Consider the following 56,564-nt stretch of genomic DNA (forward strand, 5'->3'; position numbering starts at 1 on the left):
GGATTCGAACCCGCGGTGGGCTATTAACCCACACACGCTTTCCAGGCGTGCGACTTAAACCACTCATCCACCGCTCCACAGCGATCCCAAAATACTTCATTTCTGAAGTAAAAAACCAAGTGTGGTTGACTTGATTTTTAAATCTGGCGGAGCAGGCGGGATTCGAACCCGCGGTGGGCTATTAACCCACACACGCTTTCCAGGCGTGCGACTTAAACCACTCATCCACCGCTCCGTGTGATGAAGCCGCTATTCTAACCAGAAATTTCGACCTCAAAATGAAAGTGCAGAAAGTTCTTTTCTGCACGGTGCCAGAAGCGAGCAGGCTCAGGCGCTCTTGCCCACCTGGACCATCTTCATGGCGGAAGCAATCAGGCCGGAGACCTCGGTCATGTTCGCAGGAATGACCAAAGTGGTGTTGGAGTCCGCAGCCACCTTGCTGTAGGCCTCCACGGCACTTTCAGCCACCTTGAGCTGAACGGCCTGCTCGCCACCGGGCTGGCGGATGGCCGTGGCCACTCGCTCCAGCGCCTGTCCGGTCGCTTCGGCCACGGTGGTGATGGCGGAAGCCTCACCCTGGGCCTTGTTGATGGCGGCTTGCTTCTCGCCCTCGGAGCGGGCGATGAAAGCTTCGCGCTCGCCGGTGGCGATGTTGATCTGTTCCTGGCGTCGACCTTCGGAAGCGGCGATCAAGGCGCGCTTTTCGCGTTCGGCCGTGATCTGGGCCTGCATGGCGCGCAGAATTTCAGCGGGCGGTGTCAGGTCCTTGATTTCATAGCGCAGCACCTTCACGCCCCAGTTCAGCGCAGCCTCGTCGATGGCATTGACGACCTGGGCATTGATCATGTCGCGTTCCTCGAAGGTCTTGTCCAGCTCCAGCTTGCCGATCACGCTGCGCAGCGAGGTCTGGGCGAGCTGGGTCACGGCCATGATGTAGTTGGACGAACCATAGCTGGCGCGCATGGGGTCGGTGACCTGGAAGTAGAGAATGCCGTCCACGGTCAGCTGCGTGTTGTCACGCGTGATGCAGACCTGGCTGGGCACGTCCAGGGGAATTTCCTTGAGGCTGTGCTTGTAGGCGATGCGGTCCACGAACGGGATCAGAAAATTCAGGCCGGGTGTGAGCGTGCCTGCATATTTGCCCAGACGCTCCTTGACCCATGCATGCTGCTGGGGGACCACCTTGATCGAGCGGACGATGAAGATGACGGCAATGATGGCGATGGCGAGAGGGACTGCGTAATCCATATTGTCTCCAGCCCTTGTGGGGCGTTGGTGTAAAGAAAGAGAGCGAGGCGTTCCAGCGCCCAGCATAACCATGCCGGGGCTGGCCGCTGATCAGACCTTGTCAACCAGCAGGCGGTTGCCGATGACTTCGGCCACGCGATGCGTGCCGGGAGTGGACAGGGCGCCCTGGCGCCCCATGACGGTCCAGGTGGCGCCGCGATAGCGGACCTGGGCCGTGCCGTCGGTGTTCCACTGCTCCACGACCACGGTTTCGCCCACATCCATGTTGACATCGCGATTGCTGGAGGCGGGCTGTCTGCGCGGGCTGCGCTTGCGCAGCAGATAGCAGACGAGGACGGCGCCCGAACCCAGCAGCGCCGCGGCGACGATCTGGCTGCTGGTGCTCATGCCGAAATGAGCGCACAGTGCACCGGCAATGGCACCCAGAGCCAGCATGAGGAGATAGAAAGTGCCGGTCAACAGCTCCGCAATGACCAGCAAACCGACAAGCAACCACCATGCGGTGGAGTGATCCATATCTGAACTCCTGTTAGGGGCTGTATTTAGTGCACCACATTCTGGGTTAAAAACAGCCTGTTTCAAAGCCGCAATAAGGATATTCCTTACACTTCGCGGCTGTTTCGTTTTTTAGGCCTGATTGGTACGGAGGCTGTTCATGAAGTTTCGCTTTCCCATCGTCATCATCGACGAGGACTATCGTTCCGAGAACACCTCGGGACTGGGCATCCGCGCCCTGGCTCAAGCCATTGAAGAAGAGGGCTTTGAAGTCCTGGGCGTGACCAGTTATGGCGATCTGTCGCAGTTCGCCCAGCAGCAAAGCCGGGCCAGCGCCTTTATCTTGTCGATCGACGACGAGGAATTCCAGCTCGGTGGCGACAAGGACCCCATCATTCACAGCCTGCGCGACTTCATCGGTGAAGTGCGCCGCAAGAATGAAGAGGTGCCCATCTACATTTACGGCGAGACCAAGACCAGCCGTCACCTGCCCAACGACATTCTGCGTGAGCTGCATGGCTTCATTCACATGTTCGAGGATACACCCGAGTTCGTGGCCAAGCACATCATCCGCGAAGCCAAGAGCTATCTGGAGAGCGTGCAGCCTCCGTTCTTCAAGGCGCTGCTGGACTACGCCGAGGACGGCTCCTACAGCTGGCACTGCCCCGGTCACTCGGGCGGCGTGGCCTTTCTCAAGAGCCCCGTGGGCCAGATGTATCACCAGTTCTACGGTGAGAACATGCTGCGCGCCGACGTCTGCAATGCCGTGGAGGAGCTGGGCCAGCTGCTGGATCACAATGGCGCCATCGGCGAGTCCGAGCGCAATGCCGCGCGCATCTTCAATGCCGATCACTGCTACTTTGTGACCAATGGCACATCGACCTCCAACAAGATCGTCTGGCACCACACCGTGGCACCCGGCGATGTGGTGGTGGTGGACCGCAACTGCCACAAGTCCATCCTGCACTCCATCATCATGACGGGTGCGATTCCGGTGTTCCTCAAGCCCACGCGCAATCACTTCGGCATCATCGGCCCGATTCCGCAAAGCGAGTTCAGCGTGGAGTCGATTCAGGCCAAGATTGCCGCCAACCCGCTGCTCAAGGGCGTGGACGCCAAGGCCGTCAAGCCCCGCGTGCTGACGCTGACGCAGTCCACCTACGACGGCGTGCTCTACAACACCGAGACCATCAAGGGCATGCTGGACGGCTATGTGGCCAATCTGCACTTCGATGAAGCCTGGCTGCCCCACGCTGCCTTCCACCCCTTCTACGGCAGCTATCACGCCATGGGCAAGAAGCGCAAGCGCCCGATGCACTCGGTGGTCTATGCCACCCAGTCCATCCACAAGCTGCTTGCCGGCATCAGCCAGGCCTCGCATGTGCTGGTGCAGGACAGCCAGACCGAGAAGCTGGATCATCCGCTGTTCAACGAGGCGTATCTGATGCACACCTCGACCAGCCCCCAGTACAGCATCATTGCCAGCTGCGACGTGGCTGCTGCCATGATGGAGCCGCCCGGCGGCACGGCGCTGGTGGAAGAGTCCATCGTCGAGGCGCTGGACTTCCGCCGTGCCATGCGCAAGGTGGAAGACGAGTTCGGCGACGACGACTGGTGGTTCGAGGTCTGGGGCCCTGAAGCCCTGGCCGAGGAAGGCGTGGGCACGGCCCAGGACTGGATCATCCGTGGTACGGACGCATCGACCAAGACCCGCTCCAAGAAGAACGGCAAGGAGTTCGACAACTGGCACGGCTTTGGCGATCTGGCCGACGGCTTCAATATGCTGGACCCCATCAAGTCCACCATTGTCACGCCCGGCCTGGACCTGGACGGCGACTTTGCCGACACCGGCATTCCCGCCTCCATCGTCACCAAGTACCTGGCCGAGCATGGCGTGGTGGTCGAGAAGACCGGCCTGTATTCCTTCTTCATCATGTTCACCATCGGCATCACCAAGGGCCGCTGGAACACCATGCTGACGGCGCTGCAGCAGTTCAAGGACGACTACGACCGCAACCAGCCGCTGGCGCGCATCCTGCCCGAGTTCTGCCAGCAGCACCGCCGCTACGAGCGCATGGGCCTCAAGGACCTGTGCCAGCACGTGCACGAGCTGTATGCCAAGTACGATATTGCACGCCTGACGACCGAGATGTATCTGTCGGATCTCAAGCCCACGATGAAGCCCTCGGATGCCTATGCGCATATCGCGCAGCGCAGGACCGAGCGTGTGGAAATCGACCACCTGGTCGGCCGCACCACCGTGGGTCTGGTCACGCCTTACCCACCCGGAATTCCGCTCCTGATTCCCGGTGAAGTCTTCAACAAGAAGATCGTGGACTACCTGGTGTTCGCGCGCGAATTCGCCAAGGAGTGCCCGGGCTTCGAGACCGATATCCACGGTCTGGTGGAGCTGGAAGACGAAAACGGCGAAATCCGCTACTACGCGGACTGCGTGGCCGAGCAAAGCGTCAAGGCTGTGGCTGTGAAGAAGACGGCTGCGGTGAAGAAGCCCGCGGCCAAGAAGGCTGCAGCCAAGAAGACGGCTGCGGCGCCCGAAGCCACGACAGTTGCCAAGACGCCTGCCCAAAAGCGGGCAACAAAGCCGGCAACAAAGGCAGCAGCCAAGTCCACCGCGAAGCCTGCAGTGAAGGCTGCGGCCAAAACGGCAAGGAAGGCTGCATAAGCCTTGGCTTTTGCAAGGTCGGGGCGATCCCGGCCTTTTGCACATCAGCCCGGAGTGCCTGCACTTCGGGCTTTTTCATATCCCTGCCATGCATTCATTCCTGCAACCGGCTGGCCCCGTGCCTCTGTGGAAGCTGTTGGCGGCAGCCAGCCTGGGCTGGGCCTTGTTCATGCTCTGGGGCTGCCTCAATGAGACAGGCAGCAGCGGTGGGCTGATTCTCCGGCTGTTCCCGTTTCTGCGTGGCTTCGAGCACACGGACAAGCTGGTGCATGCCGGCCTGCATGCGGTGCTTGCGGGTTGGCTCTGCTGCGCGGGGCTGGCGCGTGCACATGCTGCGCACTTGCGCTGGACAGCCGGGCAAGCACTGGCCGTGGTGCTGATCTGTGCCGGCTACGGCGGCGTGATCGAGCTGCTGCAGGCCGGCTTGTCCACCACGCGGTCAGCCGAGTGGCTCGATGCACTGGCCAATGCTGTGGGCGCGAGCCTGGCCGTGCTGTTCATTGAGGGGCTGTGCTGCATGAAGCAAAAATGGTAGCTGCTTGCGCTTTACCTGTATTATTTATAGGCATAAAACTATCTGAAACATAGGTAGTTATTGCGCAAGAAGCTCCTGATTTTGATGACTATTCCAGAGTGATCTTCGCGTCGCGGATCAGCGCGGCCCAGCTGGCCTGCTCCTTTTGCAGATAGGCCTGGGCATCCTGAAGGCTGCCGCCCATGGGGGTGCTGCCTTCGGACTGCAACTGTTTGAGCACTGCCGGGTCTTGCAAGCCGGTGTTCACGGCGGCGTTGATCTTCTGCGCCAGCGCGGCGGGCGTATTCCTGGGGGCCACGATCAGTTTCCAGTCCACGGCTTCAAAGCCCGGAAAGCCGGACTCGGCCACGGTGGGGACCTGGGGCAGGATGGCAAGACGCTTGGCCGAGGTCACGGCCAGTGCGCGCAGGCGCTGGCCCTTGATCATGGGGTAGACCGCCTGAGGCGTGCCGAACATATAGTGGGTCTGCTTGCCCAGCAGATCGGTCACGGCCGGCGCGGCGCCTTTGTAGGGCACGTTGAGCACATCGATCTTGGCCTTGAAGGACAGCATTTCTCCCGCCAGATGGCCCACGGTGCCCGTGGAGGCCAGGCCTTGCTTGATGGCTCCGGGCTGGGCCTTGGCCGCAGCGATCAGGTCCTGCAGCGATTTCCAGGGCGAATCGGTGGGCACGACCAGCACCACGGGCTGCGAGGCCACCAGCGCCACGGGGAGCAGATCGGTCCTGGCGTTGAACGGCATGCTGGGCAGCAGCGAGGGATTGATGGCCAGATTGGCGGTCTGCCCCATGCCGAAGGTGTAGCCGTCAGCCGGTGCCTTGGCGACGGCATCGAGGCCGATATTGCCGCCCGCACCGGGCTTGTTGTCCACCACGATGACCCAGCGATTGGCGGTCGCCATGCGCTCGCTGATCTGGCGCGTCACCGTGTCGGTGCCGCCGCCAGGGGTGAAGGGCACGACCATGCGGATCGACTTGGCGGGCCATTCGCCAGGCTGGGCCGCTGCGCTGGCTGCGGCAAGCGTCATGGCCATCAGCGTGCATGCTGCCACCGCCAGGCGGCGGCTCGGGTGTCGGGAAGAAGGGCTGTGTGGCATGGTTTTGTCTCCTGAAATCTGGAAATTGGGGTAAAGAATCCCCGCAGGGCGCGCGTGGGCGCCCTGTTCTGGGGTGGGTGAAGTGGTGCGGGGCGGTGGCCCCGCAGTGCCGCTCAGTCGCTCAGTCGGGCTGGCCCTGGGCCAGCGCCTGGGCCTGGGCCTGGCTGTAGCCCAGCGCCGTCAGAATCTCCAGGCTGTGCTCGCCGAGCCTGGGGGGCGAGAGGCGCACCTGCAGATGCTTGCCGTCCAGGGTCAGCGGCAGCAGCACGGTCTTGCTGTCACGGCCGTCCGGCAGGGTGATGGGGGCCAGCGCGCCGGTGGCGTTCAGGTGCGGGTCTTCAAGCAGGTCGTGCGGGCGGGCGATGGGCGCAAACGGCAGGCCCTTGTCTTCGAAGACGCTGGCGATATGCGCGGCGCTGTAGCCGGCCATGGTTTCGCGCAGCAGCGGCATCAGCCAGCTGCGGGCCTGCACGCGGTCGTTGTTGCTGCCAAGGCGCGGATCGTCACGCAGCTGCTCCAGGCCGAAGGCGTTGCAGAACTCGCGCCAGGCACCGTCGCTGACCACGGCCAGAAAGATCTGCTCGCCGCCCTGGACTTCGAACACGTCGTAGATCGCCCAGGCCGAAATGCGTGCGGGCATGGGGGCTGCGGGCTTGCCGGTCACCGCGTACTGCATCATGTGCTGGGCGATCAGAAACACATTGTTCTCGAACAGTGCGCTTTGCACTTCCTGGCCCTTGCCGGTCTTCTCGCGCTGGGCCAGGGCCGCCATGGCTCCCATGGCGCCGAACATGCCGCCCATGATGTCGTTGACGCTGGTGCCCGCGCGCAGCGGGTCGCCGGGGCGGCCCGTCATGTAGGCAAGGCCGCCCATCATCTGCACCACCTCGTCCAGGGCCGTGCGGTGCTCGTAGGGGCCGGGCAGAAAGCCCTTGTGGCTGACATAGATGAGGCGTGGAAACTGCTGCTTGAGGCTGTCGTAGTCGAGCCCCAGCTTGGACATGGTGCCGGGCTTGAAGTTCTCGGTCACCACATCGGCCGTGGCGATCAGCCGCAGCGCGGCTTCCTTGCCCTCGGGGGTCTGCAGATCCAGCGTTAGGCTTTTCTTGTTGCGGTTGAACAGCGGGAAAAAGCCCGAGCCCGAGCCCAGCAGCTTGCGCGTGGCATCGCCGTTGCGGCCGTGGCCCACGGGCTCGACCTTGATGACTTCGGCACCCAGGTCGGCCAGCATCAGGCCGCAGCTGGGGCCCATGACCATATGGGTGAATTCCACCACGCGGATGCCGGCATAGGGCAGGGGGGCAGCGCCGGTGCCGGCGGATTCGGTTGAGGAGTGCATATTCATCTCTTCTTGTTCTTGGCCCGGTTGCGAGCCGTTTCGTGATCAGTAACGGTGAGGCACAAAGCCCTTGGGCAGGCCCGCCGGTGGCAGCATGCCGTACAGCGCCTCGCCCGGCAGGCCGGCGGCCAGCGTTTCTCGCGCTGCAAGCAATCGCTCAATATCAATGCCGGTGCGCAGGCCCATGGCTTCGAACATGAAGACCAGATCTTCGGTCACCACATTGCCGGAGGCGCCGGGGGCATAGGGGCAGCCGCCCAGTCCGGCCTGGGAGGCGTCGAAAGTGCGCACGCCTGCCTCATAGGCGGCCAGGCAGTTGGCCAGTCCCAGGCCTCTGGTGTTGTGCATATGCGCGGCGCCGGCCCTGTCGCCGAGTTCGCTGCGCAGGCGCGTGAACAGGCGCTTGACCTGCGCCGGGTTGGCCATGCCTGTGGTGTCCGACAGCCCCGATTCATCGGCTCCGGCGGCCACGCAGGCCGCTGCCAGCGCAATCACCTCGTCCTCGGGCACCAGGCCCTGCAAGGTGCAGCCGAAAGCGGTGGAGATGCCGGCTTCGATATGTACGCCGGGTGCCATCTCGTCGCGCAGTCTGGCGATGGCGCGCACCTCCTCCACCATCTGTGCGGGTGTCTTGCGCACATTGGCCATGGAGTGTGCGGGGCTGGCCGATACGGGCAGCGTGATCTTGTGCGCGCCGGCGCGCATGGCGGCTTCGGCTCCCTTGAGATTGGGCACCAGGGCCATGATGGTGACACCGGGTTGGGCGGCGGCGTGGCGCACGACTTCGGCGGCATCGGCCATCTGCGGCAGCAGCTTGGGCGAGACAAAGGAGCCGACCTCGATCTCCTGCACGCCCGCAGCGACCAGGGCATCGATCCATGCGCATTTATGGGCCGTGCTCATGGTGGCCGAGATGGACTGCAGGCCGTCGCGGGGGCCGACTTCGCTGATCAGGAGATCGAAACGGTGGGGGGATGACATGTTGCCTCACTGTGGTTTCATGCTTGCATTGCAGCCAGCACAATGTTGTAATGAAGTTCTATCTGATAGAACTAAATTCTTTCTATTGAAATATTGCCTTGCGTCCTGATGCCCTGTCAAGCTGAGGGGCAGGAGTTTTTATGCCGCGTAAATCCCTGAATGAATCCGTAGCCGACGAGAATGCCGCGCCTGGCGGTGTGGCCGCAGTGGACCGGGCCCTGAGCGTGCTGGGCGCATTCCAGGATGGCGATGCCGCGCTGAGCCTGGCCGAGCTGGCCGAGCGCACGCGCCTTTACAAGAGCACGGTGCTGCGATTGCTGGCTTCCCTGGAGCATGGCGGCTGGGTTCAGCGCCAGGATGACGGGCGCTACGCGGTGGGCCCGGCCGTGGCCAGGCTGCATGCGGTCTACGAGCAGAGCTTTTCGCTGGACAAGCTGGTCATGCCGGTGCTGCGCGCACTGGTTCAGGCCACCGGCGAGAGCGCTGCCTACCATGTGCGCCAGGGGCGCGAACGTCTGTGTCTGTACCGCGTGGATTCGCCGCATCCGGTGCGCGACCATGCGCGTGCCGGAGATCTGCTGCCCCTGGATAAGGGGGCCGGCGGGCGCGTGCTGGTCGCTTTCGATCCTGAGCTGGGCGACTGGGTGAAGAAGCAGCGCAGCCACTATGCGCGTGTACGGGCCGATGGCTATGAAGCCCTGGTGGGCGACAGGCATAGCGAGATCGCCGGCATCTCGGCCCCGGTTTTTCGCCGCAACGGGGAGCTGGCCGCAGCCCTGACGCTGACCATGCCTGCGCATCGCTATGACGAACGCTATGTCAAAAACGTGTTGCAGGCCGCGCGCGACCTGGGGGCGCAACTGCCGTAGATTGGGGCGCTGTGGGCGCTGTGGGCGCTGTGGGCGCTGTGGGCGTGAGGCGCATGGTGGGCAGTCGCAGGCAGCGATGAAGCCCGGGTCACGGGCCTGCCGGCTCGGGTTGAAAGCCCGGCTCGCCGCGCACGCGCAAAAAGCGGGCAAAGCGCGGCAGGCCGCTTTTTTCGTGCAGGCCCTGGTAGCGGTAGGTGACCCAGCTGCCGAGCGCAGGCGGGCTTTTGCGCAACTGCGCCGTCAGCCCGGAGCCCAGTGAAAACTGCTTGCCGTCCGGGGTCTGCACCAGTAGCGCACCCGTCATGCCCTGCCATTGTCCGCGTCCGCTTTTGTAGCCGATGACCCGGGCTTCGGCATCATCGAAGGGCTTGAGCTTGAGCAGATCGTCGCTGCGGCCCGGGCGATAGGGCGCGCTGCCCTTGTGCAGCATCAAGCCCTCGCCGCCGCCTTTGACGACGGTGTGCAGCCATTGCTGCAGCTCCGCTTCCGAGCCCAGCTTGCGCTGCTCCACCATCTGCACCCAGTCCTGGGCAATGGCCCCGACGGTGCGCTGCAGCAGCGGCAGGCGCTGGTCAAAGCTGCCCGCAGCGGCGGGCAGATCAAACACCATGAATCTCATCTGGCGCCAGGCTTGGTCGTCAGGGATGGCCTGTGCCGTGGTGGACTGTGCATGGCCAAACCGGCCGCGTCCGGCCCAGAGCTCGCCATCCATGGGGGTGGCCGGCCAGTCCCGGACAAACCACTCTGGCGTCGCGATCCGCAGCCCGCCACGGCTGATGAGCTGGTGGCCGTTCCAGTAGCCGCGTACGCCGTCCAGTTTTTCGCTGACCCAATAGTCCTGCAGCGGCAGGCCGCTGCGCCAGACCTGGGCCAGCATCAGCGAAGGCGGCTGGGCCGTGGTCTGGGCCCGCACGGCAACAAAGCCCAGGCAGAGGCAGGCGCAGACCAGCCAGTGAATGCATTCCCGAAGGGATCGGTGCCGTGGCTCAGGCATGGCTATCTCCCGGTAATGAGGCAGCTCATGCTAGAGCGCGAAGCCCAGGCCGTCGATGCGGGTATGAGCCCATTTCAAAAAACATGGCTATCGGCGGCTTATCTCTTTAGGGGTTGTGGTGATTTCAATGAAAAAGCCGCTGCAGCCAGGCAGCGGCTTTTGTCAGGGGGCAAGGCCTTCAGTCGCGGCTGATGACGGCGCAGGCGATGCGTGCGCCGGCATTGCCCGTGGGCTGGGTGGTGTAGTCGTCGGGCTGGACATGGACGATGACCGCGCGGCCTATGACATTGCCAGGGCCGGCCAGCAAGGTGATGTCTGCCGACTGTACGTTGACAGTGGCCACGCCGTTGGAGTCGGCCTTCAGGCTTGGCAGGTCGCCCATATGGTGCTGGGTCGAGTCATATTTGCCATGCGGATTGCCCAGCGGGTTGAAGTGGCCGGCAGCGGCATTGCCGTTGTCGCCGCAGTCGCCCTTGTCGTGGATGTGAAAGCCGTGCTCGGAATTGGGCTTGAGGCCGTGAATCACGGCATTGATCACGACCTGCTGGCCGGTCTTCTGGGTGAATTTCACATCGCCGCTGACCTTGCTGCCCGAAGTGGCCTGCAATCTGGCGATGGCCTGGGCGGGCTGGGGCTCGGGGGTGCTGCAGGCCGTCAGGGTCGCAGCGAATGCGGTCAGGATGAGAAAACGATATGGCATGTAAGCTCCTCTTGAATATTCGCAAGAACCATAGAGAAAACACTGTGAACCATAGCGTCAGTGCTCTGCAGCGCTTGTAGGGCAAGGGCCAAGATGTCGGGAGCGGTCCCAAAAACAAAGCCCCGCAGGCCTCAGAAGCCTGCGGGGCTGGTGTCGTCAAAAGCCTGGGGCTCAGACCTGATCGGCCGACAGGCCAGCGGTCTGGCTGAAGCCGCCGTCCACATAGGTGATTTCGGCGGTCACGCCGGAGGCCAGGTCGGACAGCAGGAAGGCGGCGACATTGCCCACGTCTTCAATCGTCACGTTGCGGCGCAGGGGGGCAGCATCGGCCACACGGCCCAGCAGCTTGCCGAAGTCCTTGATGCCCGAGGCCGCCAGGGTCTTGATGGGGCCGGCGGAGATGCCGTTGGCGCGGATGGCGCGGCCGTCGGCAGTGCGGCCCACGGCTTCGGCCAGGTAGCGCACGGATGCTTCCAGCGATGCCTTGGCCAGACCCATGGTGTTGTAGTTGGGGATGGAGCGCAGAGCGCCCAGATACGACAGGGTCAGCAGCGAGGACTTGTCGTTCAGGTAAGGCAGGGCAGCCTTGGCCATGGCGGGGAAGCTGTAGGCGCTGATATCGTGGGCGATCTTGAAGGATTCACGGCTCAGGCCGTCCAGGAAGTTGCCGGCAATGGCTTCACGGGGGGCAAAACCGATGGAATGCACAAAACCGTCGAACTTGCCCCAGGTGGCGCCCAGGTCGGAGAACAGCTTTTCGATCTGGGCGTCGTCGCCCACGTCGCAGTCGAACACTAGCTTGGAGTCGAAGTCGGCAGCAAATTCGGTAATGCGATCCTTGAAGCGTTCACCCACATAGCTGAAAGCCAGTTCTGCGCCTTGCTCGTGGCAGGCCTTGGCAATGCCGTAGGCAATGGAGCGGTTGGACAGAACGCCCGTGATCAGCAGCTTTTTACCGGCGAGAAAACCCATTGTTGTTCTCCAAAGAAAATTGAAAGAGACGATGGCTGCATCTGTGGCAGACGCGCCATCTTTGAAAACGTATCCGCTCGAACTGGGTGCGAATCAGTCGGGGTAGGGCAGAATTGTCGCATGCGCCATTGGATGATTTGCTCAGCCCTGATTGTCAGCAGCCAAGTTGCCACACCTGCCCTGGCAGCACATGGCTATGCGCTCTGGGGTCAGCCCAAGTACGCGGCCGACTTCAAGCACTTTGACTATGTGAACCCTCAAGCGCCCAAGGGCGGCGAGCTGCGCATGGTCAGCAATCTGCGCTATTCGACCTTCGACAAGTACAACCCCTTCACGATCAAGGGCTCGCCGCCTGCCTATCTGGCAGACATGCTGTTCGAGAGCCTGCTGACCCCCAGCCTCGACGAAACGGCTACGGGCTATGGCCTGCTGGCCGAGGATGTGGAGGTGGCGGCCGACGGTCTGTCTGCGACCTTCAAGCTGCGCAAGCAGGCGCGCTTTCACAACGGCAAGCCCGTGCTGGCCCAGGATGTGAAGCACAGCTATGAGACGCTGCTGAGCAAGTATGTCTCGCCCGGCTACAAGACGCTGTTTGCCGAGGTGGCCGGCTGTGACGTGATCGATGAGCGCACGGTGCGCTTTCGCTTCAAAAAGCCCAATCGTGACCTGCCGCTGACCGTGGGCACCCTGCTGCCGGTGTTCAGTCGCGATTGGGGGCTGGGCGCGGATGGCAAGCCCAAGGCCTTTGACCAGGTGGTGATGGACACGCCGATCGGCAGCGGGCCCTACAAGATCGGTCCGGTCAAGTTCGGCAAGGACATCAGCTATGTGCGCGACGCCAGCTACTGGGGGGCAGCCTTGCCGGTGCGTGTCGGGCTGGCCAACTTCGAGCGCATCACCATCAAGATCTACAAGGATGGAACGGCGCGGCTGGAGGCGCTCAAGGCCGGCGAGTTCGATCTCATGCGCATCAATAGCGCAGGTGACTGGGCAAGACGCCTGACGGGCAAGCGCTTTGCATCGGGCGAGCTGGTCAAGGGCGCGTTCGAGAACAAGCTGCCTTCGGGCTTTCAGAGCTTCTTCCTGAACCTGCGCCGCGAGCAGCTCAAGGATGTGCGCGTGCGCGAGGCGCTGGGTCTGGCCTATGACTACGAGTGGATGAACCGCCAGATGTTCTACGGCGCCTACCAGCGTGTGCACGGCTTGTTCGGCAACACGGCGTGCGAGACCCGGGGCGAACCCACCGAGGCGGAGCTGGCCCTGCTCACCCCTTTCAAGACCAGCCTGCCACCGGCCACGCTGGGGCCCATGGCCCAGCCGCCACGCACCGATACGGGCGACGGCCTGCGCGGCAATCTGCGCCGCGCGCAGAAGCTGCTGGCCGATGCCGGCTGGACGGTCAGGGACGGAGCCTTGCGCAACGCCAGCGGCGAGCCCATGGTGCTGGAGTATCTGGACAGCAGCGAGAGCGGCGTCAAGATCGTCAGCAGCTGGATGCGCAACCTGGAAAAGCTGGGCATCACGCTCAAGGTGCGCAATGTGGACTACGCGCTCTATCAGCAGCGCATGGACAAATACGATTTCGACATCGTGACGCTGAACGTGCCCGGCACGCACAACCCGGGTCAGGAATATGCCGAGCTGTTTGGCAGCGCCGCCGCCGATGTGGAAGGGGGCTCCAACTATGTCGGGCTCAAGAGCCGGGCCGTGGATGCCATCATCGCCCAGATGGCGGCGGCCAAGTCCGAGCAGCAGATGCTGCCCGCCTGCCATGCGCTGGAGCGCATCATCGTGCACGGCCATTACCTGATTCCCCAGTATTACTCGGGCACGCACCGGATGGTCTATGACGCCTGGAGGCTGGCGCTGCCGGGGCAGATTCCGGCTTATTCGCCGGGCGAGCTATGGGCGGTCTATGCCTGGTGGGCTAAGTAAAGTGGCCCCCACGCTCCACCGTTGCACGGGTCGCTGCCCCCCAAGGGGGCCGGCCTTGCTTGGGGCGGCCCGGCGCTGCGGCCCCGGTAAAGTGGCCCCCACGCTCCACCGTTGCACGGGTCGCTGTCCCCCAAGAGGGCTGGCCTTGCTTGGGGCGGCCCGGCGCTGCGGCCATCGCCACCGTGGCTGAAAACAAGGGTTGATCGAAGATGTTTGCCTATATTTTCAAACGCATTTTGCTGATGATCCCCACGCTGCTGGGCGTGCTGCTGCTGACCTTTGTGGTCATCCAGTTTGTGCCAGGCGGCCCGGTGGAACAGTATCTGGCCGAGGCCAAGGCCGGCGCCGGACATGGAGCCGAAGGCGCTTCCATGAGCTATCGAGGTGGCCAGGGCGTGGATCCCAAACGCCTGGAGGAGATCAAGGCGCTGTACGGCTTTGACAAGCCGCCGCTCGAACGGTTCGTGCAGATGCTGGGCCAGTTTGCGCGTTTCGATCTGGGCACCAGCTTTTTCCAGAACAAAAGCGTCTGGGCGCTGGTCAAGGAAAAACTGCCGGTCTCCATCAGCCTGGGCCTGTGGACGTTTTTCATCAGCTATCTGGTGGCTGTGCCGCTGGGTGTGGCCAAGGCTGTGCGAGCGGGCTCGCGCTTCGATCTGGCAACCACCATTTTGATTCTCATCGGCTATGCCATCCCGGGCTTTGTGCTGGGCGTGGCGCTGCTGGTCATCTTTGGTGGGCAGCTGCAGTGGTTTCCGCTGCGCGGGCTGACATCGGCCAATTTCGACGAGCTCAGCACCATGGGCAAGGTGGCGGACTATCTCTGGCATATCGCGCTGCCTGTGACGGCCATGGTGGCGGGCAGCTTTGCCGTGACGGCCATGCTGACCAAGAACTCGTTTCTTGAGGAGATCCGCAAGCAATATGTGCTGACGGCCCGCGCCAAGGGCTTGTCCGAGCGCCAGGTGCTCTACAAGCATGTGTTTCGCAATGCGCTGATTCCCATCGTCACGGGCTTTCCCTCGGCTTTCATCGGCGCCTTCTTTGCCGGCGCGCTGCTGATCGAGACCTTGTTCTCGCTCGACGGCCTGGGTCTGCTCAGCTATGAAAGCGTGATTCGCCGCGACTTTCCCGTGGTGCTGGGCACGCTGTATCTTTTCACGCTGATCGGCCTGGTGACCAAGCTCATCAGCGATCTTTGCTATGTCTGGGTAGACCCCCGGGTCAAGTTTGACTGATTTATGCAAGATAAGCCTCAAGCCAATGCCCTGCGAACGCAAGATGCTATGAATACAGGAGTAAAGAGTGTGCCCGCAGCGCCTGCTGCCCAATCCGAATCCCCTGGGCGCCGGGCCTGGAGGCGTTTCAAATCCAACCGGCTGGGCTTTGTCAGCCTGCTGATCTTCTCGGTGCTGGTGGTGCTCAGCCTGTTTGCCGAGTTGCTGTCCAACGACAAGCCGCTCATCGTGCGCTACGAGGGGCAGACCTATCTGCCGCTGCTGCATGATTACCCGGAAACCACGTTTGGGGGCGATTTCCATACGCCAACCGATTACCTCGATCCCTTCATCCGGCAAAGGCTCGGTGAGGGTGATAACTGGGCGATCTTTCCCCTCAACCGCTATGGCAAGTCCACCATCAACTACTTTGCCAAGTTGCCCAACCCTTCTGCACCGTCGGCCGACAACTGGCTGGGCACCGATGACCGGGGGCGCGATCTGCTGGCACAGCTCATCTACGGTTTTCGCGTCAGCGTGCTGTTCGGCCTGGCGCTGACGGCCGTGGGCGTGCTGCTGGGTGTGCTGGCGGGGGCTGTGCAGGGTTTTTTCGGCGGCAGGACGGATCTGGCCTTTCAGCGCCTGACGGAAATCTGGGGCTCCATGCCTGAGCTCTACCTGCTCATCATCTTCAGTGCGCTGTTTGCGCCCAGCGTCTCGCTGCTGCTGATCTTGCTGAGCCTGTTTGGCTGGATGGGGCTGGCCGACTATGTGCGCGCCGAGTTTCTGCGCAACCGCCAGCTCGACTATGTGAAATCCGCCCAGGCGCTAGGTGCCAGCAATCGCTCCGTCATCTTTCGCCACATCCTGCCCAACAGCATGACACCGGTGATCACCTTTTTGCCCTTTCGCATGAGCGGGGCCATCCTGGCGCTGACCTCGCTCGATTTTCTGGGCCTGGGCGTTCCCCCGGGCACGCCCAGCCTGGGCGAGCTGCTGAGCCAGGGCAAGAACAATATCGATGCCTGGTGGATTTCCCTGTCCACCTTTGGCGTGCTGGTCATCACGCTGCTGCTGCTGACCTTCATGGGGGACGCCCTGCGCGATGCGCTGGACCCGCGCAAGCAGGCGCGCACGCATGCAGCAAAGCGCACGGGGGGCAAGCCATGAGCGAGGAGAAATACGGGATGGAGAGCCGCAGCCAGCTGCTGAGCGTGCGCGATCTGAGCGTGTCTTTTGCGGGCAAGCCCGTGGTGCAGGAGGTGAGCTTCGAGCTGGCGGCCGGTGAAAAGCTGGCGCTGGTGGGGGAGTCCGGCTCGGGTAAGTCGGTCACGGCGCTGTCGCTGCTGCGCCTGGTGGGCGATGCGCAACTGGGTGGTCGGGCCCTGCTGGACGGGCGCGACCTGCTGGGGCTTTCGGAGCGCGAGATGCAGGGCATACGCGGCGGCGATATCGCCATGATCTTTCAGGAGCCGATGACGGCGCTGAACCCGCTGATGACCGTGGGCGCGCAGGTGGCAGAGGTGCTGCAACTCAAGCAGGCCTTGAGCCGGGCCCAGGCCTTGAAGCAGGCGGTGGAGCTGCTGGCCACCACCGGCATCCCCGAGCCCGGGCGCCGCGCGCAGAGCTTTCCGCACCAGCTCAGCGGTGGCCAGCGTCAGCGCGCCATGATTGCCATGGCCCTGGCCAGTCGTCCCCGGCTGCTGCTGGCCGATGAGCCGACAACGGCGCTGGATGTGACGCTGCGTGGCCAGATCCTGGATCTGCTGGCCGATCTGCAGCGACAGACCGGCATGGCCGTGCTGATGATCACGCATGACCTGAACCTGGTGCGCCGCTTCGCCGACCGCGTGGCGGTCATGGAAAAAGGCCGTCTCGTGGAGCAGGGCGCTGTGGTCGATCTCATGCAGAACCCGCAGCATGCCTATACCCGCAAACTGCTGGCCAGTCGGCCGGTGCGCAATGTGGTGGAGGGGGCCGAGCCGGCCGGCGAGGCGGCCGTGGTGCAGACCCGGGCCCTGCAGGTGAGCTATGCCACGCCTTTGCCCGGCATTCGCGGCTGGTTCAAAAAAGGGGCATTCGTGGCGGTCAAGGGCGCAGATATGCTGCTGCGGCCTGGCCGTACCCTGGGGGTGATCGGTGAATCGGGCTCGGGCAAATCCACGCTGGCCCAGGCCGTGCTGGGGCTGTTGCCTGCGGCCGGGGAGCTGCAGGTGGCCGGCAGGCCATGGCAGCAGCCGGCAATCCGCAACAGCGCCGCCAATCTGGCGCTGCGGCGCAAGATCCAGGTGGTGTTTCAGGATCCGTTTTCCTCGCTCTCTCCGCGCATGACGGTGGAGGAGATCGTCGGCGAAGGCCTGCAGATCCATGCCCCTGAGCTCGCTGCCGCGCTGCGGCGCGAGCGCGTGCTCAAGATGCTGGAGGAGGTGGGGTTGACCGAGGCCCAGTTTCCCGGCCTGCTGCAGCGCTATCCGCATGAATTCTCGGGCGGGCAGCGGCAGCGCCTGGCGATTTCACGTGCGCTCATCATGGAGCCCGAGGTGTTGGTGTTGGACGAGCCCACGAGTGCACTTGATGTCACCATTCAGCAGCAGGTGCTGGCCCTGCTGCAGCGGCTGCAGAAGGAGCGTGGTCTGGCCTATCTGCTCATCACCCACGATGTGGATGTGATTCGCGCCATGGCCCATGAGGTGCTGGTCATGAAGGACGGGCAGATCGTGGAGCAGGGCGGGGTGCAGGCGGTGTTGACTGCGCCGCAGCAGGCCTATACGCGCCAGCTGGTCGAGGCCGCTGCCGTCGTTGCCGAGTTGCCGGCGGCCTGAAGGTGATGGCGAGCAGCGCTTTCACTTCAATGGTTTGAGGCTTTGGACACCTGCAATTGCTGTCGATTCACTGATTCGCGAGGCAGGCATTCGCTGAAAAACACTGAATCCGCATTCGAAAGTCTGTATTTATTTGGCGCGAATTCTCTGGCTGTGGCCTAATTGATCCTTTTCAACCTCCCAATTGAGAATTCGACATGGGCAATAAAATCGTTACCGAAGCAGACCGCAAGGCCACTCCCCGTCCCCAGGCACCCAATGGCGTGACCCTGCCCACTCCCGGGCGCGGCCAGCGCGTGAGCCTGGAGCGTGGTTCGCACACTCGCAGCAAGAAGCAGGCCGGCAAGCGCCACGGCTAATTCCTGCAGCAGGCTGCGCCCTGGTGTGCGGCCCGCAAAAAAGCCCTCGTCACTTCGGTGCGAGGGCTTTTTGCTTTGCACGGCTTCAGGCAGTGGGTTTGCTCATCCCTGCAGATTCTTCAGCTTGCGGCGCAACTGCTGCACTTCCTCGATGAGATCGGTGGTCAGTGCGGCGAGCTGAGGGTCGGCGTCGAAGCTGTGTTCCAGCTGGGCGATGCGGCGCGCACGCACCAGCGTCTGGCTGCTGAAGCGCCATTGCTCATGGCTGATCTCGCGGACCTGGCCGTCGTTGTCGTAGCTGATGACGCCTGTCTGCACATGCTCGATCACCCATTGAGGGCTGGTGCGGCAATGGCGGGCCAGTTCGTGCAGATCGAGCACGGCCTGCTCCAGCAGTTCGGCGGGCTCGTAGAAAGGGTAGTGGGAGGTGCTCATGGGAAAACCTTTCAACTCAGGCTGCGGGCATCGAACTGCGGGAAGGCCTTGGCAAAGTCGGCATAAGCCTGCTTTTGCGCGGCTGTCGCAGCGGGCGGGAAGACCACATCCAGCACCAGATACAAATCACCCGGCGTGGCGGCGGGCAGGCCCTTGCCCTTGAGGCGCAGCTTGCGACCCGAGCGATAGCCGGCGGGCACTGTGACTTCCAGTTCCCCGGCCAGCGTCTTGAAGGGGACGGGGCCGCCCAGCTCGGCCTCCCAGGGCGCGAGTGGCACTCGCTGGTACACATCCTTGCCCTCGGACCACCAGCGTGGGTCGCTGCGAAAGTGCACCTCCAGCAGCAGATCTCCCGGGGCACCCTTGCCCAGGCCCGGGTTGCCCTGACCGGCAAGGCGAATCATCTGGCCCTCGCGCACGCCCTTTGGAATGGTGACCTGCAGCTCCTTGTTCTTGTGGGTGGGGATGCCCTGGTCGTCGAGCACGGTGCTGCGCAGATGCAGTGAGCGCACGGCTCCGCTGTAGCTGTCCTGCAAATCCAGCTCTATGCTGGCATGCTGGTCCTGGCCGCGCATATCGGGTGTGCTGCGCGCGCCTTGCTGGCCTTGATGGCGTCGCGCACGAGCGGCCTGGCCGAACATCTGCGAGAAGAAGTCGCTGAAATCGGCGTCGCTGCCGGCATCGCCCTGGCTGCTGAAGTGAAAGTCCTGCTGATCCCAGTCGGGCGGCGGGCGAAAGCCTCCGCCGCCCTGGGCTCTGGCATTTTGCGCAAACTGCATCTCGTCGCCCATGGCGTCGTAGGCGGCGCGCTTTTCGGGGTCGGAGAGTACGGTGTTGGCTTCGTTGACCTCGGCCATGCGAGCGTCCGCATCTTTTTCCTTGCTGATGTCGGGGTGGTATTTGCGGGCGAGCTTGCGATAGGCCTTTTTGATGTCCTCGGTGGAGGCCTTTTTGTCCACGCCAAGTATCTTGTAATAGTCCTTGTAATCCATGGAGTCACCAATCTTCTTGTCGAAAGAAGGGCGCAAGCCAGCTGCTATGACTGCTGCCATTGCCGCGCCCGGGTTAAGGAAAATAATAGGGATGGAGTGCTGCGGCTTCAAGGGTCTCAATGCGCGTTGGTAGGTTGATGACCGGGGTTTGAGTCCTTGGGGGCATCTGGCGCTACCATTGCGGGGATCAATGCAGGGGCGTGTGCGAAGGCCTGCCCAGAGTTTGTGAAATGAAACAAGAAATTACAAAAGCAGACGCATGGCTGGTTGTCTGCCTCTGTGCTGACTGGTGCGGTACCTGTAAACAGTACCGGCAGCCCTTCGAGGCTCTTGCTGCCCAGTTTCCACAGATGCGTTTTGTCTGGCTCGATGTGGAAGACCGTGAGGATGTAGCTGGCGATCTGGACATAGAAACCTTTCCGTCCATTTTGGTGGCGCAGGGTGAGCAGGCCAAATTCCTGGGGCCTGTGCTTCCGCAGGCGGGGGTGCTGGCGCGGATGCTGCAATCCCTGCCCACAGATGCCGCGGCGAGGCCTGCCGATGTGCTGGAGGCTCAGGATTTGCTGCAACGATTGTTGCGCGCTGATGACCTGCAGGATGTCTTGCGTTGATCGCAGTTTTATGAGAGACACTTTTTGCGAAAACAATGGTTTGCGGCTACAATCACGGCTTCACGACCAAACGGGCGGGTACATACCGCCCGTTTTTTTTGGGCAATTCATGGCGAAACCTGTTTGTGACAGAGCTAAGTCCATGATTTGACAGATTTTTCGGGATTGAACTGAATACACGTGGCACTACAGCAAATCGTTGAACAAACCGTGACAGGTCTGGGCTATGACCTGGTTGAAATCGAGCGCTCGGCCGGCGGCCTGCTGCGCATCACGATTGATTTGCCTTGGCAGGCGCCGGAGGAAGGTGCGCCTGAGCTGCCCGAGCAGTTCGTGACAGTAGAAGACTGCGAAAAGGTCACGCGCCAGCTTCAGTTTGCGCTGGAAGTCGATGGTGCTGACTACGCCCGCCTGGAGGTCTCTTCTCCAGGCATTGATCGTTTGCTGCGCCATGAGCAGGACTTCATCCGCTTTGAAGGCTCGGAGGTGGATCTGACGCTCAAGGCTCCCATCGGGGCTGCTGGCGGCGACAAGGTCAATGCAAACCGCAAGAAATTTCGTGGCACGCTGGAGCGGACTGAAGAAGGTGGCTGGCAGCTCGTCTGGAGCGATGAGCCGCCTCCCAAGCCGGGCGTGCGCGTCAGCAAGAAGCGTGAGCCAGCGCCGTTGAACGCCATGGGCTTTACGCTTGACGAGTTGCGCGAAGCTCGTCTGGCACCGATTGTGAATTTCAAAGGACGCGCAGCCAAGCTCGATTGAGGCAGCTGAAGCGTTGGAATCTTTTGGGGCAAAGAGGTCGCATGCAAATCCTCTTTGTGTGATTGAAATAGGAGAGTCGTCGCATGAATCGCGAACTGTTGATGTTGGTTGAAGCCATTTCGCGTGAAAAGAACGTGGAACGCGATGTGGTTTTTGGTGCCGTGGAATCCGCACTGGCACAGGCCACCAAGAAGCTGTACCAAGGTGAAGTAGACATCCGCGTGTCCATCGATCGCGAAAGCGGCGACTACGACACCTTCCGCCGCTGGGTGGTGGTGTCTGACGATGCCGGTCTGCAGAACCCCGATGCCGAAGAAATGCTGATGGATGCGGAAGACCGCGTGCCCGGCATTCAAATTGGTGAGTTCATTGAAGAGCAGATCGAGTCGCTGCCCATTGGCCGTATCGGTGCCATGGCTGCCAAGCAGGTCATCCTGCAGAAGATTCGCGACGCCGAGCGCGAAATGCTGCTCAACGAATTCCTGGGCCGTGGCGATAAGATCTTTACCGGTACCGTCAAGCGCATGGACAAGGGCGACATCATTGTCGAATCCGGCCGTGTGGAAGGCCGACTCAAGCGCGGCGAGATGATCCCCAAGGAAAATCTGCGCAATGGCGACCGCGTGCGTGCCATGATCATGGAAGTCGACGCCACTTTGCGCGGCGCTCCCATCCTGCTGTCGCGCTCGGCTCCCGAATTCATGGTGGAATTGTTCCGCAATGAAGTGCCCGAGATCGAGCAAGGCCTGCTGGAGATCAAGAGCTGCGCCCGTGACGCCGGCTCTCGTGCCAAGATCGCCGTACTGAGCCACGACAAGCGCGTGGACCCCATCGGCACCTGCGTCGGCGTGCGCGGCACCCGTGTGAACGCCGTGACCAACGAGTTGGCCGGCGAGCGTGTGGATATCGTGCTGTGGTCCGAAGACCCCGCTCAGTTCGTGATCGGTGCTCTGGCTCCTGCCAATGTCTCTTCCATCGTCGTGGACGAGGAAAAGCACGCCATGGACGTGGTGGTGGACGAGGAAAATCTGGCTATCGCCATCGGTCGCGGCGGTCAGAACGTGCGTCTGGCCTCCGAGCTGACAGGCTGGAAGATCAACATCATGGACGCTGCAGAGTCTGCTCAGAAGCAGGCCGACGAGTCGGCTGTCTCGCGCAAGCTGTTCATGGAAAAGCTGGATGTGGACGAGGAAATCGCCAACATCCTGATCGAAGAAGGTTTCGAGACCCTGGAAGAAGTGGCCTATGTGCCGCTGCAGGAAATGCTCGAAATCGAATCCTTCGACGAAGAGACGGTAAACGAGCTGCGTAGCCGCGCCAAGGATGCACTGCTGAGTCAGGAAATTGCTCGCGAAGAAAATGTGAGCAAGGCATCCGATGATCTGGTGTCTCTGGACAGCATGACTTCCGAACTGCTGGACAAGCTGGCGCAAGCTGATGTGCACACCCGTGATGATCTGGCCGACCTGGCAATCGATGAGCTGACCGAAATCACCGGTCAGACTGCCGAAGAAGCCAAGGCCTTGATCATGAAGGCGCGTGAGCACTGGTTTACCGATGGGCAAGAGTAAGGTCAGGGAGGTACAGAGCATTTATGTCGAGTAATACGGTTGCAGAATTTGCGAAAGAGCGCAACACGACCCCTGATACCTTGCTGCAGCAGCTCAAGGCCGCCGGGGTTGACAAGGTCAATGCTGCTGATGCGCTGACCGAAGGTGACAAGCAGCGCTTGCTGTCTCACCTGCAGGCCAGCCATGGCAGCGGCGCCAAGAAGATCACGCTGACCAAGAAATCCACCAGCGAAATCAAGCAGGCGGATTCATCGGGCCGTGCTCGTACGATTCAGGTGGAAGTGCGCAAGAAGCGCACTTTCGTGAAGCGGGAAGACACTCCCGCCGAGGCTCAGGCCAATGCGCAAAGCATGGCTAAGGCTGTGCAGGAGCGTGCCGCTACTCAAGAGCTGGCACGCCGTGAAGAAGATGCTCGCCGAGAGGTTGAGCTGTTGAGCCATCAGGAAGAACAATTGGCCAAGGAACGTCAAGAGCGCGAAGAGCGCGAGCGCCGCGAGCGCGAAGCCGAAGAGCGTGCTGCAGCCTATGCAGCCGCAGAAGTCGCCAAGGTGGCTGAAGCCAAGGCGGCTAAGGAAGAGGAAAAGCGCGGTCACGCCGCTGGTGCTGCTGCACGTGCAGCAGCCCAGGCAGATGCACGCGCCAAGGCGGAAGCCGAATCCCAGGCCAAGGCTGCTGAAGAAGCCAGCCGCGCCAAGGATCTGGATGAACGCCGCCGCAAGGCCCTGGCCGAGGCGGAAGCCATCCGCGCCATGATGGCTGCGCCCAAGAAGGTGCTGGTCGCCAAGAAGCCCGAGGAGCCCAAAAAGGCTGCTCCGGTCGCTGCGGATGCCAAGAAGCCTGTTGCCGCCAAGGATGGCAACAAGCCCGCAGGCAGCCCTGGCGCGGCCAATGCCGGCGGCGGTGCCCGTCCCGGCAAGGAGGTCAAGTCCGCCAAGCTGTCTTCGAGCTGGTCCAACGATGCGGCCAAGAAGAAGGAAATCAAGACCCGTGGCGACAGCTCCGGTGGCGTGGCTGGCCGCTCCAACTGGCGCGGTGGCCCCAGGGGCCGTCGTGGCAATGACCGTCACGAGCAGCAACAGCAGCAGGCTCCCGAGTTCCGTCAGCTGGAGATCTCGGTGCCCGAGACCATCACTGTGGCCGAACTGGCTCACAAGATGGCCATCAAGGCATCCGAGCTGATCAAGGTTCTGATGAAGATGGGCCAGATGGTCACCATCAACCAGCCGCTGGACCAGGACACCGCCATGATCGTGGTGGAAGAAATGGGCCATACCGCCAAGGTGGCTGCGCTGGACGATCTGGAAGCCTTCACCGCCGAGGAAGTCTCCAACGCCGAAGCCGAGAAACTGCCGCGCGCTCCCGTGGTGACCGTCATGGGTCACGTGGACCACGGCAAGACCTCGCTGCTGGACTACATCCGTCGCACCAGAGTGGCGTCGGGCGAAGCCGGCGGCATCACGCAGCACATCGGTGCCTACCATGTGAAGACGCCTCGCGGCATCATCACTTTCCTGGACACTCCCGGTCACGAGGCCTTCACGGCCATGCGTGCTCGCGGTGCCAAGTCCACCGACATCGTGATTCTGGTGGCCGCTGCCGACGACGGCGTGATGCCCCAGACCAAGGAAGCCATCAAGCACGCCAAGGCGGCTGGTGTTCCCATCGTGGTGGCCATCACCAAGGCCGACAAGCCCGAAGCCAACCCCGACCGCGTCAAGCAGGAGCTGGTTGTGGAAGAGGTGCTGCCCGAAGAGTACGGCGGTGACTCTCCCTTTGTGGCCGTGTCCTCCAAGACTGGCCAGGGCATCGACGAGCTGCTGGAGCAAGTGCTGCTGCAGGCCGAAGTGCTGGAACTCAATGCGCCGGTGGATGCCGCTGCCAAGGGTATCGTGATCGAAGCCCAGCTGGACAAGGGCCGTGGTACCGTGGCTACGGTGCTGGTGCAGTCCGGTACGCTGAAGGTCGGCGATGTGGTGCTGGCAGGTCAGACCTATGGCCGCGTGCGAGCCATGCTCGACGAAGACGGCAAGCAGACCAAGGAAGCCGGTCCTTCCATCCCTGTCGAGATTCAGGGTCTGAACGAAGTGCCCCAGGCCGGTGACGACTTCATGGTGCTGAGCGACGAACGCCGTGCCCGTGAAATCGCGACCTACCGCGCTGGCAAGTTCCGCAACACCAAGCTGGCCAAGCAGCAGGCTGCGAAGCTGGAAAACATGTTCGCCGAAATGTCCGCTGGCGATGTGCAGACTCTGCCCATCATCATCAAGGCCGACATGCAAGGCTCGCAGGAAGCTCTGGCAACCTCGCTGCTCAAGCTGTCGACCGACGAGATCAAGGTTCAGCTGGTGTACTCCGGCGTGGGCGGTATTTCCGAGTCCGACGTCAACCTGGCACTGGCTTCCAAGGCCATCATCATCGGCTTCAACGTGCGTGCGGATGCTCAGGCCCGCAAGACGGCCGAAGGCAACGGTGTCGACGTTCGCTACTACAACATCATCTACGACGCCGTGGATGAGGTGAAGGCTGCGATGTCCGGCATGCTGGCTCCCGAGAAGCGCGAAGAGATCATCGGTATGGCCGAGATCCGTACCGTGTTCGTGGCGACGAAGATCGGCACCATTGCCGGCTCGTACATCACGCAAGGTCACGTCACCCGCAACGCACACTTCCGTCTGCTGCGCGACAACGTGGTCATCTACACGGGCGAAATCGAGTCGCTGCGCCGCCTCAAGGACGATGTCAAGGAAGTCAAGGAAGGCTTCGAGTGCGGTATCAAGCTGCGCAACTACAACGACATCAAGGAAGGCGACGTGCTGGAAGTCTTCGAGATCAAGGAAATCGCTCGTACGCTGTAAAAGCAATAGCTGCTAGCGCCTGCTCTGCAAGGATTTGAGGCTGAAAACGCCTTGAACTCCTTGTGCAGCAAGCGCAAATAGCTCCTTTTTTATTCATGGCAACCAAACGCAAATCTGCTGCTCCCAATCGCAGCTTCAAAGTTTCCGACCAGATCCAGCGTGATCTGTCGGAGCTGATCGCCCGCGAGTTGAAGGACCCGCGCGTCGGCATGGTCACGCTGCAAGGCGTGGAGGTGACTCCTGACTATGCCCACGCCAAGGTGTTCTTCAGCGTGCTTGTCGGCGATCCCGAAGTGACGCTGGCAGCACTCAATCAGGCCGCAGGCTTTCTGCGCAACGGCCTGTTCAAGCGTCTGCACATTCATACCGTGCCCACGCTGCATTTCGTCTACGACCGCACTACAGAGCGCGCTGCCGACATGAACGCCTTGATCGCCAAGGCTGTGGCGTCGCGCGGACCCGAACAGGAATAAGCACATGAACGCCCCTCGCACCCGGGTGCAGCGGCGCCCTGTGCATGGGGTGTTGCTGCTCGATAAACCGCTGGGCTGGTCCAGCAACGATATCTTGCAGAAGGTCAAGTGGCTGCTGCGCGCCGAAAAGGCCGGGCATACAGGCACGCTTGATCCGCTGGCCAGTGGCGTGCTGCCGCTGTGTTTCGGCGCTGCCACCAAATTCAGTCAGCTTCAGCTCGAAGCCGAGAAAACCTACGAAGCCATTGCCCGCCTGGGCCAGACCACGACCACGGCCGATGCCGAGGGCGATGTGGTGCTGGAGCGTGCCGTCGATCTGGCCACCATCACCCCCGAGCGCCTGGCGCAGGTGCAGGCGCAGTTCACGGGCGACATCAAGCAGGTGCCGCCCATGCACAGTGCGCTGAAAAAGGACGGCAAGGCACTCTATGAATACGCCCGTGCGGGCGTGGAAGTGGAGCGCCCCGCACGCGATGTCACGATTCATGCATTGGATCTGACGCTGGTGCAGGACGATCAGGGGTATCCGGCCGTCAAGATGAGAGTGACCTGCAGCAAGGGCACTTACATCCGCACATTGGGCGAAGACGTGGGCGAGGCCTTGGGCTGTGGCGCCCACTTGCGTTTTCTGCGCCGTGTGGAGACCGGCGGTCTTGAGGTGTCGCGCTGCGTGACGCTGCAGGCGCTGGAAGCCATGAACGATGAAGAGCGCATCGCGCAGGTTCAGCCTGTCGATACCCTGCTGCATCGTCATGTCGTCGTCACCTTGGGTGAACAGGATGCAGGTCGCTTTCTATCAGGCTTGCGCCGTCGAGGGTCTTGGGCGGATTCCCCGGCCGTGGCGGTGTATGGTGAGCGCCCGCATGCCCTTTTAGGGGTAGGCCGTGTGGCGAGCGGGGAGTTGGTCCCCGAGCGCCTGCTCAGTCCGCTAGAAATTCAACAAATTTTGGAAGGAACGCCGCGTCCACAAGCAAGCGGCATTTTGGAAACATTATGAGCAAACAAATCCGCAACATTGCGATCATCGCGCACGTTGACCACGGTAAGACCACCATGGTGGACCAACTGCTGCGCCAGTCCGGCACTTTTGCCGAGCACGAAAAAGTCGTCGACACCGTGATGGACAACCATGCCATCGAACGTGAGCGCGGCATCACCATTCTGGCCAAGAACTGTGCCGTGTCCTGGAAGGACACCCACATCAACATTCTCGACACGCCCGGTCACGCGGACTTCGGCGGTGAAGTGGAACGCGCCCTGTCCATGGTCGACGGCGTGGTGCTGCTGATCGACGCGCAAGAGGGCCCCATGCCCCAGACGCGCTTCGTGACCAAGAAGGCTCTGGCCCTGGGTCTGCGCCCCATCGTGGTGGTGAACAAGGTGGACAAGCCCGGTGCCAACCCCGACAAGGTGATCAACGCCGCTTTCGACCTGTTCGACAAGCTGGGCGCCACCGACGAGCAACTGGACTTCCCCGTGGTCTATGCCTCCGGCATCAACGGCTGGTCGTCCAAGGAAGAGGGCGAGCCCGGTGCCAAGTGGGGTGAGGACATGTCCGCCCTGTTCGACACCATCCTGGCTCACGTGCCTGCCGTGCAAGGCGATGCCAGCGCTCCTTTGCAGCTGCAGATCTCCGCTCTGGACTACTCCACCTTCGTTGGTCGTATCGGCGTGGGCCGCATCACCCAGGGCACGCTCAAGCCCGGTCAGCAAGTGGCTGTGATGGCCGGTCCTGACGGCAAGAGCTACAGCGGCAAGATCAACCAGGTGCATACCTTCCAGGGTATCGATCGCGTGCAGGCCACCGAAGCCGGTCCTTCCGAGATCGTGCTGATCAGCGGTATCGAAAACATCGGCATCGGCGAAACCGTCACCGACCCGGTCAATCCCCAGCCTCTGCCCATGCTGAAGATTGACGAGCCCACCCTGACCATGAACTTCTGCGTGAACACCTCGCCCCTGGCAGGTCGTGAAGGCAAGTTCGTGACCAGCCGCCAGATCTGGGACCGTCTGCAAAAGGAACTGCGTTCCAACGTGGCTCTGCGCGTCAAGGAAACCGACGAAGACGGTATCTTTGAAGTCTCCGGCCGTGGTGAACTGCACCTGACCATCCTGCTGGAAGAAATGCGCCGCGAAGGCTACGAGCTGGCCGTGTCCAAGCCCCGCGTCGTGATGCAGATGATCGACGGTGAAAAGCACGAGCCTATCGAGCTGGTGACGGCCGACATCGAAGAAGGCCACCAGGGCGGCGTGATGCAGGCACTGGGCGAGCGCAAGGGCGAGCTGGTGAACATGGAACCCGATGGCCGCGGTCGCGTCCGTCTGGAATACCGTATCCCTGCCCGTGGCCTGATCGGTTTCACCAACGAATTCCTGAACCTGACACGTGGTTCCGGTCTGATCGCCAATATCTTCGACAGCTACGAACCCCATAAGGGCGAGATCGGCGGCCGCAAGAACGGCGTGCTGATCTCCATGGACGACGGTGAAATCTTCACCTACGCCCTGGGCAAGCTGGACGACCGCGGTCGCATGTTCGTGAAGGCCGGCGACCCCGTGTACGAAGGCATGATCATCGGCATCCACAGCCGAGACAACGACCTGGTGGTGAACGCCACGCGTACCAAGCAGCTGACCAACTTCCGCGTCAGCGGCAAGGAAGATGCGATCAAGATCACGCCTCCCATCGACCTGTCGCTGGAATACGGTGTGGAATTCATCGAAGACGACGAGCTGCTGGAAATCACCCCCACCAGCCTGCGCGTGCGCAAGCGTCACCTGAAGGAGCACGATCGCAAGCGTGCTTCGCGTGATGCGTAATTCACTGGCTTAGGCTGTGAATCCCAAAAAAGGCCCTTCGGGGCCTTTTTTATTATCCCCAGGCCGTCCAAAGGCAAGAGGCGGCAACACGCAGTGGCCGAGCGTGGGGCGTCACTTTTCATGCCTGTGCCGCCAGCTCGCAAACCTGCTGCACCAGCCACTGAGCCATGGGGGAAAGGCTGCGCCCGCGTTGCCAGACCACGCCATAGCTCGAAGTCATGGCCGGCACCTGTCCCACCCTCACGGCCTGTAGCTGTCCGCCTTGCAGCCAAGGACGCACCGCAGGTTCGATGGCGGCCAGCACGGTGTCGGTGTGCAGCGTCAGCTGGATTAGGCTGTTGACATCGTCGCACTCCACCGCAAGCAGATTCTTGTCATGGCCCAGCTGCAACTGGGCGCATAGGGCATCGCGCACGGGTTGGGGCAGACGCACGGCAGCCAGGCCATGGGCATGCAAATGGGCCAGCGTGAAATCGGTTGGCTCGGACTGCAGCAGCGGATGGCCGCTGCGCACATAAAGGCCGCCGGGCTGGGTGGGCAGTGCGCGTACCGTGCAGTCGCTGCCAGCGGGTAGCTCACGGGTTTCGGCCACGAAGAATTCGATCTCGTCGTCCTTGAGGCGCTGCAGCAATTGTTGCCAGTTTCCCATGATGGCGCGCACATGTACTGCAGCAAAGGCTTTACGGGCCTGTTGCAGCAGTGGCGGCAGCAGGAACTGAGCCGGAAACGGGCCAAAGCCGCAGGCCGTGTCCCCCATCTGCCGATCTCGATAGAGCTGTACATCGCGTTGCAGATTGCGGCTTTGGCGCACCAGCTCACGGGCGCGCTCCAGCACAAACTGGCCAGCGGCCGTGGGACGAACCTCCCCCGCACCGCGCTCGAAGAGCTTCATCGCAAATTCTTGCTCTGCTGCCTGCACGCTGCGCGTCAGTGCGGGCTGGCTCAGATGCAACTGCTCAGCGGCACGAGCGTAATTAGCCTTGTCGGCCAGCATGACCAGATGCTGCAGTCGGCGTATGTCCATGGTGATGAGTTCAATGCATTGAAATTTCTCAGACTATGCATTGGACGCAATACATGGCGCTGCCCAGAATGTGACAGCAGCCTCGGTGGAGTTGAAGCCTTTTGGGACTCTGACGTAGATCCATCAAACGCTGACCGCTATAACAAAAGGAGACATATATGGAATTTCGGCTCACCCCCAAAGTCGGTGTTGCCGCCTTGCTTGCCGCTGGCGTGCTGGCTGGCTGCGCAGCACCTTCTGCCGTTCCGCAAAATGCAGGCTCGCTACAGGCAGGCCAGGTCAGCAGTGCCACGCGCGAGGTGCTGGCCACTTTTGCACAAAGCCTGCCGCCTGACGATGCTCAGGATCGCGAAGATGCGCAGCGAGGCCTGATTGCCAGACCCTCGGGCCAGGTCCGGGACGCAGGTGGTCGCGTGCTCAAGGACTTTGCCTCCTTTGATTTTGTGCAGGGCACCGCGCCCGACAGTGTCAATCCCAGCCTTTGGCGCCATGCCCGGCTCAATGCCCAGGCGGGGCTGTTCAAGGTCAGCGACGGTATCTACCAGTTGCGCGGCTTTGACATAGGCAACATCACCCTGGTCGAGGGAAAGACTGGCTGGATTGTGGTGGACACGCTGACCAGCCGCGAGATTGCCGCAGCCGCCATGGCATTTGCGCGTCAGCACTTGGGCAACAAGCCCGTGACGGCGCTGATCTTCACGCACAGCCATGCAGACCACTTTGGCGGTGCATTGGGAGTCATCAGCCTGGCGGAAGTGGCGCGGCGCAAAGTGCCCGTGGTGGCGCCTGCGGGCTTCATGAATGAGGCCACCAGCGAGAACTTGCTCGTGGGCACAGCCATGGCGCGGCGAGCCATCTATCAGTTCGGCACGCGGCTGCCGTTGTCGCCCACGGGCAATGTGGACACGGGCCTGGGCAAGAGCCTGGTCAGCGGCCATACGGGCATTCTGCCCCCCACCATCAGCGTGGACAGGGCCGACCAGGAAATGATGCTGGACGGCGTGCGCTTCGTGTTTCACAACATGCCCGGGGCCGAGGCCCCTGCCGAGCTGACTTTCAGCATCCCTGAGTACAAGGCCTTTGGAGGGGCCGAGATTCTGGCGCAGACCATGCACAATCTGCTGCCCATACGCGGTGCCAAGGTGCGTGATGCCTTGCAGTGGTCTGCCTATCTGCAAAAGGTGCTGGAGCAGGCTGGCGATGCGGAGGTGCTGTTCAACCAGCACAACTGGCCGGTCTGGGGCAAGGTGCATATTGCCAGCTTCATCAGCCGCCAGCGCGATCTCTACCAGTTCATGCATGACCAGACCGTGCGCCTTATCAACAAGGGGCTGCAGCCTGCCGAGATTGCCGAGCAGATCAAGCTGCCGTCGTCGCTCGGGGCGTTCTGGGGCGGACGTGGCTACTACGGCGATCTGCGTCATAACGTCAAAGCCATCTACCAGTTCTACCTCGGCAATTACGATGGCAACCCAGCCAATCTGGATCCGCTGCCGCCTAAGCTCAAGGCGCAGAAATATGTGGCGGCGCTGGGTGGGGCAGCCAAGGTGCTGGAGCAAGGCAGTGCAGCGGCTGAGCAGGGCGACTATCGCTGGGCCGTGGAGCTGCTGCAGCAACTGGTGTTTGCCGAGCCGGGCAACGCGGTGGCGAAAGAGCTGCTGGCCCGCTGCCATGAACAGCTGGGCTACCGCGCCGAGTCTGCCACCTGGCGTAACAGCTATCTGACGGCGGCGCTGGAGTTGCGCCAGGGTGTGGTGCCCATGTCCAAGGATGTATCGGCCATGGCCGAGATGACGGCGCAGATTCCGACCGAGCGTTTTCTCGAAGTGCTGGCCACACGGCTCGACGCAGTCAAGGCTGCGGACAGGCGCTTTGTAATGAATCTGGCGCTGGATGATGTGGGCGAGCGCTATGTGATCTGGCTTGAAAACGCGGTGCTGCATTTCCGCAAGGCGCCAGCCCAGGATGGCGCGGATGTGTCGCTGAGCCTCACCCGACCCGCATTCCTGAAGCTCTTGTCCGGAGCTGCCATGGAGGGGCAAGCGCCAGCAGCCATGAAAATCGAGGGTGACCGTGCAGCGCTGGGGGCATTTCTGAAGCTGTTTGATGCCAGCCGTCCCGACTTCCCCATCGTCACCCGGTAGGGCGGTAGCCTGAAAAAAAACCGCATGGCAGCCATGCGGTTTTTGATAACGGCCTTGTCTTGCGCCGTCGTGAAGTGGTCGATTTACTTTTGCGCCAGAATCCAGGCCACCAGCTTCTTGGCATCGGCGTCGTTCACCTGAGGATTGGCGGGCATGGGCACGGGGCCCCACACGCCGGAGCCGCCCTTCATGACTTTGGCAGCCAGCTTGTCTACAGCATCCTTTTGGCCCGCATACTTGGCGGCCACATCCTTGAATGCGGGACCAACCAGCTTCTTGTCAACAGCGTGGCAGGCCATGCAGTTCTTGGACTGCGCCAGGGCCTGATCGGCCATGGCAGGGGCCACGGCAGCGGCGGAAAGGGCGAAGGCGATCAGAAATTGCTTCATCATGAGTTCCCAGGGTGCGGGGTTAAAGTTGATCTTTTAGCGCATTGTAGTGCTTGGGTTGTGTACTCTCCAGTGCACTCTGTGTTTTGGAAAATCAACCAAAAAGGGGATGTATGTATCTGTTAGGTTTGGCGATCGTGTTGTCTGTGCTCAAGCTCGTAGAGATCGGGCCTGTCGCAGGCTGGAGCTGGTGGCCGATTCTGGCCATCTATGGCGCGGCTGCCGCTTGGTGGGCCTGGGCCGATGCTTCCGGCTATACCAAGCGCAAGGCCGTGCAGAGGATGGACCTGCGCAAGAAAGAGCGTATCGATCGTCAGAAGCAAACCATGGCACCGGGTCAGCGACGTCGTTGAGCAGCGAATCAGGCATCGTGATTGACGATGTCTTGCGATTGTTTTGCCTGACAGCCCGCCATGGGCTAGGCATCGCTGCATTGCAGTGCTGGGCCATAATCCAAAGAATCATTTCCCGATAACGTCTTATAGCGAACCCCATGCCCGCATACCGTTCCAAAACCTCCACTGGCGGCCGCAACATGGCCGGTGCGCGCGCCCTGTGGCGTGCCACCGGCATGAAAGATGGCGATTTTGACAAGCCCATCATTGCGATTGCCAACTCCTTCACCCAGTTCGTGCCCGGCCATGTGCATCTGAAGGATCTGGGGCAACTGGTCGCGCGCGAGATCGAGGCGGCCGGCGGTGTGGCCAAGGAGTTCAACACCATCGCCGTGGACGATGGCATCGCCATGGGTCATGACGGCATGCTGTATTCGCTGCCCAGTCGCGACCTGATCGCGGACTCGGTCGAGTACATGGTCAATGCCCATTGCGCCGATGCGCTGGTGTGCATCTCCAACTGCGACAAGATCACCCCCGGCATGTTGATGGCCGCGATGCGTCTGAACATTCCGGTGATCTTTGTTTCCGGCGGCCCCATGGAAGCCGGCAAGACCCGGCTGGCCAACCCCGAAACCAAGACCATCGAGTTCAAGAAGCTGGACCTGGTGGACGCCATGGTGATCGCGGCCGATCAGCGCTATTCCGACGCCGAAGTGGCCGAGGTGGAACGCTCCGCCTGTCCGACCTGCGGTTCCTGCTCGGGCATGTTCACCGCCAATTCGATGAACTGCCTGACCGAAGCGCTGGGCCTGTCCCTGCCCGGCAACGGCACCGTGGTGGCCACGCATGCCGACCGCGAAGAGCTGTTCCTGCGCGCAGGCCGCCGCATCGTCGAGCTGGCCCGCGACTATTACGAGAACGACAACGACAGCGTGCTGCCGCGCTCCGTGGGCTTCAAGGCGTTCGAGAACTGCATCACGCTGGACATCGCCATGGGCGGCTCCACCAATACCATCCTGCACTTGCTGGCCATCGCCCAGGAAGCGGGTATCGATTTCACCATGGCCGACATCGACCGCCTCTCGCGCGTCGTGCCCCAGCTGTGCAAGGTGGCGCCCAACACGCCCAAGTACCACATCGAAGACGTACACCGCGCCGGCGGCATCATGGCCATCCTGGGCGAGCTGGACCGCGCCGGCAAGCTGCACACCGATGTGCCCACGGTGCACGCCAAGACCATGAAGGATGCGCTGGAGCAGTGGGACATCATGCGCACGCAGGACGAGGCCGTGCGCCACTTCTACATGGCCGGCCCGGCCGGCATTCCCACGCAGGTGGCGTTCAGCCAGAACACCCGCTGGCCCAGCCTGGATGTGGACCGTGCCGAAGGCTGCATCCGCAGCTACGAGCACGCTTTCAGCAAGGAAGGCGGCCTGGCCGTACTGCGCGGCAACATCGCGCTGGACGGCTGCGTGGTGAAGTCCGCAGGCGTGGACGAGTCGATCCTGGTGTTCGAAGGCCCGGCCCATGTGGTCGAGTCGCAGGACGAGGCCGTGGCCAACATCCTGGCCGACAAGGTCAAGGCCGGCGACGTGGTCATCGTGCGCTACGAAGGCCCCAAGGGCGGCCCCGGCATGCAGGAAATGCTCTACCCCACCAGCTACATCAAGTCCAAGGGTCTGGGCAAGGCGTGCGCGCTGCTGACGGACGGCCGCTTCTCGGGCGGTACCTCCGGCCTGTCCATCGGTCACTGCTCTCCCGAGGCGGCAGCCGGCGGCGCGATCGGTCTGGTGCAGAACGGCGACATCATCCGCATCGACATTCCCAACCGCAGCATCAACATGCTGGTCAGCGACGAAGAGCTGGCCCGCCGCCGTGAAGCGCAGAATGCCAAGGGCTGGAAGCCTGCCCAAGCGCGTCCCCGCAAGATCTCGGCAGCCCTCAAGGCCTATGCCAAGCTGGTGACCAGCGCCGACACCGGCGCCGTGCGCGATCTGTCGCTGCTCGACGACTAAGTTACGTTTGTTTCGTCATTTCGTCAGTGCGGACTCCCGTGCTGACGGACAATCCTACAGCCGCTCGATGCAAGTCGCGCGGCTGTTTTTATGGTCTTGCCGGAAAGTGATCTCCATGTCTTTCGCTGTTCGCCCCTCCTTCTTGTTCAAGACCGCAGGGCTGCTGGCCTTGCTGGGGGCATTGACGGCGCAGGCTGCAGAAGGGCTTTATCCGCAGCGTCCCGTGCGTCTGGTGGTCCCTTTCACGCCCGGAGGCTCTACCGATATCGTGGCGCGCCTGGTTGCCGATGCCATGCACACGACTCTGGGCCAGCCCGTGGTGGTCGACAACCGCTCCGGCGCCAGCGGCTTCATCGGGGCCGAGGCCGTGGCCAATGCGGCGCCTGACGGCTACACGATCGGCCTGGGCACCATCAGCACGCTGGTGGTCAATCCCATCATGCTGCCCCAGTCGGCACGCATAGATCCTGCCAAGGCCTTTGTACCGGTGGTTGCACTGGCGTCCATTCCGTCGGTGTTCTCCGTGCATCCGAATATGGGTGTGCAGAACTACGCCCAGTTCCTCACCGTTGCGCGCAGCAAGCCGGGTCAGTTCAATATCGGATCGGCCGGAGTAGGCTCCATCGGGCATCTGATTGCCGAACGCCTCAATGCCGATCTCAAGCTCAAGCTGCACCACATTCCCTACAAGGGGCAAGGGCCGGTGATCAGCGGCGCACTGTCGGGCGAGACCCAGGTGCTCAGCGATCAATACCCTTCGTCGGCTGCGCATGTGGCTGCGGGCCGCCTGATGGCGTTCGCCGTGGCCGCGCAGGAGCGCCTGCCGGCCCTGCCGCAGGTGCCTACGTTCAGGGAGCTGGGTCACCCTGTGTTCAACGATCTGGCCATCACCTGGTTCGGTATCGTTGCTCCGGCAGGAACGCCTCAGGCCGTCGTGACCAGGCTCAACGGCGCAGCCAACGCGGCCCTGCAGGAGCCTGCCGTGCAGGAGCGGTTGCAGGCCATGGGCGTGCATGTATTGGGCGGCACACCGCAGCGCTTGAGCACCATGATGGATGAGACCGCCAGGGTTGTGCGCCAGACCGTGCGAGAGCAGGGTCTGGCGGCGGACAAGCCGCATTGACGCTTCACATGGGACTGCCGGTGCCCGATGCCGCAGTCATCCAGGCCGTGGTTGGGCGTCTCTGCGGTCTTTGGATCGACGAATGAGGCCTTGAAGCGTTCTTGGTGCATACAGTTTTGCAGAAACGTCATCGGCCTGCGGCACAATGCCTGACATGCTGATGTATCCGCACATTGATCCTGTAGCCGTGCAGATTGGCCCGCTGGCCGTGCACTGGTATGGCATAACCTATCTGGTGGCCTTTGGTCTGTTCCTGTTTCTGGGCACGCGCAGACTGCACCATCCTCCATTCAAATACATGACGGGCGAGCGTGCCTGGTCGCGCAAGGATGTGGAGGACATTCTCTTCCTCGGCGTGCTGGGCGTGGTCGTGGGCGGGCGCATCGGCTACTGCCTGTTCTACAAGCCTGGCTACTACCTATCGCATCCGCTGGAGATTCTTGCCGTCTGGCAGGGCGGCATGAGCTTTCACGGCGGCCTGCTGGGCGTTATCGGCTCCATGATCTGGTTTGCGCGCTCGCGCAAGCGCAACTGGCTGGAAGTCGCAGATTTTGTGGCGCCTTGCGTGCCCACAGGGCTGGCTGCGGGCCGGATCGGCAACTTCATCAACGGCGAACTCTGGGGACGTTTTGCGAGTGCCGATCTGCCCTGGGCCATGGTGTTCCCGCAAAGCGGCTCCATGCTGCCGCGTCATCCCTCGCAGATCTATCAATTCCTGATGGAAGGGCTGCTGCTGTTTTTCATCCTGTGGCTGTACGCGCGCAAGGAGCACAAGCCCGGCCAGGTCTCGGCGGTATTTCTGATCGGCTATGGGGCTTTCCGCTTCATTGCAGAGTACTTCCGCGAGCCCGACGACTTCCTGGGCATTCTGTCTTTGGGCATGAGCATGGGGCAGTGGCTGTGCATTCCCATGATCGTGGCCGGTGTCCTCATGTGGGTGTGGTGCGGCAAGCGCCAGGCCTACGCGGTTCAGCGAACCACGGCCTGAAGGCCAGATCCTCGGAAAACGCAGACTTCGGTCTGCGTTTTTCATGGTGCGGTGTGCGAGGTGGGAAAACTACACATAATGGCTGAAAGCGTTACTGCAATTGCGGTATCTGCTTCTTCAATGAGAGCATGATGGTGCTGGAACAAGGAGATGCATATGGGTTGGGCAGCCGAGTGGATTGAGCAAACCAAGCTGTGGGTGCGCGGGGCTGAGGGCGAGAAGGGCGACGGCCAGCATCGCCCGCTGGCGCAACGCCTGGAGGCCACCTTGCGTCGTGGGGAGGAGGCGCTGTCGCCGCGCGAGCTGCGTCGCTTGCTGCAGGACATGCAGCAGGTGGCCGATACTGCGCTCAGCGACGTGGAAGGCGGCCGTCACGCGCAGGTGCTGATGGAGTGGTATGGCAATGCCGATCCGGCCGCACGCAAGGACTTCTGGCTGCTGGCGATCGAAAAGTTCGGCCCCGATGCCAAGGCCTTGCAGGCGGCACGCGAGCGCTACGACAAGGCGGGCAGCGATGTGGAGCGCGGCGAGGCGGAGATGAGCCTGCGCCGCGCCCTGGTTTCATCACGCACGCGGCTGCTGCAGCGTTTTGCCCAGCCCAAGGGCGGCATGGGCTTTTTGGTCGATATGCGTGCCGAACTGCTGGCTTTGCCCAAGGCCGAGCAGCACTATGTGGCGCTGGACGCCGAGCTGGAGCATCTGTTTTCCAGTTGGTTCGATGTGGCCTTGCTGGAGCTCAAGAGCCTGAACTGGGATTCGCCCGCATCGCTGCTCGAAAAGCTGATCAAGTACGAGGCTGTGCACGATATCCGCAGCTGGGCCGATCTGAAAAATCGCCTCGACAGCGACCGCCGCTGCTATGGGTTCTTTCACCCGCGCATGCCCAATGTGCCGCTGATCTTTGTGGAGGTGGCACTGCTGGACAAGATGGCGGGCAGTATGGCTCCGCTGCTGGACGAAGCCGCAGCGGCTGCCGATCTGGCCAAGGCCAATACCGCCATCTTCTACTCCATCAGCAACACCCAGACCGGACTCAAGGGCGTGAGCTTCGGCGATTCGCTCATCAAGCATGTGGTGGAGACGCTCACGCAGGAGTTCCCCAAGCTCAAGCAGTTCGCCACGCTGTCGCCCATTCCGGGACTGCGCAGCTGGTTGAGCAAGAACGGCGATGCGGCGCTGGCGGAGCTGGACGACAAGCAAAAGGCTGCCCTGGAAAAAGTGGCAGGCGGAGTGAGTGCCGCGCAATTGCTGGCTGCGCTGGACGACCCCGGCTCGCTGCCGGAAAAGTCGGTGGTGCGTCAGGCCGCCATGTTTTGCGCCGCGCGCTATCTGGGTCGGGAAACTGCCAAGGGTCGTCCGCTGGATGCCGTGGCACGCTTTCACCTTGGCAACGGTGCGCGCGTGGAGCGCCTGAACTGGGCGGCAGACCTGTCGTCCAAGGGGCTCAAGCAATCCATGGGGCTGATGGTCAACTATCTGTATGACCTCAAGCGCCTGGACAAGCACCGCAGCCTGTTGGCGCAGAGCAAGATTCCCGTTTCCTCGGAGATCGAATCGCTGTGCAAGGGTTGAGTGCATCGCGACTCGCGCTGCACCCGACCTGAGCCGGCTTTTGCTGCTGCGTCTTCCAACCACAAGCCCGGCGGCAGCGATGCCGCTGACTGGGCGCGCTGAGGAGACATGCATGCAGGATTGTTGGGCAAAGAGCGTGGGTTTGCAGCGGCGCACGCTGCTTAGGTCGACGGGGGTGTTTTTGGCGGCAGGGGCATCGGGCTGGGCGGGCCTGGCCCAGGCATCGGAATGGCCGAGCAGGCCGGTCAACCTGATCGTGCCTTTTCCTGCCGGCGGCGGCACCGACACCTTTGCCAGACCGTTCTCTGCCCAGTTCGCCAAGACCTCGGGCAAGACCCTGGTGATAGACAACCGCGGTGGTGCGGGCGGCACGCTGGGCGCCAGCATTGCGGCCAAGTCCGCGCCCGACGGCTACAACTTCTTCATGGGCGGGACCCACCATGTGATTGCGCCCTCGGTCTACCCCAAGCTCGATTACGACCTGGAGCGCGACTTCATCCCGCTGGCGCTGCTGGCCAGCGTGCCACAAGTCGTGGTGGTCAATCCCAAGAAGGTGACGCATGCCAGCTTGCAGGCCCTTGTGCAGGACCTGCGCGCCAACCCCGGCAAGTACAACTATGCCTCGGCAGGGCCGGGTTCCTCGCACCATCTGGCGGGCGAGCTGTTCAAGCTGCAGACCAAGACCCAGATCACCCATATTCCCTACAAAGGTGCGGGCCCTGCGTTGCAGGACCTGATAGCGGGCAATGTGGACATGCTGTTCGACGGCCTGGGCTCATCGGCCCAGCATATCAAGGGTGGCCGCATCAAGGCCTTGATGGTGGCGGGAGCCAAGCGCAACCCTGCCTTCCCTGATGTGCCCAGCGCTGCCGAGTGCGGTCTGCCGGACTTCACCGTCACCACCTGGTATGGACTATGGGCGCCCAAGGGGACGCCAGCTGCCGTGCAGCAGCAGATGCTGGACGAGGTGCGCAAGATCGGAGCAGCCGAGGACATCAAGGCTGCCTGGGCCAAGAACGGTGCCGACTATGGGCAGCTGAGCCAGCCGCAGTTTGCTGCCATGGTGCAAAGCGAGATCCAGCGCTGGGCCCATGTGGTCAAGGCGGCGAATGTGAAGATTGACTCCTGAGCCTGCTGGCTGCTTTACGGGGCGGCCTTTGCGGGCGCCCCATTTGAAGAAGTGCGTTTTTTCAGTGCCTGCTGCCATCAGTCAGGCCGGGGCCGGGCCTATGATGCCCATGGACCTTTTGCTTTCACCGTTGCCGAGTTCGACAGCATCACGATGACCGATATGCCTCAAGCCAATCTTTTCAGCGCGCTGCGCGCTGCGTTTCCTGCGGATCTGACGAAAAATGCCGTGGAGGCCATCGAGCCCGATGGCTCCAGCCTCTACTACACCTGGGCCGATCTGGAGCAGGGCAGTGCACGCATGGCCAATCTGCTGGCCTCTCTGGATCTGCCCGAGGGCAGCCGCATTGCGGTGCAGGTGGAAAAATCGGTCGAAGCCATGATGCTGTACCTGGCCACGCTGCGCAGCGGCCATGTGTTCCTGCCGCTGAACACGGCCTACCAGAGCGCAGAGATGGAGTACTTCATCACCAATGCCGAGCCGGCCGTGGTGGTCTGCGCACCCGGCTGTTTCGGCTGGGTGTCCAAGATTGCATTCAACCACGGCGTGGGCCATGTCTACACCCTGGGCACCGATCGCACGGGCAGCTTGCTGGAGCGCGCGGTCCACCACAGCGACGAGCACCAGGTCGTTGCGCGCCGCACCGACGATCTGGCGGCGATTCTCTACACCAGCGGCACCACGGGGCGCAGCAAGGGTGCCATGCTCAGTCACGGCAATCTGCTGAGCAATGCGGCGATGCTCAAGGTCTACTGGGGCTGGAAGGACGGCGATGTGCTGATGCACGCGCTGCCCATCTTCCATGTGCATGGCCTGTTTGTGGCCATTCACGGGGCGCTGCTCAACGGCAGTCCCATGATCTGGTTTGCCCGCTTCGAGCCCGAGGCCGTCATGGCGCGCTTCAAGGACGCGACCGTCTTCATGGGCGTGCCGACCCTTTATGTGCGCATGCTGGCCGATGCCAGGCTGGACCGCGACATGGCCGCGCACATGCGGCTCTTCATCTCGGGCTCGGCCCCCATGCTGATCGAGACCTTCCGCGCCTGGAAGACGCGTACCGGCCACACCATCCTCGAGCGCTACGGCATGAGCGAGACCATCATGCTGACCTCCAACCCCTATCAGGCCGATGCGCGCTACGGCAACGAGGCCGAGCGTCGCGGCGCCACAGTGGGCTTTCCGCTGCCGGGCGTGGGCGTGCGCATTCATGGCGACGACGGCAAACCCCTGCCCGCAGGTGAGATCGGCAATATCGAGGTCCAGGGGCCCAATGTCTTCAAGGGCTACTGGCGCATGCCCGAGAAGACGGCCGAGGAGTTCACGGCCGACGGCTGGTTCAAGACCGGCGATGTGGGCATGCAGGATGCGCGCGGCTACTTCAGCATCGTGGGGCGCAGCAAGGACTTGATCATCTCGGGCGGCTACAACGTCTATCCGGCCGAAGTGGAGGGCTTCATCAACGATTTGCCTGGCGTGGACGAAAGCGCCCTGGTGGGCGTGCCGCACCCGGACTTTGGCGAGGTCGGCGTTGCCGTCATCGTGCCGCGCAAGGGCGCGCAGCTGGATGGGCTGAAGATTCTGGAGTTGCTCAAGGCCCGGCTGGCCAACTTCAAGGTGCCCAAGCGCTGCTATGTGGTGGACAGCCTGCCGCGCAACACCATGGGCAAGGTCCAGAAGAAGCTGCTGCGCGATCAGTATCAGCAGGAGTTCTCCTGAACCTGCTGCCGAGCGTCTCCAGTCGGACGCCAGGCGTTGGTTTTTGGCTGCACTATTGGCTGCGTTTCAGGCGCTTGTCTTTTGACTTGACTCCTGAAAAGTGAGCTGTTTACGCAGTCTGGTAGCCGAATTCAGTATCGAATCTGTCTGAAAATAAAGCAGCTTGTACGCAAGCTGCTTTTAATTTGTGAGTGGCAAACGGCGGCCTCCGAGCGGCATGCGCACTGGATATCAGGGCGAGCCCCGCAAGGGGCGCTCGGCCAGGGTCGTCCCCCCGTGCAGATGCCATCCCCTTCCGTGGAAGCCGCGAAGCGGCTCAGGGGGAGTCAATCAGCGCAGCACCAGCACCGGCACGTGTGAGTGCGTCAGCACATGCTGGGTTTCGCTGCCCAGCAGCAGGCGCTGCAGACCCTTGCGACCGTGCGAAGCCATGACGATCAGGTCGCAGTCATGCTTTTTGGCCATCTCCACAATCGACTCGGCCACCAGGTCGGAGTGGGTGATTTCGGTGGTGACATTGACCTTGCGCTCATGGCCAAAGGCTTTGACGCCGTTCAGCAGGGTCTGGGCCTGAGTGGTCCATTGCTCTTCAATGCGCTTGGCTTCCTTGATGTCCAGCAAGTCGGTGCCTTCCAGGTAGCTGCGCGGATAGTGCGAGACAACCTTGAGTGCAATCACGCTGGCGCCGCACAAAGCGGCCAGATCCAGGCCTGCATGCACAGCCTTGTCCGAGAGTTCGGTGCCGTCGGTAGCAATCAAAATGCGGTTGTACATAGCTTTCTCCTTAGGTTGCAGGCGTTGTGAATACAAGCATATGTCGATTGGGCAGTTAACGGTTGATTAATGTCAAGGTGGGTATCATCTGGCGTAGTTACGCTTGAAACATGTCCCAACACACTACTGTCCAGCCTTCCGCGGCAGAGCCTGCTGTTGCTGACACCGGTTTCCTGAACGTGTCCCAGATGCACAGTCATCTGCTGGACGATCCGCAAGAATGGAGCTCGTTTGGTCGCCCCGCCGGCCAGAGCCCCAAGGCCCCAATCTCCGAGAGCGCAACCGAGTCCCCGGTGTGGGATTCCTTCGTGGTTCTGGAGGGCATGCACTGTGCTGCGTGCGCGCTGACCATCGAGGAGGCGCTTCGGGCCGTCCCTGGAGTGCAGGCCGCCGAAGTCAGTGCCGCAACGCGCCGAGCCCGTGTCGAGTGGCGTCCCGCCCAGGTGCTTCCATCGCAATGGATGGAGGCCATATCACGTGCCGGCTACCGGGCCTTGCCTGCGCGCGACGCGTTTGCGCGTGAGCTGCGTCAGGCCGAGACGCGCCGCGCCCTGTGGCGCTGGCTGGTGGCCGGCCTGTGCATGATGCAGGTGATGATGTACGCATGGCCTGCCTACACGGCGCGCCCCGGTGATCTGTCGCTGGAGATGGAGACCTTGCTGCGCTGGGCATCCTGGGTGATTTCTCTGCCCGTGGTGCTGTTTTGCTGCGGCCCGTTCTTCAAGAGCGCGCTCAAGGACATCACCCAGCGCCGCGTGAGCATGGACCTGCCTGTGGCCCTGGGCATGTTCATCGCCTTTGTCATCAGCACGCTGGGCACTTTTGATCCCTCCGGTCCCTTCGGTCAGGAAGTCTTTTTCGACTCGCTGACCATGTTTGTCTTCTTCCTGCTCACAGGGCGCTGGCTGGAGCTGCGCCTGCGCGACCGTACGGCCGGTGCATTGGAAGCCGTGATGAACCGGCTGCCGGATTCGGTGCTGCGTCAGCAGCCTGACACAGGCGAGTTCGAGCGCGTGGCCACACGTCGGTTGCGCGTGGGCGATGTGGTGCGCGTGCTCACGGGCGAGGCTTTTCCCGCAGACGGCCGGATTCTGCGCGGTACCACCCATGCCGATGAGGCACTTCTGACCGGCGAATCCACGCCTGTTTTGCGTGCGCAGGGCGATGCAGTCACCGCCGGCAGCTACAACCTGGACAGTGTTGTCGATGTGAGAGTGGACAGCGTGGGTGAGGGCACCCGCTTTGCGCAGATCGTGAATCTGATGGAAAGCGCTTCGCTGCAAAAGCCAACACTGGCCCAGCTGGCCGACAGGGTGGCCCGTCCTTTCCTTGTCGTGGTGCTGCTGGCGGCGCTAGCTGCGGCCATCTGGTGGTGGCCTGCCGATCCGGGCAAAGCCATGATGGTGGCCGTGGCCGTGCTCATCGTCACCTGCCCCTGTGCGCTTTCTCTGGCAACGCCCGTGGCCATGCTGACGGCGGCCGGCACCCTGGCGCGCAGCGGCGTGCTGGTGCGCAATCTGCAGGGGCTGGAGGCGCTGGCTGCTGTGGATACGCTGGTGTTCGACAAGACCGGGACGCTGACGCGCGACGGCCTGGTGCTGCGCGCGCTGACACCTGCTGAAGGTCAAAACACTGATGACCTGCTGGCGCTGGCCGCCTTGCTGGCGCGTCAGTCCATGCATCCCGCTTCCAAGGCCCTGGCGCATGCGGCCGAGGTGGCCGAACTGCCTGCCAGCGCGTGGCTGCTGGACTCCGTTCAGGAAGTTGCCGGCAGCGGCCTTGATGTCTGGGTGCAGGCGCGCAGCAATACCGCTTTGCGCCGTCATCTTCGTCTGGGCTCGGCCGCGCATTGCGGCGTGCCCGAGTTGGCACCGCATGAGCCAGGGCAGAGCGTGATGCTGGCCGAGCAATTGCAAAGTGGCTGGCTGCCCCTGGCGCAGTTCCATCTGAGCGAGGACGTGCGTCCCGAAGCGGCCCAGGTCATTGCCGACCTCAGGCAGCAAGGTGTGGCGGTGCAACTGCTCTCAGGAGACCGTTCTGCGGCAGTGCGCACGGTCGCCGCCAGACTGGGCATAGAGCGGGCGCAGGGTGATTGCAAACCGCAGGACAAGCTGGCAGCCATGCAGGCGGCACAGGCTGCAGGGCATAAGGTTGCCATGGTCGGCGACGGCCTGAATGACGGCCCAGTTTTAGCCGGAGCGCATGTCTCTTTTGCTTTTGGTAAAGCAGTGCCGCTGGCACAATCGCGAGCAGACTTCGTGGTACTGGGAGACAGCCTGGAGTTAGTGTTGCAAAGCCTGTTGCTGGCCCGCCGGACCCTGTCCGTGGTGCGCCAGAACCTGGGCTGGGCAGCAGCCTATAACGCGATCTCTATTCCTCTGGCCCTTGTGGGCTGGATGCCTGCCTGGCTGGCAGGGCTCGGCATGGCGCTGAGCTCCTTGCTGGTCGTCGCCAACGCAGCCCGTCTTGCACGTGCGTTGCCGCTGCAGGCTGCAGATAGCAACGCGTCCGCCCCCGCGCACCTTGCGCCGCGGGGCACCGTCATGCCACTGACTCAAGGAGGCCATTGATGGACATTTTGTATGTATTGATTCCGCTGTCGGTTGTTCTGGTCATGGCCATTGTGGCTGCCCTGTGGTGGGCCGTGTACCGGGGCCAGTTCGAGAGCGTGGAACAAGAAGGCGAGCGCATTCTTCGCGACGATTGATGTGGCTCAACGAGCCCGACCAGAAACCGATGAACACTTTGCAAGATATCTAAGAGGTGCCCGATGGAAGCAACAAATAACAATGCTGTCTATTACGACGACACCGTCGTAAGACAGTTCTCTATCATGGCCGTGGTATGGGGGGTGGTAGGTATGGCGGTGGGCGTGTTTATCGCGTCCCAGCTGGCCTGGCCGGAACTCAACTTCGGCATTCCCTGGCTGAGCTACGGACGTCTGCGTCCGCTGCATACCAATGCCGTGATCTTCGCTTTTGGTGGCTCGGCGCTGTTCGCGACCAGCTACTACGTGGTGCAACGCACCTGCCAGACCAAGCTGTTCATGCCCAAGCTGGCCAGCCTGACCTTCTGGGCCTGGCAACTGGTTATCGTCGGCGCAGCCATCAGCCTGCCTCTGGGTTACACCCAGGGCAAGGAATACGCCGAGCTGGAATGGCCCCTTGACTTGCTGATCGCCGTGACATGGGTGTCCTACGCCATTGTGTTCTTCGGCACTATCGGCATCCGCAAGGTCAAGCACATCTATGTGGCCAACTGGTTCTTCGGCGCCTTTATCCTGGCCGTGGCCCTGCTGCATATCGTCAACAATATTTCCGTCCCTGCGGGCTGGATGAAGAGCTATTCGGCTTACGCTGGCGTGCAGGATGCAATGGTTCAGTGGTGGTACGGGCACAACGCCGTGGGCTTCTTCCTGACCGCCGGCTTCCTGGGCATGATGTATTACTTCATCCCCAAGCAGGCGGGTCGTCCCGTGTACTCGTATCGCCTGTCGATCGTGCACTTCTGGGCGCTGATCTTCACGTACATGTGGGCGGGTCCTCACCACCTGCACTACACCGCTTTGCCTGACTGGGCCCAGTCCGTGGGCATGGTGTTCTCGCTGATCCTGCTGGCTCCCAGCTGGGGCGGCATGATCAACGGCATCATGACGCTGTCGGGTGCCTGGCACAAGCTGCGCGACGACCCTATCTTGCGTTTCCTGATCGTGTCCCTGTCGTTCTACGGCATGTCCACCTTCGAAGGCCCGATGATGGCCATCAAGACCGTGAACGCGCTGAGCCACTACACCGACTGGACCGTGGGCCACGTGCACTCCGGCGCTCTGGGCTGGGTGGGTCTGATCACCATGGGCTCTCTGTACTACCTGATCCCCCGTCTGTTCGGCCGCGAGAAGATGCACTCGCTGGCCGCGATCGAGCTGCACTTCTGGATGGCGACCATCGGCATCGTGCTGTACATCGCCGCAATGTGGATTGCCGGTGTGATGCAGGGCCTGATGTGGCGCGCTGTCAACCCCGACGGCACGCTGACCTACACCTTCGTGGAAAGCGTGAAGGCGACCTATCCCTTCTATGTGATTCGCGTGACTGGCGGTCTGCTGTATCTGGGCGGCATGCTGGTGATGGCATGGAACACATGGAAGACCGCAATGGCCGGCCGTTCCGTCAAGGTGGCAGTGCCTGCCGTGGTGGCTCACGCTTGAGCATTGAGGAGCAAAAGCAATGTCTGATCAAAATAACGCAGCTCCCAAGAGCTTTTCGCACGAGAAGATCGAGACCAGCAACTTTTTGCTGATCGCGCTAACGCTGTTCGTGCTGACCATTGGTGGCCTGGTGGAAATCGTGCCGCTGTTCTTCCAGAAGTCCACGACCGAAGCAGTGGCGGGTCTCAAGCCCTACACCCCGTTGCAGCTGATGGGGCGCGACGTCTATCTGCGCGAGGGTTGCTACAACTGTCACTCGCAGATGATCCGTCCCTTCCGCGCCGAGACCATGCGCTATGGCCACTACTCGGTGGCTGGCGAGTTCGTGTACGACCACCCCTTCCAGTGGGGCTCCAAGCGTACCGGCCCCGACCTGCATCGCGTGGGCGGCAAGTACAGCGACGAATGGCATCGCATCCACCTGAACAACCCGCGTGACGTAGTGCCCGAGTCCAATATGCCTGCTTACTCCTGGCTGGAAGCCAACAAGGTGGATGACACGGCCGTGGCAACGCGCATGAGCGCGCTGCGCAAGGTGGGCGTGCCGTACACCGATGCGGAAATCGCCGGTGCTCAGGCCGAGGTCAAGGACAAGACAGAGATGGAGGCAGTGATTGCCTATCTGCAGGTCCTTGGTCGCGCCGTCAAGTAAGAGAGAAAGGGCTGGAAATGGATATCACCATCATGCGTATCGTGGCCACGCTGGCATCGCTGGCGTGTTTCGTGGGCATCTGGTGGTGGGCGTATGCCCGCCGCAACCAGGCCCGTTTTGACGAGGCAGCTCAGGTTCCATTCCTGGAAGACTGAGTCTGATCACCACAACGAGAACATCCCATGAGCGATTTCATTAACAATTTCTGGTCAGTGTATGTCGCGGCGATTACGCTGATTGGCATCTTTGGCTGCTTGCTGCTGCTGATTCTGGTGGCCAGCAAGAAGGTCGTTCCCTCGAGCGACAACACCACAGGCCATGTCTGGGACGAAGACCTGCGTGAACTCAACAACCCCATGCCCAAGTGGTGGATGGGTCTGTTCGTGATCACCGTGGTTTTCAGCTTGGGCTATCTTGTGGTCTACCCAGGTCTGGGCGGCTTCGGCGGCAAGCTGGACTGGAGCCAGACCGGCGCCTACGACAAGGAAATGGCCAAGGCCAAGGCAGACCTGGAGCCTCTGTACGCCAAGTTCACCAGCATGCCTACCGAAGAAATGGCCAAGGACCCTCAGGCCATGGCCATTGGCGAGCGTCTGTTCATGAACAACTGTGCGCAATGCCATGGCTCTGACGCTCGCGGCAGCAAGTCCTTCCCGAATCTGGCGGACGGCGACTGGTTGCATGGTGGATCTCCCGAGAAGATCAGGGAGACCATCACCAACGGCCGTATCGGCATCATGCCGCCCATGGCGGCAGCCGTGGGCTCGGCGGAAGATGTGCGCAATGTGGCGCACTATGTGCTGAGCCTGTCGGGCAGCCCTCACGATGCCGTCAAGGCTTCGCAAGGCAAGTCCAAGTTCGTGGCCTGTGCGGCTTGTCACGGCATGGACGGCAAGGGCAACCCTGCGCTGGGAGCGCCTAACCTGACCGATGACATCTGGCTGCATGGCTGGGGTGAGGCGGCAATCGTCAACATCGTCAACAACGGCAAGCACAATGAAATGCCTGCCCAGAAAGAGAAGTTGACGGAGGCTCAAATTGCCGTGTTGGCCTCCTATGTCTGGAGTCTTTCGAATACGCAAAACCAGAAGTAATGCGTTGTTAAGAGGCGGTGCCCTGGCACCGCCTTTTTCGCATTTCAATTTTCAGTAATTACAAAAACATTAAGGAACTGCGATGCCGTGCGATCAGGGGAAGCCCCGAAAAGTCATACCGATCACGCCTGAGCCTCATGAGGGCGGGCCTGAGTTGGTGCCTATGTTCGCTTCCGAGCAAAAAGTGTACTCACGCTCTATTAGTGGCGTGTTCTCACGGTGGCGCTGGGCCATGGTGTTTCTGACCCAGCTCGTCTTCTACGGCCTGCCCTGGCTGCAGTGGGGCGAGCGCCAGATGGTGCTGTTCGATTTGGAAGCCCGGCGCTTCTATCTGTTCGGACTGGTGCTGTATCCGCAGGACTTCATCTATCTGACGGGGCTGCTGATCATCAGCGCGCTGGGGCTGTTTCTGTTTACCGCCGTGGCCGGGCGCCTGTGGTGTGGCTTCTCCTGTCCGCAGACGGTCTACACCGAGATCTTCATGTGGATCGAAAGCAAGGTCGAAGGCGATCGCAGTGCCCGCATGCGTATCGACAAGAACGGCTGGACGTTGGAGAAGATCTGGAAAAAGTCCTTCAAGCAGTTTCTCTGGATCGTTCTGTCTCTTTGGACAGGCTTCACCTTTGTCGGCTACTTCGTGCCCATCCGTGAGCTGGGTGTGCAGTTGATGGCCTTCCAGGGCAACTGGCAGATTTTCTGGGTGGCGTTCTACGGGTTTGCCACCTACGGCAACGCCGGCTACATGCGCGAGCAGGTCTGCAAGTACATGTGTCCCTATGCACGCTTTCAGAGTGCCATGTTCGACAAGGACACCATGATCGTCAGCTATGACGCTGAACGTGGTGAAGCTCGTGGCCCGCGCAAGAAAGACGTTGACTACAAGGCACAGGGCCTGGGGGACTGCATAGATTGCAAGCTTTGCGTTCAGGTCTGCCCCGTGGGCATCGATATCCGCAAGGGGCTGCAGTACGAGTGCATTGGCTGCGGTCTGTGCATCGATGCCTGCAACTCCGTGATGGACAAGATGGAGTATCCGCGCGGCCTGATCCGGCTGACCACTCAGAATGCCGTGTCCAAGGCCTGGAAGCAGGTACAGGTGATCCGCCGTATTTTCCGCCCCCGTGTGTTGATCTACGCGGCCGTGCTGGTGGCCCTCAGCGCCGCCATGATCGCCAGTCTGGTGCTGCGCGAGCCGCTCAAGGTCGACGTGATTCGAGACCGTGCTGCGCTTTCGCGCATCGTAGCGGGCGGCAAGCTGGAGAACGTCTACCGTCTGCAGATCATGAACGCCACGGAGTCCGAGCAGCGCTACCGTATCAGCGCCGTGGGCCTGGAGAATCTGGAAGTTGCATCCGAGCAGGAAGTGACCGTTGGCCCTGCCGAGACGCGCGGCATTGCCGTGCGGCTGCAAATTCCGTATGGCTCAGCAGCTCCCGGCTCGCACCCCGTACACTTCAATGTGGATGCAGTGACTGCCGGAGCAGGGCGTATTTCCGAGAAGACGGTGTTCCTGGTGCCGCGTTAATGCCATGTATTGCCGGTCTTCGTGAGCCATCACGGAGGCCGGACAAGGACACAGCCAATCGGCAACAATCCATGCCACCTTGCCCTATGTGCCTGGGTGGCCAGAATTTTGTAAAGAGGTTTCATCATGTCGGCAGCACAAGCCAAGGTCTCGCAAACGGCCAGGATCACCCACCCCGAGGACGGCAAGTCCTGGTGGAAGTTTGCCCATGTCTGGCTCATCATCGCCGGCCCGGTGATCGTGGTGATTGCCGGCTTTGTCACCGCATACATCGCACTGAGCAGGCCCGATCCCGTGATTGACCCTGACTACTACCGCCATGGCATTGAAATCAACCAACGCCTGAGCGAAAGTGAAAAAAGCATGGCCCCTGCAGTCACCGGCCGCAATCATGCGGCCACTCCAGTCAAGGACCATCCTCTGGATCGCTGAGCGCTCCGGTGCTTGCTCCGCCAAGGTCGCTTTTGCGGCCTTTTTTGTTGCCAATATCAAAATCAGAGCATGTTGCGCATGCTCCGTCTAACGTTGATGCAGAAGTAAATGGTTTTTCATTATCCGGATGGCGCAAGGTGCTACTGAAAAGAGAGTGATTCAGGGTTTCCCGCCATGGTGCATGCCCGCAGTCCTGCGTGAGCGGTCATCACCTTTGTGCAAAATATGGTCAAGCCCACAGCCCAAGGAGAATCAGGATGGATGCTCGACGCTGGATGTGGATTGTCTGGCCGGCCTTTCTGGCGGCGGCAATCATGGAGATGGTGGTTTTTGCCTTTGTGGACCCGCTGGATCTGCACTGGCTTGGTTCCCCCCTGGGCTGGTCGCGCCAGGCCATCTATACGGTCGCCTTTTTTGCCTTCTGGGTCGTGACCCTGATAGGAGGAGCGATGACGGTGATGCTGGGGCGCTCCGTCAGCGATCTCAATGGAGGCATCGTTTCCGAGCCTCTGCCCGAGTAATTCGCCCAGATAAAAAAGCCCGCTGTCCGCGGGCTTTGTCTTGAGAGCGTCTGCTGACTCGGCTCAGCTCTGGCATTGCTGGCTGTTGACGATGCGTTTGAGCGCCTCGGTATCCAGAATGCGCAGGTGGCGCTGCCTGACTTCCACAATGCCTTCCTCTGCAAATTTGGAGAAAGTGCGGCTCACGGTCTCGAGCTTGAGGCCCAGGTAACTGCCGATTTCTTCGCGCGTCATGCGCAGCACCAGCTCCGACTTGGAAAAGCCGCGTGCCGACAGACGCTGGACCAGGTTCAACACAAAAGCCGCCAGGCGCTCTTCGGCACGCATGCTGCCCAGCAGCAGCATCACGCCATGCTCGCGCACGATTTCGCGGCTCATGACCTTGTGCACATGGTTCTGCAGCGCCGTGACCTCGCGCGAGAGCTGCTCCAGTTTGTCAAACGGCATGACACAGACCTCGGCGTCTTCCAGGGCCACGGCATCACAAGTGTGGTGGTCGTTGACGATACCGTCCAGACCAATGATTTCGCCCGCCATCTGAAAGCCTGTGACCTGATCGCGACCGTCTTCGGTCGCCACGCTGGTCTTGAAGAAGCCGGTTCGAATGGCATACAGAGAGGTGAACTCTTCGCCATTGCGAAACAGCAGCCCACCGCGCTTGATCTTGCGGCGCGTGGCCACAACCTCTTCAATGCGCTCCATTTGTTCATCGTCCAGGCCCATGGGCATGCACAGTTCACGCAGATTGCAGTTGGAGCAGGATGCTTTGATGGTCTGAAGATTCATGGGCTTTTGCTACCGCGCAGACAGACACACAGTGGAGAGTCGCGCTGGTCATTGACCTCGTGGTTGAAGATGAGATGGATCAAATTGTCGCAGCACTTGCCTTGAGGTCTCTTGATTTTCATCAAGGACAGGATGATTGCCTTGGGGCACATTGCCAGTATTCGTTCCAAAACATGCGCTTTTGCCTATTTGGGGCATGATTTTCAGGATCTGATTTCCATTGAAATATGCTCCATGCAGAGTGTGGGCGCACCCTAACTCCCAGTTATGACCGCAGTCACGCCTGAGTTGCTGAGCCGCTTTGATATCCCCGGCCCACGCTACACATCGTTCCCAACAGCCGACCGTTTTGTTGAGGCTTTTGGTGCAGACGACTACATACTGGCACTCAAGCAGCGCAAGACGCATTCTGGCTCGCGCGCTTTGCCGCTGTCCGTTTATGTGCATGTGCCGTTCTGTGAGTCGCTTTGCTATTACTGCGCCTGCAACAAGATCGTGACCAAGCATCATGAAAAGGCTGCCGAGTATCTGGACTACTTGGGCCGCGAGCTGGCCATGCATACCGAGCACTGCGGCAAAGGCCAGCTCGTAAGCCAGCTGCATCTGGGCGGAGGTACACCGACCTTCTTCAGCGATGCAGAGTTGCAGCAGCTGATGGTCTTGATGCGTGAGCATTTCAAGCTGGATCCTGCGGGCGAGTACTCCATCGAGGTCGATCCGCGCACCGTCAGCAACGAGCGGCTCAGAGCTCTCAAGGACATGGGGTTCAATCGTCTGAGCTTTGGTGTGCAGGACTTTGACCCCGCGGTACAGAAAGCGGTGCACCGCGAGCAGCCCGCCGAGCAAGTCTTTGCGTTGGTGGTCGAGGCGCGCCGTCTGGGATTTGTCTCCATCAATGTGGACCTGATCTACGGGCTGCCCAGGCAGACGCCCGAGTCTTTTGCGCGCACGCTGGCACAGGTCAATGAGCTTCGCCCCGATCGCATTGCACTGTATGCCTATGCGCATTTGCCCGAGCGCTTCAAGCCGCAAAGGCGTATCGAATCAGCGGACCTGCCCATGGGACAGGACAAGCTGAACATGCTCTCCGGCGCCATCGATGCGTTCATGAATGGCGGCTATGTCTATGTGGGCATGGACCACTTTGCACTGCCTGACGACTCTCTGGCCATTGCCAAGCGCCAGGGGCGCTTGCATCGAAACTTTCAGGGCTATAGCACCCAGCCTGATTGCGATCTGATTGCACTGGGTGTATCGGCTATCGGCAAGGTGGGCGCGACCTACAGTCAGAACGTCAAGACTCTTGAAGAGTATTACGATGCCGTCGATGGCGGCATACTGCCCGTGCAGCGTGGACTGGCGCTTTCGCGTGACGATCTGGTGCGCAGAGCCGTCATCATGTCCATCATGTGTCAGGGCTCCGTCCTGTATGAGCCGATGGACCAGGCTTGGCTGATCAATTTCCGCGAGTACTTTGCTTCGGAGCTCGCTGCACTGGCGGAAATGCAGCGCAATGGCCTGGTTCAGCTATCCGACGAGGGCTTCAAGGTCACGGGCCTGGGCTGGTTTTTTGTGCGCGGAGTAGCCATGCTGTTTGATCGATATTTGCAGGCCGACCGAAACCGCGCGCGCTTTTCGCGCATCATCTAGCGCATGCTGTTTTCGCTGGTCTGGACCGCTTTGATCATGGGGCTCGTGGGTGGGCCCCATTGTCTTGTAATGTGCGCTGCTCCCTGCAGTGTGGTCACAGCAGCGAAGCCTGTCGGTGGCGGACAGCCTGTTGTCGTGCACGGCCTGCAAAAACGCCAATGGCTGCGCACCAGCCTGTTTCATCTAGGTCGCATCGCTGCCTATGCCCTGCTGGGAGGGGTCGCGGCCGTGGCCATGGAAAGTCTGGCCTGGGTGACCAGTCAGACAACGGCATTGCAGAGACTTTGGACGCTGATGCATGTAGCGGTGATGGCCTGGGGGCTGGCCATGGTGGTGCAGGCGCGGCAGCCAGCCTGGCTGGAGCGGGCGGGGCGTTCCGTCTGGGCCAGGGTTCAGCCCTGGGTCACCGCGCCAGGCGGCAGTCTGGCAGCAGGCTTTGCCTGGGCACTGATGCCTTGTGGTTTGCTGTATTCGGCGGTGTTGGTGGCGGCCTTGAGTGGCGGCGCTTGGCAAGGTGCTTTGTCCATGGCAGCCTTTGCCGTTGGTGGTGCACTGTGGCTGCTGGCGGGACCCTGGCTGTGGCAACTAGGACAGTCGCATGTCAATGCATTGCGGGCCAGGTGGGGCACCAGAGTCGCTGGTCTGATGCTGATTGGTGTTGCGAGTTGGGCTTTGTGGATGGATCTGGTCTACAAACCCGGCCTTTGGTGCCGATAAGTCACACAAGAGGGGATTGTTGACGCTGTTTGCATCCCAACAGACCCTAGTCATGGTTGAGCAGTCATGGAACTGCGGAATAATGTCTTATCTTGTGTGTAGCGCTCAAAGTGAATCGTTTCGTTGCTATTGATATCGGACAACTGCGTATCGGCATGTATGTCCATCTGGAGACTGGCTGGTTGCGCCATCCGTTTCCCGTCAGCAGCTTCAAGATTGTCAATGACGAGCAGTTGCAGACACTCAGGACCCTGAAGCTCAAGGCAGTTCAGGTTGATCTATCGAGAAGCGATCAGGAAGAGGCGGCAGCGTCTGTGGCTGCAGACCCTCAACTCGCTCCTGTCCCCCCCGAGAATGATGCGCATGCATGGCGTAACAGTATCTTGGGCGTGCAATCCAGGTTTCTGGGCGCGGTTTCCGTATTTGATGACGTGCAGGCCTTGTTGCCAGTCAACCCCGAGAAGGCGCGGACAACGACGGATATGCTGGTTGCGCAGCAAGTCGTCAAACTGGCGCAGGCTCGTGATCTGACTTTGCATCTGCTTGCGGATACGGGGGGGGCCACCTTTGGCGTTCATGGTGTCAATGTCTCCGTACTGAGCCTGCTGTTGGGCAAGACGCTGGGCCTGTGCAATGACGTATTGCAGGATCTGGGCGCGGCGGCCCTGTTGCATGACATCGGCAAGCCGGGGCTGGAGATTTCCGCATCGGCCAATGCACTGAATCAAGGCACGGGCCGCACGCCTGTGCGAGAGACCCTGTATGCACGTCATGTCGGAGAGTCGGTGGCATTGGCTCTGTCCATGGGCTATCCTCCTTCCGTCACGACGGCCATCGCCCAGCATCATGAATGGGCCGATGGGTCAGGCTTTCCACTGGGCTTGCTGGCCACAGATATGGACATTGCCGGACAGATCCTGGCGCTGGTCAATAATTTTGAGCGCTTGTGCAATCTGCCACTGCAAGGCAACGAAATGACGCCTCATGAAGCCATGGCTGCACTGTATGGTCAGTATCGCCAGCGATATGCGCCCGATGTGCTCAAGGCATTCGTGCAGACCTTGGGGGTCTATCCGCCGGGCTCTTTGGTGGAGCTAAGCGATGGGCGGATGGGCGTGGTGGTGTCCGTCAACACCAGCCAGTCGCTCAAGCCGCAGGTACTGACCTATGACATGCAGGCGCCGCAGAAGCTGCGGTTCGTGGATTTGCTTGAATATGTGGGTTTGGGTATTCGCCGAGGTTTGACGCGAAATCAGCTTTCTCGAAATGCGTTAGAAGCTTTACAGCCGCAGAGGCGTCTTTGCTACTTTTTTGACAGTTCTGCAGCACCTGCTGCCGAGAAAGACCTCGCGTGACTTTGCAGCAGAGTTTTCTGATCGACCCTCTGCTTGCCTCCATGCTCGATGGCTTGCAGGAGGCGGTCTGGCTGCTGGATGCGCAGACATTGCGTGTCGTGCATGCCAATGCAGCTAGTATGCAGCTCACAGGCTACACGCCCGAGCAGGCGCAGGAGCAGTATGTCGATGTGCTGTGTGCCTCACTGGTGCAAAAAGCGTTCTGGCAGGATGCCTCAAACTGGGTGGGCGGGGCGAAATTTCTCACAGAAATTTGTACAGCCAATGGTTCATTGACGGCTGTGGAGATGGGGGTGGGCCCCATCGCCCTGAACCCGCGCTGGTTGATGCTCACCATGCTCGATCGCAGCGAGCAGTTGCGGCACGAGAGCGAACTGGACATGCTGCTTGCAGAGTTGCGGGCGACGCTTGAGTCCGCTGCAGATGGCATGCTGGTCTGTGATCTACGCGGCGGTATTCGTGCATTCAACCACCGTTTCGCGGAGCTGTGGCAACTACCTGAACCACTGCTCGTGCAGCGAGATGATGCGGCCATCTTTACCCACCTGGAAGCACAGACCATCAGCAGCGAGAGTCAGTTCACTCTTTTGCAGGATGCGCAGGACCTGTCGGCTCCTGAAACCTCGGAGGTGCTGCAACTGCTTAGCGGCAGGGTTCTGGAGCGCCGCTCCGTGCCCCAGCTCAGTCGCGGTGTGGCAATAGGACGTATCTACTCCTATCGGGACATTACGGTGGAGTCCAGCTCGGCGACCGAACTGCGTCTGGCTGCAAGAGTGTTCGAGTCCAGCCTGGATGGCATCTTCATTGCAGATGCAAATGGTGTCATCGTTCAGGTCAACCCGGCTGGCGGGCAGTTGCTGCATGGCAAGGCGGTGCTGGGGCTCGCCGCCTGGACTTTGTTCGAGTCTGAAGGGGGGGCTGTGTCCGACCTGATGGAGCTGGCCGCTGCGCGCTGGGATGTGGGCAGCTTCTGGGAGGGCAATCTTTGGCTCAAGCAAAGTGAAGGTCAGCGCTGCGCGGTCTGGCTGTCCTGGGTGGCATTGCGTGACGGCTACGGGCGTCTGGTACAAAGCATTGGCTTTATGCGCGACATGACCATGCAGCGCAGTGCGCAAAAGCAGATTGAGCAGCTGGCTTACAGTGATGCGTTGACAGGGCTTCCCAATCGCCTGAGTTTGAGTCGTCACGTGCAAGCGGCCATCACTGCTGCGCGCTTCACACAGCAGCCGTTCAGCATTCTGTTTCTGGATCTGGACCGTTTCAAGATCATCAACGATTCACTGGGCCATGACTTCGGCGACCGGGTGCTCAAGCTGGTTGCTCAGCGGCTGAGCGGACTGCTGCGCCCTGCCGATGTGTTGTGCCGTCAGGGCGGGGACGAATTTGTTCTCTATCTGCATGATTGCACGGGGGAAGGGGCTTCGGCCGTGGCCGCCCGTATTCTGGACGAAATGCGCCAGCCCTTCATGCTTGACGGTCTGGGCTTTTCCGTTCAGTGCAGCATTGGGGCTGCGCAATTTCCGGCAGATGGTTTGACGCTGGACGAGCTGATTCGTCAGGCCGATATCGCCATGTATCGCGTCAAGGAGCGCGGACGCGGCAATTTCAGCTTCTATCAGCCGCAAATGAGTGCGGGTCTGCTCTCGCGCATG

At 61.5% G+C, this 56,564-nt stretch carries 50 protein-coding genes and 1 tRNA gene (1 of these 51 running past the window's edge); 36 read left to right on the top strand and 15 right to left on the bottom strand.

Annotated features, from left to right (window positions below):
• Positions 1–144: 144 nt before the first annotated feature.
• The 3 genes from AC1RTQ_RS13445 to AC1RTQ_RS13455 all read right to left on the bottom strand — a co-directional run bounded on the left by AC1RTQ_RS13445 (position 145) and on the right by AC1RTQ_RS13455 (position 1,764).
• Positions 145–235, bottom strand: a tRNA-Ser gene (locus AC1RTQ_RS13445).
• Positions 236–327: 92 nt separating this feature from the next.
• Positions 328–1,248, bottom strand: a complete 921-nt coding sequence (locus tag AC1RTQ_RS13450; RefSeq protein WP_492876411.1) for an SPFH domain-containing protein — start codon at positions 1,246–1,248, stop codon at positions 328–330.
• Between the two features lie 90 nt (positions 1,249–1,338).
• Positions 1,339–1,764, bottom strand: coding sequence for an NfeD family protein (locus tag AC1RTQ_RS13455; protein ID WP_492876413.1), 426 nt, complete (start codon positions 1,762–1,764; stop codon positions 1,339–1,341).
• A 139-nt stretch (positions 1,765–1,903) separates the two neighbouring features.
• Here AC1RTQ_RS13455 and AC1RTQ_RS13460 point away from each other — a divergent pair, with 139 nt between their 5' ends.
• On the top strand, positions 1,904–4,426 hold the full coding sequence (locus AC1RTQ_RS13460) for an Orn/Lys/Arg family decarboxylase (protein ID WP_492876415.1): 2,523 nt from the start codon (positions 1,904–1,906) through the stop codon (positions 4,424–4,426).
• An 88-nt stretch (positions 4,427–4,514) separates the two neighbouring features.
• Positions 4,515–4,961: a VanZ family protein gene (locus tag AC1RTQ_RS13465; RefSeq protein WP_492876417.1), complete on the top strand. Its 447-nt coding sequence runs from the start codon at positions 4,515–4,517 to the stop codon at positions 4,959–4,961.
• An 88-nt stretch (positions 4,962–5,049) separates the two neighbouring features.
• On the opposite strand, the gene AC1RTQ_RS13470 is transcribed toward AC1RTQ_RS13465, so the two are convergent.
• The 3 genes from AC1RTQ_RS13470 to AC1RTQ_RS13480 form a co-directional block, all read right to left on the bottom strand.
• Positions 5,050–5,994, bottom strand: coding sequence for a Bug family tripartite tricarboxylate transporter substrate binding protein (locus tag AC1RTQ_RS13470; protein WP_492876653.1), 945 nt, complete (start codon positions 5,992–5,994; stop codon positions 5,050–5,052).
• 184 nt (positions 5,995–6,178) lie between these two features.
• Positions 6,179–7,396, bottom strand: coding sequence for a CaiB/BaiF CoA transferase family protein (locus AC1RTQ_RS13475; RefSeq protein WP_492876419.1), 1,218 nt, complete (start codon positions 7,394–7,396; stop codon positions 6,179–6,181).
• Positions 7,397–7,441: 45 nt separating this feature from the next.
• Positions 7,442–8,377 carry a hydroxymethylglutaryl-CoA lyase gene (locus tag AC1RTQ_RS13480; RefSeq protein WP_492876421.1) on the bottom strand — a complete coding sequence of 312 codons (936 nt, stop codon included), beginning with the start codon at positions 8,375–8,377 and terminating at the stop codon, positions 7,442–7,444.
• A 140-nt stretch (positions 8,378–8,517) separates the two neighbouring features.
• Between AC1RTQ_RS13480 and AC1RTQ_RS13485 the strand changes: the two genes are divergently transcribed.
• Positions 8,518–9,246 (top strand): IclR family transcriptional regulator, encoded by a 729-nt coding sequence (locus AC1RTQ_RS13485; protein ID WP_304350991.1) that lies wholly within the window; start codon positions 8,518–8,520, stop codon positions 9,244–9,246.
• A gap of 88 nt (positions 9,247–9,334) precedes the next feature.
• Here the strand turns inward: AC1RTQ_RS13485 and AC1RTQ_RS13490 are convergent, their stop codons facing one another.
• The 3 genes from AC1RTQ_RS13490 to fabI form a co-directional block, all read right to left on the bottom strand.
• Entirely contained in the window at positions 9,335–10,174 is an 840-nt protein-coding gene (locus AC1RTQ_RS13490; RefSeq protein WP_492876655.1) for a DNA ligase, read from the bottom strand.
• Between the two features lie 244 nt (positions 10,175–10,418).
• Positions 10,419–10,940: a superoxide dismutase family protein gene (locus tag AC1RTQ_RS13495; RefSeq protein ID WP_492876423.1), complete on the bottom strand. Its 522-nt coding sequence runs from the start codon at positions 10,938–10,940 to the stop codon at positions 10,419–10,421.
• A gap of 171 nt (positions 10,941–11,111) precedes the next feature.
• The gene (fabI, locus tag AC1RTQ_RS13500; protein ID WP_492876425.1) at positions 11,112–11,912 is read right to left on the bottom strand and encodes an enoyl-ACP reductase FabI; all 801 of its coding nucleotides are present in this window, start codon (positions 11,910–11,912) and stop codon (positions 11,112–11,114) included.
• Positions 11,913–12,032: 120 nt separating this feature from the next.
• Between fabI and AC1RTQ_RS13505 the strand changes: the two genes are divergently transcribed.
• From AC1RTQ_RS13505 to AC1RTQ_RS13525, 5 genes are all read left to right on the top strand, one after another.
• Positions 12,033–13,847 (top strand): extracellular solute-binding protein, encoded by a 1,815-nt coding sequence (locus AC1RTQ_RS13505; protein WP_492876427.1) that lies wholly within the window; start codon positions 12,033–12,035, stop codon positions 13,845–13,847.
• Between the two features lie 209 nt (positions 13,848–14,056).
• Positions 14,057–15,085: a microcin C ABC transporter permease YejB gene (locus AC1RTQ_RS13510; protein ID WP_409812956.1), complete on the top strand. Its 1,029-nt coding sequence runs from the start codon at positions 14,057–14,059 to the stop codon at positions 15,083–15,085.
• Between the two features lie 48 nt (positions 15,086–15,133).
• Positions 15,134–16,234, top strand: coding sequence for an ABC transporter permease (locus tag AC1RTQ_RS13515; protein ID WP_492876429.1), 1,101 nt, complete (start codon positions 15,134–15,136; stop codon positions 16,232–16,234).
• The gene (locus AC1RTQ_RS13520; RefSeq protein ID WP_492876431.1) at positions 16,231–17,886 is read left to right on the top strand and encodes an ABC transporter ATP-binding protein; all 1,656 of its coding nucleotides are present in this window, start codon (positions 16,231–16,233) and stop codon (positions 17,884–17,886) included. Before AC1RTQ_RS13515 ends, AC1RTQ_RS13520 begins: the two co-directional genes overlap by 4 nt.
• 197 nt (positions 17,887–18,083) lie before the next feature.
• Positions 18,084–18,245: a hypothetical protein gene (locus AC1RTQ_RS13525; RefSeq protein WP_196354051.1), complete on the top strand. Its 162-nt coding sequence runs from the start codon at positions 18,084–18,086 to the stop codon at positions 18,243–18,245.
• A gap of 102 nt (positions 18,246–18,347) precedes the next feature.
• Here the strand turns inward: AC1RTQ_RS13525 and AC1RTQ_RS13530 are convergent, their stop codons facing one another.
• Together AC1RTQ_RS13530 and AC1RTQ_RS13535 are read right to left on the bottom strand one after the other, a co-directional pair.
• Positions 18,348–18,680: a chaperone modulator CbpM gene (locus tag AC1RTQ_RS13530; RefSeq protein ID WP_492876433.1), complete on the bottom strand. Its 333-nt coding sequence runs from the start codon at positions 18,678–18,680 to the stop codon at positions 18,348–18,350.
• Positions 18,681–18,691: 11 nt separating this feature from the next.
• Positions 18,692–19,672: a DnaJ C-terminal domain-containing protein gene (locus tag AC1RTQ_RS13535; RefSeq protein ID WP_492876657.1), complete on the bottom strand. Its 981-nt coding sequence runs from the start codon at positions 19,670–19,672 to the stop codon at positions 18,692–18,694.
• Between the two features lie 230 nt (positions 19,673–19,902).
• On the opposite strand from AC1RTQ_RS13535, the gene AC1RTQ_RS13540 reads away from it, so the two are divergent.
• From AC1RTQ_RS13540 to typA, 7 genes are all read left to right on the top strand, one after another.
• Positions 19,903–20,283: a thioredoxin family protein gene (locus AC1RTQ_RS13540; RefSeq protein WP_302093095.1), complete on the top strand. Its 381-nt coding sequence runs from the start codon at positions 19,903–19,905 to the stop codon at positions 20,281–20,283.
• 180 nt (positions 20,284–20,463) lie between these two features.
• On the top strand, positions 20,464–21,042 hold the full coding sequence (gene rimP, locus AC1RTQ_RS13545) for a ribosome maturation factor RimP (RefSeq protein WP_302091251.1): 579 nt from the start codon (positions 20,464–20,466) through the stop codon (positions 21,040–21,042).
• A gap of 83 nt (positions 21,043–21,125) precedes the next feature.
• Entirely contained in the window at positions 21,126–22,613 is a 1,488-nt protein-coding gene (gene nusA, locus AC1RTQ_RS13550) for a transcription termination factor NusA (RefSeq protein WP_492876436.1), read from the top strand.
• 23 nt (positions 22,614–22,636) lie between these two features.
• Entirely contained in the window at positions 22,637–25,468 is a 2,832-nt protein-coding gene (infB, locus tag AC1RTQ_RS13555; protein ID WP_492876438.1) for a translation initiation factor IF-2, read from the top strand.
• A gap of 95 nt (positions 25,469–25,563) precedes the next feature.
• Positions 25,564–25,941: a 30S ribosome-binding factor RbfA gene (gene rbfA, locus AC1RTQ_RS13560; RefSeq protein ID WP_003056352.1), complete on the top strand. Its 378-nt coding sequence runs from the start codon at positions 25,564–25,566 to the stop codon at positions 25,939–25,941.
• A 4-nt stretch (positions 25,942–25,945) separates the two neighbouring features.
• Positions 25,946–26,938 (top strand): tRNA pseudouridine(55) synthase TruB, encoded by a 993-nt coding sequence (truB, locus tag AC1RTQ_RS13565; protein ID WP_492876441.1) that lies wholly within the window; start codon positions 25,946–25,948, stop codon positions 26,936–26,938.
• Positions 26,935–28,761: a translational GTPase TypA gene (gene typA / locus AC1RTQ_RS13570; RefSeq protein ID WP_492876443.1), complete on the top strand. Its 1,827-nt coding sequence runs from the start codon at positions 26,935–26,937 to the stop codon at positions 28,759–28,761. Before truB ends, typA begins: the two co-directional genes overlap by 4 nt.
• A 118-nt stretch (positions 28,762–28,879) precedes the next feature.
• Here typA and AC1RTQ_RS13575 read toward each other — a convergent pair whose 3' ends face one another.
• The gene (locus AC1RTQ_RS13575; protein ID WP_492876445.1) at positions 28,880–29,785 is read right to left on the bottom strand and encodes a LysR family transcriptional regulator; all 906 of its coding nucleotides are present in this window, start codon (positions 29,783–29,785) and stop codon (positions 28,880–28,882) included.
• 158 nt (positions 29,786–29,943) lie between these two features.
• Here AC1RTQ_RS13575 and AC1RTQ_RS13580 point away from each other — a divergent pair, with 158 nt between their 5' ends.
• Positions 29,944–31,929: an alkyl/aryl-sulfatase gene (locus AC1RTQ_RS13580; protein WP_492876447.1), complete on the top strand. Its 1,986-nt coding sequence runs from the start codon at positions 29,944–29,946 to the stop codon at positions 31,927–31,929.
• Positions 31,930–32,012: 83 nt separating this feature from the next.
• On the opposite strand, the gene AC1RTQ_RS13585 is transcribed toward AC1RTQ_RS13580, so the two are convergent.
• Positions 32,013–32,318 carry a c-type cytochrome gene (locus tag AC1RTQ_RS13585; protein ID WP_492876659.1) on the bottom strand — a complete coding sequence of 102 codons (306 nt, stop codon included), beginning with the start codon at positions 32,316–32,318 and terminating at the stop codon, positions 32,013–32,015.
• Positions 32,319–32,431: 113 nt separating this feature from the next.
• On the opposite strand from AC1RTQ_RS13585, the gene AC1RTQ_RS13590 reads away from it, so the two are divergent.
• The 7 genes from AC1RTQ_RS13590 to AC1RTQ_RS13620 all read left to right on the top strand — a co-directional run bounded on the left by AC1RTQ_RS13590 (position 32,432) and on the right by AC1RTQ_RS13620 (position 41,199).
• Positions 32,432–32,671, top strand: a complete 240-nt coding sequence (locus AC1RTQ_RS13590; RefSeq protein ID WP_492876449.1) for a TIGR04438 family Trp-rich protein — start codon at positions 32,432–32,434, stop codon at positions 32,669–32,671.
• A 140-nt stretch (positions 32,672–32,811) separates the two neighbouring features.
• The gene (ilvD, locus tag AC1RTQ_RS13595) at positions 32,812–34,671 is read left to right on the top strand and encodes a dihydroxy-acid dehydratase (protein ID WP_302091245.1); all 1,860 of its coding nucleotides are present in this window, start codon (positions 32,812–32,814) and stop codon (positions 34,669–34,671) included.
• 115 nt (positions 34,672–34,786) lie between these two features.
• Positions 34,787–35,794: a Bug family tripartite tricarboxylate transporter substrate binding protein gene (locus tag AC1RTQ_RS13600; protein WP_492876451.1), complete on the top strand. Its 1,008-nt coding sequence runs from the start codon at positions 34,787–34,789 to the stop codon at positions 35,792–35,794.
• 145 nt (positions 35,795–35,939) lie between these two features.
• Positions 35,940–36,782, top strand: coding sequence for a prolipoprotein diacylglyceryl transferase (gene lgt / locus AC1RTQ_RS13605; protein WP_492876453.1), 843 nt, complete (start codon positions 35,940–35,942; stop codon positions 36,780–36,782).
• Between the two features lie 156 nt (positions 36,783–36,938).
• Positions 36,939–38,354, top strand: coding sequence for a malonyl-CoA decarboxylase (locus tag AC1RTQ_RS13610; protein WP_492876455.1), 1,416 nt, complete (start codon positions 36,939–36,941; stop codon positions 38,352–38,354).
• Positions 38,355–38,466: 112 nt separating this feature from the next.
• Complete coding sequence (locus tag AC1RTQ_RS13615; RefSeq protein ID WP_492876457.1) at positions 38,467–39,483, top strand: Bug family tripartite tricarboxylate transporter substrate binding protein; 1,017 nt, start codon at positions 38,467–38,469, stop codon at positions 39,481–39,483.
• A gap of 162 nt (positions 39,484–39,645) precedes the next feature.
• Entirely contained in the window at positions 39,646–41,199 is a 1,554-nt protein-coding gene (locus AC1RTQ_RS13620) for a malonate--CoA ligase (protein ID WP_492876661.1), read from the top strand.
• Between the two features lie 330 nt (positions 41,200–41,529).
• Here AC1RTQ_RS13620 and AC1RTQ_RS13625 read toward each other — a convergent pair whose 3' ends face one another.
• Complete coding sequence (locus AC1RTQ_RS13625) at positions 41,530–41,973, bottom strand: universal stress protein (protein WP_492876459.1); 444 nt, start codon at positions 41,971–41,973, stop codon at positions 41,530–41,532.
• A gap of 188 nt (positions 41,974–42,161) precedes the next feature.
• Between AC1RTQ_RS13625 and AC1RTQ_RS13630 the strand changes: the two genes are divergently transcribed.
• From AC1RTQ_RS13630 to AC1RTQ_RS13670, 9 genes are all read left to right on the top strand, one after another.
• The gene (locus AC1RTQ_RS13630) at positions 42,162–44,543 is read left to right on the top strand and encodes a heavy metal translocating P-type ATPase (protein WP_492876663.1); all 2,382 of its coding nucleotides are present in this window, start codon (positions 42,162–42,164) and stop codon (positions 44,541–44,543) included.
• Positions 44,543–44,680, top strand: a complete 138-nt coding sequence (gene ccoS / locus AC1RTQ_RS13635) for a cbb3-type cytochrome oxidase assembly protein CcoS (protein WP_003056328.1) — start codon at positions 44,543–44,545, stop codon at positions 44,678–44,680. The genes AC1RTQ_RS13630 and ccoS overlap by 1 nt, the downstream gene beginning before the upstream one ends.
• Before the next feature lie 63 nt (positions 44,681–44,743).
• Entirely contained in the window at positions 44,744–46,180 is a 1,437-nt protein-coding gene (gene ccoN, locus AC1RTQ_RS13640) for a cytochrome-c oxidase, cbb3-type subunit I (RefSeq protein ID WP_304351457.1), read from the top strand.
• 19 nt (positions 46,181–46,199) lie between these two features.
• A complete protein-coding gene (gene ccoO / locus AC1RTQ_RS13645; RefSeq protein ID WP_182286652.1) occupies positions 46,200–46,832 on the top strand; it encodes a cytochrome-c oxidase, cbb3-type subunit II in 633 nt (210 codons plus the stop codon).
• A 17-nt stretch (positions 46,833–46,849) separates the two neighbouring features.
• Positions 46,850–46,987, top strand: a complete 138-nt coding sequence (locus tag AC1RTQ_RS13650; RefSeq protein ID WP_302091237.1) for a cbb3-type cytochrome oxidase subunit 3 — start codon at positions 46,850–46,852, stop codon at positions 46,985–46,987.
• 27 nt (positions 46,988–47,014) lie between these two features.
• Positions 47,015–47,926 carry a cytochrome-c oxidase, cbb3-type subunit III gene (gene ccoP, locus AC1RTQ_RS13655; protein WP_302091236.1) on the top strand — a complete coding sequence of 304 codons (912 nt, stop codon included), beginning with the start codon at positions 47,015–47,017 and terminating at the stop codon, positions 47,924–47,926.
• Positions 47,927–48,008: 82 nt separating this feature from the next.
• On the top strand, positions 48,009–49,451 hold the full coding sequence (gene ccoG, locus AC1RTQ_RS13660; RefSeq protein ID WP_409812971.1) for a cytochrome c oxidase accessory protein CcoG: 1,443 nt from the start codon (positions 48,009–48,011) through the stop codon (positions 49,449–49,451).
• A gap of 126 nt (positions 49,452–49,577) precedes the next feature.
• Positions 49,578–49,883, top strand: a complete 306-nt coding sequence (locus tag AC1RTQ_RS13665) for a FixH family protein (protein ID WP_302091234.1) — start codon at positions 49,578–49,580, stop codon at positions 49,881–49,883.
• A 257-nt stretch (positions 49,884–50,140) separates the two neighbouring features.
• Positions 50,141–50,404 carry a hypothetical protein gene (locus AC1RTQ_RS13670; RefSeq protein WP_492876463.1) on the top strand — a complete coding sequence of 88 codons (264 nt, stop codon included), beginning with the start codon at positions 50,141–50,143 and terminating at the stop codon, positions 50,402–50,404.
• A 63-nt stretch (positions 50,405–50,467) separates the two neighbouring features.
• On the opposite strand, the gene fnr is transcribed toward AC1RTQ_RS13670, so the two are convergent.
• Positions 50,468–51,190, bottom strand: coding sequence for a fumarate/nitrate reduction transcriptional regulator Fnr (fnr, locus tag AC1RTQ_RS13675; RefSeq protein WP_302091232.1), 723 nt, complete (start codon positions 51,188–51,190; stop codon positions 50,468–50,470).
• A 267-nt stretch (positions 51,191–51,457) separates the two neighbouring features.
• Here fnr and hemN point away from each other — a divergent pair, with 267 nt between their 5' ends.
• From hemN to AC1RTQ_RS13695, 4 genes are all read left to right on the top strand, one after another.
• Entirely contained in the window at positions 51,458–52,840 is a 1,383-nt protein-coding gene (gene hemN / locus AC1RTQ_RS13680) for an oxygen-independent coproporphyrinogen III oxidase (protein ID WP_304351453.1), read from the top strand.
• 3 nt (positions 52,841–52,843) lie between these two features.
• Complete coding sequence (locus AC1RTQ_RS13685) at positions 52,844–53,557, top strand: sulfite exporter TauE/SafE family protein (RefSeq protein WP_492876466.1); 714 nt, start codon at positions 52,844–52,846, stop codon at positions 53,555–53,557.
• A 110-nt stretch (positions 53,558–53,667) separates the two neighbouring features.
• Positions 53,668–54,912 (top strand): HD-GYP domain-containing protein, encoded by a 1,245-nt coding sequence (locus AC1RTQ_RS13690; RefSeq protein WP_492876468.1) that lies wholly within the window; start codon positions 53,668–53,670, stop codon positions 54,910–54,912.
• On the top strand, positions 54,909–56,564 hold the 5' portion of the coding sequence (locus AC1RTQ_RS13695) for a sensor domain-containing protein (RefSeq protein ID WP_492876470.1). 834 nt of this gene lie beyond the right edge of the window; the window shows 1,656 of its 2,490 coding nt (coding positions 1–1,656); it begins with the start codon at positions 54,909–54,911; the stop codon falls past the right edge of the window. The genes AC1RTQ_RS13690 and AC1RTQ_RS13695 overlap by 4 nt, the downstream gene beginning before the upstream one ends.

This window comes from Comamonas sp. GW821-FHT11H03 (assembly GCF_058807955.1).

Bases quoted from the DNA above. Each gene is read 5' to 3' on its own strand.
- AC1RTQ_RS13450 (WP_492876411.1), bottom strand. From the start codon at position 1,248: ATGGATTACGCAGTCCCTCTCGCCATCGCCATCATTGCCGTCATCTTC.
- AC1RTQ_RS13455 (WP_492876413.1), bottom strand. From the start codon at position 1,764: ATGGATCACTCCACCGCATGGTGGTTGCTTGTCGGTTTGCTGGTCATT.
- AC1RTQ_RS13460 (WP_492876415.1), top strand. From the start codon at position 1,904: ATGAAGTTTCGCTTTCCCATCGTCATCATCGACGAGGACTATCGTTCC.
- AC1RTQ_RS13465 (WP_492876417.1), top strand. From the start codon at position 4,515: ATGCATTCATTCCTGCAACCGGCTGGCCCCGTGCCTCTGTGGAAGCTG.
- AC1RTQ_RS13470 (WP_492876653.1), bottom strand. From the start codon at position 5,994: ATGGCCATGACGCTTGCCGCAGCCAGCGCAGCGGCCCAGCCTGGCGAA.
- AC1RTQ_RS13475 (WP_492876419.1), bottom strand. From the start codon at position 7,396: ATGCACTCCTCAACCGAATCCGCCGGCACCGGCGCTGCCCCCCTGCCC.
- AC1RTQ_RS13480 (WP_492876421.1), bottom strand. From the start codon at position 8,377: ATGTCATCCCCCCACCGTTTCGATCTCCTGATCAGCGAAGTCGGCCCC.
- AC1RTQ_RS13485 (WP_304350991.1), top strand. From the start codon at position 8,518: ATGCCGCGTAAATCCCTGAATGAATCCGTAGCCGACGAGAATGCCGCG.
- AC1RTQ_RS13495 (WP_492876423.1), bottom strand. From the start codon at position 10,940: ATGCCATATCGTTTTCTCATCCTGACCGCATTCGCTGCGACCCTGACG.
- fabI (WP_492876425.1), bottom strand. From the start codon at position 11,912: ATGGGTTTTCTCGCCGGTAAAAAGCTGCTGATCACGGGCGTTCTGTCC.
- AC1RTQ_RS13505 (WP_492876427.1), top strand. From the start codon at position 12,033: ATGCGCCATTGGATGATTTGCTCAGCCCTGATTGTCAGCAGCCAAGTT.
- AC1RTQ_RS13510 (WP_409812956.1), top strand. From the start codon at position 14,057: ATGTTTGCCTATATTTTCAAACGCATTTTGCTGATGATCCCCACGCTG.
- AC1RTQ_RS13515 (WP_492876429.1), top strand. From the start codon at position 15,134: ATGAATACAGGAGTAAAGAGTGTGCCCGCAGCGCCTGCTGCCCAATCC.
- AC1RTQ_RS13520 (WP_492876431.1), top strand. From the start codon at position 16,231: ATGAGCGAGGAGAAATACGGGATGGAGAGCCGCAGCCAGCTGCTGAGC.
- AC1RTQ_RS13525 (WP_196354051.1), top strand. From the start codon at position 18,084: ATGGGCAATAAAATCGTTACCGAAGCAGACCGCAAGGCCACTCCCCGT.
- AC1RTQ_RS13530 (WP_492876433.1), bottom strand. From the start codon at position 18,680: ATGAGCACCTCCCACTACCCTTTCTACGAGCCCGCCGAACTGCTGGAG.
- AC1RTQ_RS13535 (WP_492876657.1), bottom strand. From the start codon at position 19,672: ATGGATTACAAGGACTATTACAAGATACTTGGCGTGGACAAAAAGGCC.
- AC1RTQ_RS13540 (WP_302093095.1), top strand. From the start codon at position 19,903: ATGAAACAAGAAATTACAAAAGCAGACGCATGGCTGGTTGTCTGCCTC.
- nusA (WP_492876436.1), top strand. From the start codon at position 21,126: ATGAATCGCGAACTGTTGATGTTGGTTGAAGCCATTTCGCGTGAAAAG.
- infB (WP_492876438.1), top strand. From the start codon at position 22,637: ATGTCGAGTAATACGGTTGCAGAATTTGCGAAAGAGCGCAACACGACC.
- rbfA (WP_003056352.1), top strand. From the start codon at position 25,564: ATGGCAACCAAACGCAAATCTGCTGCTCCCAATCGCAGCTTCAAAGTT.
- truB (WP_492876441.1), top strand. From the start codon at position 25,946: ATGAACGCCCCTCGCACCCGGGTGCAGCGGCGCCCTGTGCATGGGGTG.
- typA (WP_492876443.1), top strand. From the start codon at position 26,935: ATGAGCAAACAAATCCGCAACATTGCGATCATCGCGCACGTTGACCAC.
- AC1RTQ_RS13575 (WP_492876445.1), bottom strand. From the start codon at position 29,785: ATGGACATACGCCGACTGCAGCATCTGGTCATGCTGGCCGACAAGGCT.
- AC1RTQ_RS13580 (WP_492876447.1), top strand. From the start codon at position 29,944: ATGGAATTTCGGCTCACCCCCAAAGTCGGTGTTGCCGCCTTGCTTGCC.
- AC1RTQ_RS13585 (WP_492876659.1), bottom strand. From the start codon at position 32,318: ATGAAGCAATTTCTGATCGCCTTCGCCCTTTCCGCCGCTGCCGTGGCC.
- AC1RTQ_RS13590 (WP_492876449.1), top strand. From the start codon at position 32,432: ATGTATCTGTTAGGTTTGGCGATCGTGTTGTCTGTGCTCAAGCTCGTA.
- ilvD (WP_302091245.1), top strand. From the start codon at position 32,812: ATGCCCGCATACCGTTCCAAAACCTCCACTGGCGGCCGCAACATGGCC.
- AC1RTQ_RS13600 (WP_492876451.1), top strand. From the start codon at position 34,787: ATGTCTTTCGCTGTTCGCCCCTCCTTCTTGTTCAAGACCGCAGGGCTG.
- lgt (WP_492876453.1), top strand. From the start codon at position 35,940: ATGCCTGACATGCTGATGTATCCGCACATTGATCCTGTAGCCGTGCAG.
- AC1RTQ_RS13610 (WP_492876455.1), top strand. From the start codon at position 36,939: ATGGGTTGGGCAGCCGAGTGGATTGAGCAAACCAAGCTGTGGGTGCGC.
- AC1RTQ_RS13615 (WP_492876457.1), top strand. From the start codon at position 38,467: ATGCAGGATTGTTGGGCAAAGAGCGTGGGTTTGCAGCGGCGCACGCTG.
- AC1RTQ_RS13620 (WP_492876661.1), top strand. From the start codon at position 39,646: ATGCCTCAAGCCAATCTTTTCAGCGCGCTGCGCGCTGCGTTTCCTGCG.
- AC1RTQ_RS13625 (WP_492876459.1), bottom strand. From the start codon at position 41,973: ATGTACAACCGCATTTTGATTGCTACCGACGGCACCGAACTCTCGGAC.
- AC1RTQ_RS13630 (WP_492876663.1), top strand. From the start codon at position 42,162: ATGCACAGTCATCTGCTGGACGATCCGCAAGAATGGAGCTCGTTTGGT.
- ccoS (WP_003056328.1), top strand. From the start codon at position 44,543: ATGGACATTTTGTATGTATTGATTCCGCTGTCGGTTGTTCTGGTCATG.
- ccoN (WP_304351457.1), top strand. From the start codon at position 44,744: ATGGAAGCAACAAATAACAATGCTGTCTATTACGACGACACCGTCGTA.
- ccoO (WP_182286652.1), top strand. From the start codon at position 46,200: ATGTCTGATCAAAATAACGCAGCTCCCAAGAGCTTTTCGCACGAGAAG.
- AC1RTQ_RS13650 (WP_302091237.1), top strand. From the start codon at position 46,850: ATGGATATCACCATCATGCGTATCGTGGCCACGCTGGCATCGCTGGCG.
- ccoP (WP_302091236.1), top strand. From the start codon at position 47,015: ATGAGCGATTTCATTAACAATTTCTGGTCAGTGTATGTCGCGGCGATT.
- ccoG (WP_409812971.1), top strand. From the start codon at position 48,009: ATGCCGTGCGATCAGGGGAAGCCCCGAAAAGTCATACCGATCACGCCT.
- AC1RTQ_RS13665 (WP_302091234.1), top strand. From the start codon at position 49,578: ATGTCGGCAGCACAAGCCAAGGTCTCGCAAACGGCCAGGATCACCCAC.
- AC1RTQ_RS13670 (WP_492876463.1), top strand. From the start codon at position 50,141: ATGGATGCTCGACGCTGGATGTGGATTGTCTGGCCGGCCTTTCTGGCG.
- fnr (WP_302091232.1), bottom strand. From the start codon at position 51,190: ATGAATCTTCAGACCATCAAAGCATCCTGCTCCAACTGCAATCTGCGT.
- hemN (WP_304351453.1), top strand. From the start codon at position 51,458: ATGACCGCAGTCACGCCTGAGTTGCTGAGCCGCTTTGATATCCCCGGC.
- AC1RTQ_RS13685 (WP_492876466.1), top strand. From the start codon at position 52,844: ATGCTGTTTTCGCTGGTCTGGACCGCTTTGATCATGGGGCTCGTGGGT.